Source organism: Paraburkholderia sp. BR10923 (genome assembly GCF_040948765.1).
GTDB classification, from domain to species: domain Bacteria; phylum Pseudomonadota; class Gammaproteobacteria; order Burkholderiales; family Burkholderiaceae; genus Paraburkholderia; species Paraburkholderia youngii.
The window spans coordinates 114,036-170,284 of sequence record NZ_JBFPKO010000013.1; the positions used below are offsets into that span (position 1 = coordinate 114,036).

53 protein-coding genes, 1 tRNA gene and 5 pseudogenes (2 of these 59 cut by a window edge) are annotated in these 56,249 nt (G+C 61.8%); 29 read left to right on the forward strand and 30 right to left on the reverse strand.

Going from position 1 to position 56,249, the window contains the following annotated elements:
* The 4 genes from AB3X94_RS23615 to AB3X94_RS23630 all read right to left on the reverse strand — a co-directional run.
* On the reverse strand, positions 1–182 hold the beginning of the coding sequence (locus AB3X94_RS23615) for an ABC transporter permease (RefSeq protein ID WP_368612882.1). The gene continues 724 nt to the left of window position 1, outside the view; only the first 182 of its 906 coding nucleotides appear in the window; it begins with the start codon at positions 180–182; its stop codon lies beyond the left edge, outside the window.
* 2 nt (positions 183–184) lie between these two features.
* Positions 185–1,099 carry an ABC transporter permease gene (locus tag AB3X94_RS23620; RefSeq protein WP_176110822.1) on the reverse strand — a complete coding sequence of 305 codons (915 nt, stop codon included), beginning with the start codon at positions 1,097–1,099 and terminating at the stop codon, positions 185–187.
* A gap of 127 nt (positions 1,100–1,226) precedes the next feature.
* Positions 1,227–2,522 (reverse strand): PotD/PotF family extracellular solute-binding protein, encoded by a 1,296-nt coding sequence (locus AB3X94_RS23625; RefSeq protein WP_176110823.1) that lies wholly within the window; start codon positions 2,520–2,522, stop codon positions 1,227–1,229.
* 81 nt (positions 2,523–2,603) lie between these two features.
* Positions 2,604–3,662 carry an ABC transporter ATP-binding protein gene (locus AB3X94_RS23630; RefSeq protein ID WP_176110824.1) on the reverse strand — a complete coding sequence of 353 codons (1,059 nt, stop codon included), beginning with the start codon at positions 3,660–3,662 and terminating at the stop codon, positions 2,604–2,606.
* A gap of 317 nt (positions 3,663–3,979) precedes the next feature.
* Here AB3X94_RS23630 and AB3X94_RS23635 point away from each other — a divergent pair, with 317 nt between their 5' ends.
* From AB3X94_RS23635 to AB3X94_RS23645, 3 genes are read left to right on the forward strand one after another with little or no spacing between them, the layout of a single operon-like run.
* Positions 3,980–4,945: a polysaccharide deacetylase family protein gene (locus tag AB3X94_RS23635; RefSeq protein ID WP_368612883.1), complete on the forward strand. Its 966-nt coding sequence runs from the start codon at positions 3,980–3,982 to the stop codon at positions 4,943–4,945.
* Positions 4,942–5,697 carry a GntR family transcriptional regulator gene (locus AB3X94_RS23640; protein WP_368612884.1) on the forward strand — a complete coding sequence of 252 codons (756 nt, stop codon included), beginning with the start codon at positions 4,942–4,944 and terminating at the stop codon, positions 5,695–5,697. Before AB3X94_RS23635 ends, AB3X94_RS23640 begins: the two co-directional genes overlap by 4 nt.
* Positions 5,687–6,277, forward strand: a complete 591-nt coding sequence (locus tag AB3X94_RS23645) for a flavin reductase family protein (protein ID WP_176110827.1) — start codon at positions 5,687–5,689, stop codon at positions 6,275–6,277. The genes AB3X94_RS23640 and AB3X94_RS23645 overlap by 11 nt, the downstream gene beginning before the upstream one ends.
* Before the next feature lie 181 nt (positions 6,278–6,458).
* Here AB3X94_RS23645 and AB3X94_RS23650 read toward each other — a convergent pair whose 3' ends face one another.
* Positions 6,459–8,045 carry a gamma-glutamyltransferase family protein gene (locus AB3X94_RS23650; protein ID WP_368612885.1) on the reverse strand — a complete coding sequence of 529 codons (1,587 nt, stop codon included), beginning with the start codon at positions 8,043–8,045 and terminating at the stop codon, positions 6,459–6,461.
* Between the two features lie 474 nt (positions 8,046–8,519).
* Here AB3X94_RS23650 and phaP point away from each other — a divergent pair, with 474 nt between their 5' ends.
* Together phaP and AB3X94_RS23660 are read left to right on the forward strand one after the other, a co-directional pair.
* Positions 8,520–9,047, forward strand: a complete 528-nt coding sequence (gene phaP / locus AB3X94_RS23655; protein WP_176110829.1) for a TIGR01841 family phasin — start codon at positions 8,520–8,522, stop codon at positions 9,045–9,047.
* Between the two features lie 40 nt (positions 9,048–9,087).
* A complete protein-coding gene (locus AB3X94_RS23660; protein WP_217710227.1) occupies positions 9,088–9,390 on the forward strand; it encodes a hypothetical protein in 303 nt (100 codons plus the stop codon).
* Here AB3X94_RS23660 and AB3X94_RS23665 read toward each other — a convergent pair.
* The 6 genes and pseudogenes from AB3X94_RS23665 to AB3X94_RS23690 all read right to left on the reverse strand — a co-directional run.
* A pseudogene (locus AB3X94_RS23665) lies at positions 9,283–9,522 on the reverse strand (sodium:calcium antiporter); the annotation flags it as partial. The gene AB3X94_RS23660 and the pseudogene AB3X94_RS23665 sit on opposite strands and share 108 nt — an antisense overlap.
* Before the next feature lie 191 nt (positions 9,523–9,713).
* Complete coding sequence (locus AB3X94_RS23670) at positions 9,714–10,850, reverse strand: diguanylate cyclase (RefSeq protein ID WP_368612886.1); 1,137 nt, start codon at positions 10,848–10,850, stop codon at positions 9,714–9,716.
* Between the two features lie 617 nt (positions 10,851–11,467).
* A complete protein-coding gene (locus AB3X94_RS23675; RefSeq protein ID WP_176110831.1) occupies positions 11,468–11,737 on the reverse strand; it encodes a DUF1488 family protein in 270 nt (89 codons plus the stop codon).
* 131 nt (positions 11,738–11,868) lie between these two features.
* A pseudogene (locus tag AB3X94_RS23680) lies at positions 11,869–12,356 on the reverse strand (tyrosine-type recombinase/integrase); the annotation flags it as partial.
* 71 nt (positions 12,357–12,427) lie between these two features.
* The gene (locus tag AB3X94_RS23685; RefSeq protein ID WP_368612887.1) at positions 12,428–13,165 is read right to left on the reverse strand and encodes an IS6 family transposase; all 738 of its coding nucleotides are present in this window, start codon (positions 13,163–13,165) and stop codon (positions 12,428–12,430) included.
* 4 nt (positions 13,166–13,169) lie between these two features.
* Complete coding sequence (locus AB3X94_RS23690; RefSeq protein ID WP_368612888.1) at positions 13,170–13,529, reverse strand: hypothetical protein; 360 nt, start codon at positions 13,527–13,529, stop codon at positions 13,170–13,172.
* 247 nt (positions 13,530–13,776) lie between these two features.
* Between AB3X94_RS23690 and AB3X94_RS23695 the strand changes: the two genes are divergently transcribed.
* Entirely contained in the window at positions 13,777–14,367 is a 591-nt protein-coding gene (locus AB3X94_RS23695) for a GNAT family N-acetyltransferase (RefSeq protein WP_368612889.1), read from the forward strand.
* A 167-nt stretch (positions 14,368–14,534) separates the two neighbouring features.
* Here the strand turns inward: AB3X94_RS23695 and AB3X94_RS23700 are convergent, their stop codons facing one another.
* From AB3X94_RS23700 to AB3X94_RS23720, 5 genes are all read right to left on the reverse strand, one after another.
* Positions 14,535–15,044: a GNAT family N-acetyltransferase gene (locus tag AB3X94_RS23700; RefSeq protein WP_368612890.1), complete on the reverse strand. Its 510-nt coding sequence runs from the start codon at positions 15,042–15,044 to the stop codon at positions 14,535–14,537.
* A 99-nt stretch (positions 15,045–15,143) separates the two neighbouring features.
* Complete coding sequence (locus AB3X94_RS23705; protein ID WP_176110835.1) at positions 15,144–15,533, reverse strand: VOC family protein; 390 nt, start codon at positions 15,531–15,533, stop codon at positions 15,144–15,146.
* Between the two features lie 104 nt (positions 15,534–15,637).
* Positions 15,638–16,171 carry a GNAT family N-acetyltransferase gene (locus AB3X94_RS23710; protein ID WP_176110836.1) on the reverse strand — a complete coding sequence of 178 codons (534 nt, stop codon included), beginning with the start codon at positions 16,169–16,171 and terminating at the stop codon, positions 15,638–15,640.
* A 119-nt stretch (positions 16,172–16,290) separates the two neighbouring features.
* Positions 16,291–16,767 carry a GNAT family N-acetyltransferase gene (locus AB3X94_RS23715; protein WP_368612891.1) on the reverse strand — a complete coding sequence of 159 codons (477 nt, stop codon included), beginning with the start codon at positions 16,765–16,767 and terminating at the stop codon, positions 16,291–16,293.
* Positions 16,768–17,099: 332 nt separating this feature from the next.
* Positions 17,100–17,240, reverse strand: coding sequence for a hypothetical protein (locus AB3X94_RS23720; RefSeq protein ID WP_176110837.1), 141 nt, complete (start codon positions 17,238–17,240; stop codon positions 17,100–17,102).
* Between the two features lie 630 nt (positions 17,241–17,870).
* On the opposite strand from AB3X94_RS23720, the gene AB3X94_RS23725 reads away from it, so the two are divergent.
* The 18 genes and pseudogenes from AB3X94_RS23725 to AB3X94_RS23810 all read left to right on the forward strand — a co-directional run.
* Positions 17,871–18,443, forward strand: coding sequence for a helix-turn-helix domain-containing protein (locus AB3X94_RS23725; RefSeq protein ID WP_176110838.1), 573 nt, complete (start codon positions 17,871–17,873; stop codon positions 18,441–18,443).
* A gap of 343 nt (positions 18,444–18,786) precedes the next feature.
* Entirely contained in the window at positions 18,787–21,543 is a 2,757-nt protein-coding gene (locus AB3X94_RS23730; RefSeq protein ID WP_368612892.1) for a TonB-dependent receptor, read from the forward strand.
* 161 nt (positions 21,544–21,704) lie between these two features.
* Complete coding sequence (locus AB3X94_RS23735; protein ID WP_176110840.1) at positions 21,705–22,424, forward strand: energy transducer TonB; 720 nt, start codon at positions 21,705–21,707, stop codon at positions 22,422–22,424.
* Between the two features lie 108 nt (positions 22,425–22,532).
* Complete coding sequence (locus AB3X94_RS23740) at positions 22,533–23,441, forward strand: MotA/TolQ/ExbB proton channel family protein (protein ID WP_368612893.1); 909 nt, start codon at positions 22,533–22,535, stop codon at positions 23,439–23,441.
* Between the two features lie 31 nt (positions 23,442–23,472).
* Positions 23,473–23,898 carry a biopolymer transporter ExbD gene (locus AB3X94_RS23745; protein ID WP_008917476.1) on the forward strand — a complete coding sequence of 142 codons (426 nt, stop codon included), beginning with the start codon at positions 23,473–23,475 and terminating at the stop codon, positions 23,896–23,898.
* A gap of 9 nt (positions 23,899–23,907) precedes the next feature.
* On the forward strand, positions 23,908–24,339 hold the full coding sequence (locus AB3X94_RS23750; protein ID WP_368612894.1) for an ExbD/TolR family protein: 432 nt from the start codon (positions 23,908–23,910) through the stop codon (positions 24,337–24,339).
* Positions 24,340–24,349: 10 nt separating this feature from the next.
* Positions 24,350–25,546, forward strand: a complete 1,197-nt coding sequence (locus AB3X94_RS23755) for a tetratricopeptide repeat protein (RefSeq protein ID WP_368612895.1) — start codon at positions 24,350–24,352, stop codon at positions 25,544–25,546.
* Between the two features lie 91 nt (positions 25,547–25,637).
* Positions 25,638–27,536 carry an extracellular solute-binding protein gene (locus AB3X94_RS23760; RefSeq protein WP_368612896.1) on the forward strand — a complete coding sequence of 633 codons (1,899 nt, stop codon included), beginning with the start codon at positions 25,638–25,640 and terminating at the stop codon, positions 27,534–27,536.
* Positions 27,537–27,544: 8 nt separating this feature from the next.
* Entirely contained in the window at positions 27,545–28,600 is a 1,056-nt protein-coding gene (locus AB3X94_RS23765; protein WP_368612897.1) for a microcin C ABC transporter permease YejB, read from the forward strand.
* On the forward strand, positions 28,554–29,663 hold the full coding sequence (locus tag AB3X94_RS23770) for an ABC transporter permease (RefSeq protein ID WP_176110847.1): 1,110 nt from the start codon (positions 28,554–28,556) through the stop codon (positions 29,661–29,663). Before AB3X94_RS23765 ends, AB3X94_RS23770 begins: the two co-directional genes overlap by 47 nt.
* Positions 29,660–31,303, forward strand: a complete 1,644-nt coding sequence (locus tag AB3X94_RS23775) for an ABC transporter ATP-binding protein (protein ID WP_368612898.1) — start codon at positions 29,660–29,662, stop codon at positions 31,301–31,303. Before AB3X94_RS23770 ends, AB3X94_RS23775 begins: the two co-directional genes overlap by 4 nt.
* On the forward strand, positions 31,300–32,736 hold the full coding sequence (locus AB3X94_RS23780; RefSeq protein ID WP_176110849.1) for a TldD/PmbA family protein: 1,437 nt from the start codon (positions 31,300–31,302) through the stop codon (positions 32,734–32,736). Before AB3X94_RS23775 ends, AB3X94_RS23780 begins: the two co-directional genes overlap by 4 nt.
* Complete coding sequence (locus tag AB3X94_RS23785) at positions 32,736–34,097, forward strand: TldD/PmbA family protein (RefSeq protein ID WP_368612899.1); 1,362 nt, start codon at positions 32,736–32,738, stop codon at positions 34,095–34,097. Before AB3X94_RS23780 ends, AB3X94_RS23785 begins: the two co-directional genes overlap by 1 nt.
* 36 nt (positions 34,098–34,133) lie before the next feature.
* Positions 34,134–34,265 carry a hypothetical protein gene (locus tag AB3X94_RS23790; protein WP_368612900.1) on the forward strand — a complete coding sequence of 44 codons (132 nt, stop codon included), beginning with the start codon at positions 34,134–34,136 and terminating at the stop codon, positions 34,263–34,265.
* A gap of 6 nt (positions 34,266–34,271) precedes the next feature.
* Entirely contained in the window at positions 34,272–34,856 is a 585-nt protein-coding gene (locus AB3X94_RS23795; RefSeq protein WP_368612901.1) for a GNAT family N-acetyltransferase, read from the forward strand.
* A 15-nt stretch (positions 34,857–34,871) separates the two neighbouring features.
* Positions 34,872–38,057, forward strand: a complete 3,186-nt coding sequence (locus tag AB3X94_RS23800; RefSeq protein WP_176110853.1) for a multidrug efflux RND transporter permease subunit — start codon at positions 34,872–34,874, stop codon at positions 38,055–38,057.
* A gap of 126 nt (positions 38,058–38,183) precedes the next feature.
* The gene (locus AB3X94_RS23805) at positions 38,184–38,498 is read left to right on the forward strand and encodes a DUF1016 N-terminal domain-containing protein (RefSeq protein WP_368612902.1); all 315 of its coding nucleotides are present in this window, start codon (positions 38,184–38,186) and stop codon (positions 38,496–38,498) included.
* Positions 38,383–38,889 (forward strand): annotated as a pseudogene (locus tag AB3X94_RS23810) (TCP-1/cpn60 chaperonin family protein); the annotation flags it as partial. The gene AB3X94_RS23805 and the pseudogene AB3X94_RS23810, both read left to right, overlap by 116 nt.
* A gap of 68 nt (positions 38,890–38,957) precedes the next feature.
* Here AB3X94_RS23810 and AB3X94_RS23815 read toward each other — a convergent pair.
* The 4 genes from AB3X94_RS23815 to AB3X94_RS23830 all read right to left on the reverse strand — a co-directional run bounded on the left by AB3X94_RS23815 (position 38,958) and on the right by AB3X94_RS23830 (position 40,648).
* Positions 38,958–39,030: transfer RNA gene (locus AB3X94_RS23815), tRNA-Lys, on the reverse strand.
* A 42-nt stretch (positions 39,031–39,072) separates the two neighbouring features.
* Positions 39,073–39,636 (reverse strand): Hsp20/alpha crystallin family protein, encoded by a 564-nt coding sequence (locus AB3X94_RS23820; protein WP_368612903.1) that lies wholly within the window; start codon positions 39,634–39,636, stop codon positions 39,073–39,075.
* A 148-nt stretch (positions 39,637–39,784) separates the two neighbouring features.
* Positions 39,785–40,192: an Hsp20/alpha crystallin family protein gene (locus AB3X94_RS23825; RefSeq protein WP_176110855.1), complete on the reverse strand. Its 408-nt coding sequence runs from the start codon at positions 40,190–40,192 to the stop codon at positions 39,785–39,787.
* 15 nt (positions 40,193–40,207) lie between these two features.
* Entirely contained in the window at positions 40,208–40,648 is a 441-nt protein-coding gene (locus tag AB3X94_RS23830) for an Hsp20/alpha crystallin family protein (protein WP_176110856.1), read from the reverse strand.
* A gap of 247 nt (positions 40,649–40,895) precedes the next feature.
* Here AB3X94_RS23830 and AB3X94_RS23835 point away from each other — a divergent pair, with 247 nt between their 5' ends.
* Positions 40,896–41,279, forward strand: coding sequence for a hypothetical protein (locus AB3X94_RS23835; protein WP_013093386.1), 384 nt, complete (start codon positions 40,896–40,898; stop codon positions 41,277–41,279).
* A 676-nt stretch (positions 41,280–41,955) separates the two neighbouring features.
* On the forward strand, positions 41,956–42,189 hold the full coding sequence (locus AB3X94_RS23840) for a hypothetical protein (protein ID WP_312883659.1): 234 nt from the start codon (positions 41,956–41,958) through the stop codon (positions 42,187–42,189).
* Between the two features lie 805 nt (positions 42,190–42,994).
* On the opposite strand, the gene AB3X94_RS23845 is transcribed toward AB3X94_RS23840, so the two are convergent.
* The 7 genes and pseudogenes from AB3X94_RS23845 to AB3X94_RS23875 form a co-directional block, all read right to left on the reverse strand.
* Complete coding sequence (locus AB3X94_RS23845) at positions 42,995–43,777, reverse strand: ABC transporter ATP-binding protein (protein ID WP_368612904.1); 783 nt, start codon at positions 43,775–43,777, stop codon at positions 42,995–42,997.
* Positions 43,774–44,652 (reverse strand): ABC transporter ATP-binding protein, encoded by an 879-nt coding sequence (locus tag AB3X94_RS23850; RefSeq protein WP_368612905.1) that lies wholly within the window; start codon positions 44,650–44,652, stop codon positions 43,774–43,776. Before AB3X94_RS23850 ends, AB3X94_RS23845 begins: the two co-directional genes overlap by 4 nt.
* A 1-nt stretch (position 44,653) precedes the next feature.
* Positions 44,654–45,568, reverse strand: coding sequence for a nickel transporter permease (gene nikC, locus AB3X94_RS23855; protein WP_176111932.1), 915 nt, complete (start codon positions 45,566–45,568; stop codon positions 44,654–44,656).
* 64 nt (positions 45,569–45,632) lie between these two features.
* On the reverse strand, positions 45,633–46,703 hold the full coding sequence (locus tag AB3X94_RS23860; protein WP_176110859.1) for an ABC transporter permease: 1,071 nt from the start codon (positions 46,701–46,703) through the stop codon (positions 45,633–45,635).
* A 55-nt stretch (positions 46,704–46,758) separates the two neighbouring features.
* Positions 46,759–48,315 (reverse strand): ABC transporter substrate-binding protein, encoded by a 1,557-nt coding sequence (locus AB3X94_RS23865; RefSeq protein ID WP_368612927.1) that lies wholly within the window; start codon positions 48,313–48,315, stop codon positions 46,759–46,761.
* Positions 48,316–48,429: 114 nt separating this feature from the next.
* Entirely contained in the window at positions 48,430–48,993 is a 564-nt protein-coding gene (gene ddpX / locus AB3X94_RS23870) for a D-alanyl-D-alanine dipeptidase (RefSeq protein ID WP_368612906.1), read from the reverse strand.
* A gap of 33 nt (positions 48,994–49,026) precedes the next feature.
* Positions 49,027–49,915: pseudogene (locus AB3X94_RS23875) on the reverse strand (MurR/RpiR family transcriptional regulator).
* Between the two features lie 560 nt (positions 49,916–50,475).
* Here AB3X94_RS23875 and AB3X94_RS23880 point away from each other — a divergent pair.
* A pseudogene (locus tag AB3X94_RS23880) lies at positions 50,476–50,712 on the forward strand (3'-5' exonuclease); the annotation flags it as partial.
* Between the two features lie 36 nt (positions 50,713–50,748).
* Here AB3X94_RS23880 and AB3X94_RS23885 read toward each other — a convergent pair.
* Positions 50,749–51,705, reverse strand: a complete 957-nt coding sequence (locus AB3X94_RS23885) for an EamA family transporter (RefSeq protein ID WP_368612907.1) — start codon at positions 51,703–51,705, stop codon at positions 50,749–50,751.
* Between the two features lie 70 nt (positions 51,706–51,775).
* Here AB3X94_RS23885 and AB3X94_RS23890 point away from each other — a divergent pair, with 70 nt between their 5' ends.
* On the forward strand, positions 51,776–52,408 hold the full coding sequence (locus tag AB3X94_RS23890; protein WP_368612908.1) for a CGNR zinc finger domain-containing protein: 633 nt from the start codon (positions 51,776–51,778) through the stop codon (positions 52,406–52,408).
* An 876-nt stretch (positions 52,409–53,284) separates the two neighbouring features.
* Here the strand turns inward: AB3X94_RS23890 and AB3X94_RS23895 are convergent.
* On the reverse strand, positions 53,285–53,929 hold the full coding sequence (locus AB3X94_RS23895; protein ID WP_368612909.1) for a transposase: 645 nt from the start codon (positions 53,927–53,929) through the stop codon (positions 53,285–53,287).
* A 77-nt stretch (positions 53,930–54,006) separates the two neighbouring features.
* Between AB3X94_RS23895 and AB3X94_RS23900 the strand changes: the two genes are divergently transcribed.
* On the forward strand, positions 54,007–54,276 hold the full coding sequence (locus AB3X94_RS23900) for an isochorismatase family protein (protein ID WP_368612910.1): 270 nt from the start codon (positions 54,007–54,009) through the stop codon (positions 54,274–54,276).
* Between the two features lie 146 nt (positions 54,277–54,422).
* On the opposite strand, the gene AB3X94_RS23905 is transcribed toward AB3X94_RS23900, so the two are convergent.
* On the reverse strand, positions 54,423–56,249 hold the 3' portion of the coding sequence (locus AB3X94_RS23905) for a WD40/YVTN/BNR-like repeat-containing protein (RefSeq protein ID WP_368612911.1). 489 nt of this gene lie beyond the right edge of the window; 1,827 of the gene's 2,316 nt are visible here — the last part of the coding sequence; its start codon lies beyond the right edge, outside the window; the stop codon is at positions 54,423–54,425.

Genomic DNA, 56,249 nt, shown 5'->3' on the forward strand with positions numbered 1-56,249 from the left:
AACCAATGCAGCGAGACACCGCGCATCGGAAACGTCAGGCCGCCCTCGGGGCCCTGAAAGGACAGGATGAATATCGTAATCACCGGCCCATACAAGAACAGCACGAACAGACCGAACAGCAGCGCAAGCCAGTAGAAACTGGCTGGACGGCGATCCCGATGTTTGACGCGAATGGCCTGCATTTTCACAGCTCCTTGCGGATATCGACGACCCGCGTCAAACCCCACACGATCATCAGAACGACGGCGAGCAGAATGATCGCATTGGCTGCCGCGGCGGGAAATTGCAGGTAGCCGGTCTGCACCTGAATGACCTTGCCCACCGATGCAATCTGTTGCCCGCCCATCACGCCGACGGTCAGAAAATCGCCCATGACGATCGTGATCACGAAGATCGAGCCGATTACGATGCCCGTCTTCGACAACGGCAGGACCACGTCGCGTACCACCTGCCAGCCGCTCGCACCGGCATCGCGCGCGGCTTCGAGCAGCGACCGCTCGATGCGCATCATCGCGTTGAAGATCGGCACGATCATGAAGAACGTGTAGAGATGGACGAACGCGAGCACCACCGAGAAGTTAGAGTACAGCAGCCATTCGAGCGGCTGGTCGATCAGATGTGCGCCGAGTAGCACCTGATTGACGAGGCCATTGCGGCCGAGCAGCGGCATCCACGAAATCATCCGGATCACGTTGGAGGTCCAGAACGGAATCGTGCAGACGAGGAACAGCACCGTCTGCATGCTCGTCGTGCGCACGTGAAACGCGAGGAAGTAGGCGATCGAAAAGCCCAGCAGCAAGGTCATTGCCCACACGATCGCGCAGAACTTGAGCGTCGACCAGTACGTCTTGAAGGTCACGCAAACGTCCGTCATCGACGAACAGCCGTTGAAGATCGCCGCGTAGTTCTTCAGCGTGAACGCGGGAATGATCTGGTATTCGTTGAAGTCCCAGAAACTGACGATCAGCGTGATGACCAGCGGCACGATGAAAAACAGCAGGAAGGTCAGCGACAGCGGCGTCGCCTGCAACCATGCCGGTGCGCGGCGATGTTTGACGGTCGTGTCCTGCGCGTGCGAGGGAAGGTCGATGGTTGCCATGGGCGGGTGTGTATCGAATGACTGCGCGGCGCATCGCTGCGCGAGAACGAGAAATGACTACGCTCCTCAAGGAGCCGTGCTTGCCGGCGCGTCACACCTCGGCAAGCACATCGAACCGCGGCGTCGATCAGGCCGCGATGAACTCGTTCCACTTCTGAACCATGTAGATGTTCTCGTCCATCACCGCGTTCCAGCACGCAATCGCACTCATGCGCTGGGTGTATGAACCGCCGTCCCGCACGGCGCCGGCCTTTTCGAGCAGTTGGCCGTCCGGCGCCTTGATGTCCTGCGCGGCCGCTTTGCCTTCGATCCAGTAGTCCCATTCGTACGGCTGCATGTGCGTCTTCGCGGTCTCGATCACGCCGGGGTAGTAGCCCTGGCGCATCAGGTAGGCGCCGGCCCAGCCGTCCTGGAACCAGTTGACGAATTCGTACGCGGCGTCGAGCTTCTTGCCTTGCAGCGAGCGCGGAAAGCCGAAGCCCGAGGCCCACGAGCGATAGCCTTCCTTGAGCGGCTGAAATTTGCACGCGATGCCCATCGTGCGCACCTTCGTCACCGCCGGCGACCACATCGACTGGATCACCACTTCGCCCGAGGCCATCAGGTTCACGCTTTCGTTGAAGTCCTTCCAGAACGCGCGAAATTGGCCAGCATGCTTGGCGTCGATCAGGATCTTGATGGTCTGGTCGATCTCGGCCCTGGTCATATTGCCTTTGTCGCCGTATTTCATGTGACCCATCGCCTCGATCGCCATCGCCGAATCCATGATGCCGATCGCGGGAATGTTCAGCAGCGCCGCCTTGCCTTTGAACTGCGGGTTGAGCAGTTCTGCCCAACTGTCGATCGGACGCTTGATCAGGTCGGGACGAATGCCGAGCGTGTCCGCGTTATAGGTGGTGGGGATCAGCGTCATCCATTCGGTCGGCTTCGCTGAGAACTCGGTCGAGCGCGGGCCGGTCAGGAACATCACCTTCTTTGGCGCGGTGCCCTGGTCGCCGATCGTCTTGCCGTTGACTTCACCGCGCGTCAACACCGGCGTGATCTTGTCGGCGAGCTTGATGCGTTTGGCGTCCATGCCCGCGAGCGTGCCGGCCGGAATCAGCTTCTTGAGCGCGAAGTATTCGGTGTCGACAATATCGAACGAGTTGGGTTGCGTGATGATGCGCTTGGCGACGTCGTCGGTGGTCACTGGCACGTATTGAATCTCGATGCCGGTGTCTTCCTTGAATTTCTTCGCGATGTCGGCACTCTGATTGACCGCGGTGCCGAGGTAGCGCAACGTGATCTTTTCCTGCGCATGCACGTACGGAAAGCCGGCAATGCCGGCCGCCGCCACCGCGCCCTTGATGAACGTGCGGCGCGACAGGCCTTTTTCCTTCACATCGGTTGCGGCCACTGCCGGGCTCTCGTTCGTTTCACTCATTGCTTTCTCCTCAGTTGACGTTCAATTCGCGCTTATTCGGCGTTCGGTTCACTGCAATGCGATCCGCTGCGATGCAAGCACTCAGGCTGCCAGCGGATGCGCGTCCCGCTCGTTCCACCAGATCACCACGCGCGCGTCGGGACCGAGCCGTGTCGCGTCGTAGTCGCCGTCGCTCACGAGCGAGATCAATTCGGGCGAGCCGTCGAGCGGGTCGAGCGTCATGCGCAGATGCGTGCCCTGGTATTCGGCTTCACGGACCCTGCAGGGCACGCCGCCAATGCGTGTCAGGCCGCTCTCGCCGCCGGCGTTCTGCACCGGCGTGACGCCGTGCGGCACCACGCGCAGATGGTCGGCGCGCACGGTAAACAGGTGGCCATTCGTATTGAAGACGTTATGGCCGCCGAGGAAGCGGGCCACGAATTCGGTACGCGGACGGTTGAATACTTCGTGCGGTGTGCCGCTCTGCTCGATACGGCCATGGCTCATCACCACGACGAGATCGGCCAGCGCCATCGCTTCTTCCTGCGAGTGCGTGACATGCACGAAGGTAATGTCGAGATCCTTCTGCCAACGCTTGAGTTCGGCGCGCATCTGCACACGCAGAAACGGGTCGAGCGCGGAGAGCGGTTCGTCGAGTAGCAGGCAGCCCGGTTGATTCAGTAACGCGCGCGCGAGTGCCACGCGTTGCTGCTGGCCGCCGGATAACTGGGCTGGTTTGCGATCGGCATACGCGGACATCGCGACCAGTTCGAGCAGTTCGGCGGCGCGCTTGCGCCGCACGTCCTTCGCGACGCCGCGCACCTTCAGGCTGAACGCGACGTTGTCGAGCGCGCTCAGATGCGGGAACAGCGCGTAGTTCTGAAACACCATTGCGGTGCCGCGCGCGGCGGGTTCGGCGCGCGTGACGTTGCGGCCCGCGATCAGAATGTCACCTTCAGTGACGGATTCATGCCCGGCGATCATGCGCAAGGTCGAGGTCTTGCCGCACCCGGATGGGCCGAGCAGGCAACAGTACTGGCCGCCGGCGATGCGCAGGTCGATCGCGTCGACGGCTAGCGAATCGCCATATTGCTTTGACACGTGGACCAGTTCGATATCGGCGGCTTTGGTTTCGAGCACCGTTGAAGCAGGCTGAATCATGAAGGATGTGTCCTCGTGAACGGCGAACAGTGGGGCACGCGTCAAAACCAATGCGCCGCCCATGCGAAGCCATGCAAACGCAAGACGTGTGCCATCCATCGAATTGTGACGCTCGCGATTGCCGACGTACCGTTGTGCTTAACGTCTACGAGTTGGCTCACATATTGCAAACGATCCGCAGCGTCGATCGTTCGCGATCAGAAGGATGGGATTGCGCGATCACGGTGCGTCTTCGATCCGTCTCGGGGCATGAACTGACCAATCCGGTTCATCCATTACGTGTCGTGGCGCTTTTCGACATCCACGATTTCCTGCTCATGAACGACACACGGAACATGCCCGTAGCAGTGAACCGCGCGCGTCAATCGCTTGCCACGCATGGCCGCTTTGCCTACCGCCCGATCACCGATAGTGACGCGTTCCGCTGGCCTGGCGACACCGGACTCGCGGTCTATCTTGGCTTTAACATCGAGCACTTTGCGTTCGGCGAAGGCCTCGGTGCGGCACTCGGTCCGCTCTCGCCGCAACCGGATGTGCTGAACCATAGCTGGCGCGAGTACGGCAATCGCGTCGGCGCGTGGCGCTGCATCGAACTGTTCGATCAGCTCGCGCTGCCCGCGGGCACGCTGATCAATACCGCGCTCTACGATCACTGTCCTGAGCTGATCGAGGCTTGCGTCGCGCGTGGCGATGAACTGATCGGCCACGGCCACACGAACGCGCACCGGCAGAGCGACCTCGACGAAAGCGGTGAACGCGAGCTCCTTTTGCATTGCTGCGAACGGATCGCGGAAGAATCCGGTACGCCGCCGCACGGCTGGCTGTCGCCGTGGATTTCGGAGTCGCATCTGACGCCCGATCTGCTGGCCGAGACCGGCTATCGCTACACGTTGAACTGGTGTCACGACGACCGCCCCATACGAATGGCCACGCGTGGCGCGCCGCTGTGGTCGATTCCGTATCCGCAGGAACTCAACGATCTGCCGATGATGGTGGGCCGTCACATGGACGGCCGCGCGTTCGCCGACATGATCGTCGATCAGTTCGACGAGATGCTCGAACAGGCCAATCGCGGCGCGCAAGCGCAGGCGCTGGTGATGGGCATCGCGCTGCATCCGTATCTGGTCGGACAGCCGTACCGGTTGCGGCATCTGCGCCGCGCGCTCGAACATATCGCCACGGCGCGCGCACGAGGCGATGTGTGGATCACCACTCCGGGCGAGATCGCGAGTCATATGGACGATCTGGAGCGGGCCGGCATCGTGCGCCCGGCCGTCGCATGAGCGCGAAAGCCGGCGCGGCCACCGCGAAGAAAAACACCGGTGACGACACGGATATCAATGCACGCATCTATCAGTCGATCTTCGACGGCGTGATGAATCATCGTTTGATTCCCGGCACGAAGTTACCGGAGCCTGAACTGTGCCAACTGTTCGGCGTGGGCCGCGCGGTCGTACGTCGTGTGCTGGAAAAGCTCGCCTATGACGGCATCGTCGTATTGCGGCCGAACAAGGGCGCGGTAATCGCCGAGCCCTCGCCCGAGGAAACGCGCGAGATATTCGAGGCGCGGCGCTCAGTCGAACGGATGCTGGTCGAGCTTGCCGTGCGGCGCGCGAGTGCGACGGACATCAAGGCGCTGCGGCAACAACTCGCGAGCGAGCATGACGCCATGCACCGCTACGACCAGCCTTCGTGGGCGACGCTCGCCAGCGGCTTTCATATGCGCATCGCCGCGCTGGCCGGCAATTCGATCCTGCAAAATTATCTGAAGGAACTGGTATCGCGCTGTTCGCTGATCGTCGGGGTGTACGAGCCGCCGGGGCATGCGCCGTGCGAGCACGCCGAGCATGCTGCGATTGTCGACTGCATCGAGGCGCGCGACTCGGCGGGCGCAATGGGGCATATGGAAGCGCATCTGCGCGATCTCGAAGAACGCATTGAAACCTCGCGAATGCGCGGCGAGAAAAGCCTCGGCCAATTGCTCGGCATCATTGAACACGCGACTACGAACCAGGCAGCCCGACATGGAAATTGATTTCGAAGCGATCACCGAATACCAGCGCTACAAGCTGATGGCGAGCCTGATCGTGCCGCGTCCGATCGCGCTCGTCACCACGCTCGGCGCCGACGGTACGATCAACGCCGCGCCGTTTTCGATGTTCAATATGCTCGGCGAAGAACCGCCGATCGTGATGATCAGCATTAACCGCGTGGCGGACGGCACGCTGAAGGACACGGCGGTCAACATCTTGCGGACCGGCGAGTTCGTCGTGCATCTCGCCGACGAGACGATCGCCGAAGAAATGCATCGCTGCGGGGAAAGGCTGCCGCCCAGCGTTAGCGAACTTGTCGAGGTCGGCTTGACGCCGGTGCCGAGCTCGTGCGTTGCGCCGCCGCGCATTGCCGAAGCGCCGGTTGCTTTCGAGTGCACGATATGGGAGACGCTGGAGACCACCACCCGGCAGATCTTTATTGGCCGCGTACATCGGCTGCATGCGCGCGACGAATTGATCGACACCGAAACGTGGCGCGTGCGTTTGCAGCACTACTTTCCGGTGGGCCGTTTCGGCGCGAGTGACTATGTGACGACGCGTGACCGCTTTACGTTGGGTTGACGTTGACGTTGACGCGTATGGAGCACAAGCGTTAGCCCGTTCAGCGATCAACGCGCGTATAGACGCGCTTGCGTTAGCTGGTGAATCACCGCGTCTGGACCGTCTGCATAGGCCGCGACGTAGGCGAACCTGAACGGCCCGCGTGAACCAGCACGCGGGAAAGAACCCACGCGCCGATCCATCACACGGCGAGCGCGCGGCCATCGCTGCGCGGATCGTGCGCGCCTGACACTGCGCCGTCCGCATCGATGCGTATCACACCAGGGTGACCCGCCAGCGGACTCTGCGTCGGGATCGCGCTCACCTCGTGGCCGCGCGCGGCGAGCGCCGCGAACACGTCGGCGCCTGCGTCTTCTTCGAGCTTCAACGCATCGCGCGTGTCGGAGAACGTCTTGCCGAGCAGAAAACGCGGACGGGCGAGTGCGGTGAGCGGGTCCATCCCGTAGTCGATCAGCCGCGTGAGAATGGCGGCGAGCGTTTGCGGCTGACCGTCGGCGCCTTGTGTGCCGAACAGCAGGTACGGGCGGCCGTCTTTCAGGTACATGCCGGGGTTGAGCGTATGAAAAGGGCGCTTGCCCGGCTGCACCGCGTTGTGATGCGCGGGGTGCGTGCTGAACGACGCGCCGCGGTTGTGCCACAGAATGCCGGTATCGCCCGCGACTACGCCGCTGCCCCAGTCGAAGTAGACCGTTTGCAGCACGCTGACGCTGCGGCGCTGGCTATCCGTCGCGCCGATGAACACCGTGTCGCCCGGATGGAACACGTGTGGCCACTCGCGCGCTCGATGTGGGTCGATCGAACGAGCATGGGCGTCGAGCGTCGCGGGCGACAGCATCTGCTCGACGGGCACGGTGTTGAACTCGGGATCCGATACAAAGCGGTCACGGTCGACGAACGCGCACTTCACCGCTTCCACCAGCAGGTGATAGTAATCGGCACTCCCTTCGCGAATCGCGCCGATGTCGAAGCGATCCAGCGTGCCCATGATTTGCAGCGTCGTCACGCCTTGCGTAGGCGGACGCAGGCTCACCAGTTCGCCGCCGCGATACGCGACCCGCAGCGGTGCTTCGTCGCGCGCGCGGGTTCTAGCGAGATCGCTCGAAGTGAGCGGCGAGCCGGCCTGCTGCAAACCGCGCGCGATGCGCTCCGCCAGTTCGCCTTCATAAAACTCGCGTGCGCCGAAACGGGCAATCCGCTCGATGCTCTTTGCCAACGCCGGTTGTGTGAAACGCTCGTCGACAGCGGGAATCCTGCCGTGCGGAGCGAAGGTTGCCGCAAAGCCCGGCAACGAATTCAGCTCGCCGGCACGCAGGCTTTGCCAGAAATGCTGCGACGGCGTGACGGGAAAGCCGTCGCCGGCATAGTTGAGCGCGCGGTCGAACAGCGACGACCACGACTGTGTGCCGCCCCATGCGCCTTTGCTGACCTCGTATGCGTGCTGCCAAGCATCGACGGTCGCTGCGGTGGTGAGCGCGGATGCCGCGCCGCGCAACGGGATCGCGCCGTCGAACGCGGGCAGTTGCGCCGGGGCCTGGCCGATGCCCGACAGCGTGCGCAAGGTTCCCTCGCGGTCGCCGATTACCCAGAACGCGTCGCCGCCGAGTCCTGTGAAATGCGGATACGTCACGCACAGCGCGGCACCGATCGCGATAGCCGCTTCGATCGCATTGCCGCCGGCGCGCAACACGTCGCGGCCGGCCTCGCTCGCCAACGCGTGGGGGCTGGTGACCATGCCGCCGGTCGGGCCGGCGAGTCGCGTGTCGCGCATCGATTGCTACTCCGTTACAGGAGACGAGCCGCGCGTGAGCTCGTCGGAGTACGGATTATATGTTCACGCAGCGCATCGAAAAAAATCGATGCCGATCTGCAACGCTCTTTCGACTCGGATCCGGCCAAGGGCACTGAGGGCAAGGTCGGCACTTCAATTCGTCCAATCGGCCCGTGCGTGCCTTACCTGCCAGCGTCTTGATCAACGCTTCCGCGATTGGCGCGATACCGACAAGGTTGTCCAGGCTGGCGACGGAAGCGGGGAGCGACACGGGGTTTTGCTGCGGGATTGCAGCGGCTGGAAGCAATTCAGCTACCCCTCCGTTTCTGCTCGACGCACGCCAGCATATTTTCGTGCGAAACAGTTCGAGCACCGGTCGGCGGGAATGGTCTTTGCGGCGGGCTAGGCTGCATCATTTTCGCGCCGGTCCTTTGCGACCGGTACCTGCAGATCGTCCCAATCGAGGAGACAGTTATGGCGAGCGAAACGCTTCTTGTACTTCCGGGTAATGGAGGCGAGACCGAACGGGCTGCGGTGGGCAGTGCCGAGGGTGGCGCGGCAGTTAATTTTTTTGTCGATGTGGCCGAAAGGTTGTTCGAACTGAACCGCACGGCGGTAAAGACTTCAATTGACGAACAATTTGCGGTCGCATCGAAGGCGCTTGAAGAAAGGTCGCCGCTGGGCGCGTGGCGGCTGCAGGCGAGCTATGTCCTTGCCGGGTCGGCGAAAGCGGCTGCCTACTGGCGCCATGCGAACGAAATCCTGCTGGACTCGTTTGCGGATGTCGTGAATGACGCCGAGCAACGCGTGAACCGGGGCTTCCTCGTGATGACAGGTATGCTCGAAGATGCGACCGTTGGGTTCGGGTCCTCGATCCTCATGGGAGACCAGGGGCCCGCAACATACAGCATGCAGGAAACGGCGCAGATTATCTCGCAACCCGAGGACGAAACTCCTGCGCGGCGGCGCGGTAGGGCAGATGGAGAGGGCGCGTCAAAGTAGTGCGGGTCCGACGCGGAGCAGTACGCGCGGCCACCCTCGCTTGGCCGGGGAAGTCGGATCAGACGAAAGATCGGCGCGGGCGCACGCCGCGGCCGGCGTGCGCGAATCATTTGTGCCTTTACGTGTGCATCGGTACGTCGCGTCGAGAGCCGAACGCATCGGCCGCTCTAACGGAAACCTGGACGATGAACCTGAAACCTGTCGAGCAGAAACCATCGTGATCAGCGGTGCGACTGCCTTCAACACCGCGAATAAGTCCTTTAGCCCCGCCGACAAGAAGCGCCAGACCAATCGCCAGTTGGAGGGTAATGGTCGCAAGATTGGTTGGCAGGCCCGTTCATGAAAGGAACATGGCAACCAGCGCCTCCGTTCCATGCCCTCCCTGGAGCGGTTGTTCCGATGCGCGAAAAGTCACCACCATATAGATGACGTAGACGCCAACCAGTGCGAGGCTAAACAACGCCCGGACGTACCAAATTGGTGTTGCACAAACATGGCGGCGCTTCTCGGCCGTGATGATGGCGGACACCATCATCACGAACGACAGCTCCATCACCGGCAGATACACTTTCCAGTGGGATTCAGGTTGACGGAGACCCCGTTAGCTTCACCGAACTCATATTTTCGGACCGTCATCGGCCCTTGGGAATTGCCCGAAGCGGTCGTTCAGCATAGCGGCTGCATGTCGGTTGCGTCGGCAAACTCTGTCTGCCCCTTACCCCGCGTTTTCGCCCGGTACATTGCGCTATCCGCGGCACGCATCAAGGTTTGGGCGTCGAGAGAGCTGCCTCCGGTGCCTTCCGTCACCAGCATGCACACTCCAATGCTGGCCGAAACGGCAGTCGGATGTCCGCCAGCGGTTCGCACGTTGCTCAGGATGACGTGAATACTATCGGCAATTCTGAGCGCGCCTTCCTGGCCGCATACGTGGTGTGCAAGGACTACGAATTCATCTCCGCCCAATCGTGCGAGCGTGTCACCGCGGCGCATCCGGCTTACCAGGGCCATGGCAAAATTCCGCAGCAATTCGTCACCTACCGCATGTCCGTGTGCGTCGTTCACTTCTTTGAAACCGTCCAGGTCTATCAGGAACAAGGCAGTCTGACCGACTTCGGTACCTCGACCGGTCAGCGTTCGCCCAATCACCTGCTCAAGCCGGAGGCGATTGCTTAGCCCCGTCAGCGGGTCAGTCGCAGCCCGCTTTTCGAGTCGATACACCAGCACCGCCAGGTAGAGGGATATTGCTGCAACGCTAAACGTCAAACCCAGTCCGGCCTCGATGTTTGTCCGCCACCACGGTTGCCAATACATCAGGCTTACGAATCCAGCGAGCGCCACCGCACATGACAGCGCCAGCATTCGTCGGCCGTAACGGCAGCCGGCACCCACCAGTAACCAAAAAACCACCCAGAGCAGCGGAAGCGCGGCCCTGCCGCCAATTGCCAGAGCTGTCGTCACCGTTGCCTGGTCGACAACCGTGGTGAGAGTTAACCTGAGGTGTGAGCGCGCTGGTCCGACCTTCGTGGCGACGTACGTCACGATACCGAACACCACGTAAATCGCGACCGTCACCATCGTTGAGTAGGCGACTGTGGAATGACAAATCAAGGTGAAAGCCAGGTACGCGAGCAGAACCACAGTTCCAAAAACCATGCGCAATATCGCTTGTTCCTTCTCGGGGTTCTTCGGAAACACACGCGACATTGCTTGCTCGCGCCAAGAATGAAGATCCGCCTCGGCCATCCCAACCACCCCGCTAGAGTCCAATAACTGCCGTCTCGGCAAAACTTCGTATTTGTTCACTTGGGGTCTCCACGACTGAGACCCGCCGTTGGAATCCATCTTAAGATAATTTATGCAATCGCCGTGAATGTTCTACCTACGAAATATTTGTGGCTGCAGGAGTGTGCTGACAAGAAAAGATCCACCAAACGTTTGCTTGTCATTGAATTGGACCTTTCCAGCTCACCTTAATCGTTTGCGGAAGAAGGTAATGCCGCCACCTTCGAGAGGTGAATGCGCGACAAGGTGCGTGGAAGCTCACCGTAAGACTGACGGGAAGGAGGGGCCGCCTGTCACACGGCAATGCACAACTGCGTGCGAAGTGTTGGGGTGTTGCGAGCATCTCGCCGCAGTCGCAGTCCCTGAATGTCTCCCGATTAAGTGCAACTAACGGTCAAAGTCATCCATCACAATGCCGAGGCTTCGCCCAAAAGCCAGCTGCCAAAAGGTGGTCAATCCGGACTGTCGTCGCGCCAGGATGCACTTGATTACCACCCGCTAGGAAGCTCCATCAAGGCGTCTGCACTTGCGAGTCGCGAACAGGTCGTTCGGCTAACTGCAGACGAATTCCACGCACTGTCGGACTCGATTCTGGAATGCGGGTTGAAGGATGCGTCACCGGCGAAAAAACCGGTGTCTCAGCGGCGCGAGAAATCTGCCAGTGTCAATTCAAGTCGTGCAACGGGATGGGCGAGCAGTTTCCGTTCGGCTATCGCCCGGATGCGGCCGTAGCCATCGCGAAATGTTTTGAGGATGCGCTCGTCGCCTGCGCGTGGCTCGAGCCAGAAATACGCTTCCAGCGCCGTGATCGTGATCATGCATTCGACCGGGCGGTTCTGGAAGACCAGAGAAAATGCCACGCCGAGACGATTGACGAGCACCTGCGGTTCAAGTTCGACGGTTTCCATAGACGGCAAGGAGGGCGCTTCGGATCAGGTCACGATGATTTTTGCACAGGTTATGCATTTCGGATGCGGGCACAGTGGGCGGGTTGCAGGTCCTGACGCGCAGCTTCGGACTGCGTGGAAGCCAGTGGTTCTCAATGCCGGTTGTGCCCTGACTGGCGGCGTATGTCTGTACCAAAAGCATCCCCGATCTGCCTGGCCCGCTTCTGCTCATCATTGTGCAGGTAGATCGACGTCGTTGATACAGACGCGTGCCGCAGATTGTCCCGCACGGTGGTCAGTTCCGCGCCGCGCCCCAGTGCATGGGTCGCATGGGTGTGGCGCATCCAGTGCGGACTCGCGCGACGCAGCTTCTCTGCCAGTGGCGGATGATCCGCCTGGATGGCCTGCGCGGCGAGCGGGAAGAAGCGCCAGAGCACACCCAGAGCCGCCCGCTGCTGATCGCTGCCTCACTGTCTGTCTCGAGGCTGCCGATGACCGGTGTTTCCGGCCGCCAGCGCACCGGCGCGATCGGCAACTCGCGTCCGGCGAGATACTGTGTGAGCGCGTCCCACGCGAGCGGCGGCAGCGCGACGCGCGCCAGCTTCTTTCCCTTGCCCGTCACGCGCAGCCAGTGATCCCCGCGCGCATCGGTCTCGACGGCACTGTCAACTTGGGCGACTTCGTCGATGATGATCCATAACGCACTGCGGCTCAGAAGACATTCGACGGAGTTTGGGTGACATTGGTAAATTCGCGCCACGCGACGAACCGGGCCGCGAGGTGTTTACGATAGAGAGAAGCGCGCCGCACATGTCGTTTCAGTGCGAAGTGCTGCCGGATCGGACCAAAGCTCGACAGGAAGGCCTGCGTACGCTTCGGGTCGCGAAAGCCTCGCGTGCGCCGCTCGCGCTCCCGCGTGGGTTGATGGCTGTTCTCTGCCCGGTTGTTGACACGGGCCGCAGCCCTGAAGAACACATGCTTCAGGTTGACCAACTCCGGGATGTCGGCTTTCGCCGCGGGATAGCTGCGCCACTGATCGGTGACGATCTTGCGTGGCACCGGGTTCGAACGCAGCACACGCTCGAAGAAACGTTTGGCTGCAGTTTTGTCGCGCCGCTTTTGCAGCAAGATGTCGAGTTCGGCGCCGTGCTCGTCGACTGCTCGCCACAGCAGATACGGTTGGCCACGCAGTGTGACGAACATTTCATCGAGGTGCCACGTGCTACCCGGCTTGCGGCGCGCCGCTTTCATCCGATGGGCAAAGGCCGCACCGAACTTCTCGCACCAGCGGCGAATCGTCTCGTAGCTGACCGTCACTCCGCGCTCGAACAGCAACTCTTCGATATCGCGCAGGCTGAGCTGGAACCGGAAGTACCAGCGCACCGCGTGGCTGATGACCGTCGCCGGGAACCGGTGGCCGCGATAAAGCGATTTCGTTTTCGTCGTCATCGCATCATGTTACGCGAACACCCCGCCAACGTGACAGCGCCCCTGCGTCAAAGAGCGCCTTCACACCATCAAGAACCTTGTCGCCAAACCCATTCTGCGGAAAAAGTACTCGCCCGCCGTTGATCCGGATCCAACTGGCATCGGCTACATCATTCGATGTGTGTACGAATAGATCGAGAAACAGACCATTCCATCGCGACGCGACGCGCTGGTGGTTACCGGTGTTCCGAAAGGCAATTACGTCAATATCGCTCGTAGCCTCCCAATCGTCACGTGCACGGGAACCATAGGGAATCGCTGTGTGGCACCCGTATGTCAGACGCAGGTCGGCGGCTAGAGATTCGATCAACTCGTCGTTAGTCATTTTCTACCGGCACATGTTGGTGATGTCACGATGGTCGCGGATTTTGGCAGCGGTGCGGACGACGGACCGTGGCCGACTAGCGCCCGACGGCCGAGTGCGGCGATCACATCGGGTCCGCAGTCCATGCAAACGGTAAGACACGACCGGAGGCCGTCGCGTGGCTTTTCCACCGCGGACATTGAATCATATGTCGCCGGCCGAATTGTTGACGAATAATTTCTGATTACACTACTTCACCGTGCTTTCAATGGAGGACGACGTGACGAGGGTTCACATCGATGTACTACCGCGTGAGATTTTAACGGCACGCCTGAAACTTGTACCGGCATGTGAGCAATTCGCGCATGAGTTGCACGAATACTCCATTGAAAATCACGCTCACCTGCAGTCTTGGGAGCCGCTTAGAGCCGAAAGCTTCTTCGAAAAAAAATCAGTTCGCCGACGGCTGTCCATGATGGCGCACAACAACAACTCAGGAGTCGCAGTGCATCTACTCCTATTTTCGCCTGGAACCGGCGAAATGGTCGGTGAATGCAACTTCACCAACATCGTGCGTGGCCCGTTTCAGGCATGTCATCTTGGGTTTTCGCTTGCCAAACGGTTTGAGGGACAAGGTTTGATGCGCGAAGCATTGACCTCTGCGATCACCTATATCTTTGACGAAATCGGCTTGCACAGAATAATGGCGAATTTTAGACCTGAAAATGTTCGTAGCGAAGAACTATTGAAGCGGCTAGGGTTTGAGCGTGAAGGCTTGGCTCGTTCCTATCTGAGGATCAATGGGGTATGGGTCGACCACGTTCTCACATCGCTAATCAACCACATTCGAGAACGTTGAACCAGTCTGGCAGCTTTCGCTCCTACCTTTCTATCTTCACGGACGCAAAGCTGGCGGCGCCGTCGGAAGGGCGGAAATAAGTTGAGCCTAGCGGAAAAGGGCCCAACGGATCTTCATCGTCAGCGATCAATTTCGTCACTTCTGGGCCGCAGTCGCCGGTCGCCGGCTCAGGCGCACGGAATATCCAACAAGGTCCGAATCCGTTTTCCCATCTCGAACGCGCGAATCTCGTAGCCCAATTCTCGGTACAGATTGACCGCCTGTTCGTTAAACTCCCAAACGGCTAGTCTGATATCGGTGGCACCCTGCTTCCGCGCCCACTCTTCTGCGAGTTTAATAAGAGAGCTGCCGACCCCGCGTCCTCTGATTTGTTCTAAAACCGCGACGGAACCGATGCGACCGACGACCATCGGTTGCAAAAGCGGGCTTATCGGCTTCACCACCTGAATCGTAATGAAACCGACGGCGTTGCTGCCAAACTCGGCAAGAAACGTCGCTCGATCTTCTCCTTGGAGGCTGGCGAGCCAGTGCTGCTCGTCGCGGCCGAATTCTGTGGTGGCATCTGCGTAGATGTCGGGGCGTGCCAAGTGGTGGCTCGCATTCAAAATTTGACCCAATTCGCAGATTGTCAGAACGTCTTCGGTTGTCGCGCGTCGATAGCTTATCGGATAGGTCATCGTCAGCCATGGTGAGGGAAATTTTCGGGGGCGGTCGCCTCAGTGCGACCCCACAAGCGACGTGCGGACCGCCGGTAGGAAGACCGATACGCGATAGGGTCAGGCGCTCCACGCTGCATTTTGCAAGACGAGCCGATAGCCGTCAGGATCCTCGAATGTTCGACCCGACACGTCCCAGTAAGGATTGAACGACTTTACGCAAACAAATCCATTTTCGACAAGGCGATCACACATCGCCCTCCACACTTGTCGATCCGGTATGTAAAACACCAGCAAGTCCTCACTCGTTGGGCGAGGCATCACGGGATGTTCGCTGCAATGGGTAAGCTCAAAATGATAGTCCATGCCGGGACTTCCAAGCATCACCCCATCGAATTCCTGATGATCCTGAAATCTGGCGAGCACGGCCAGATCAAGCGCTGAGCAATACATGCGTTCACTACGGGCAAGATCGGAAACGGGCCGTGCGACTCTGAGATGCATCGTCATCGAATGGAATCGTGGAGATTGTTGAAAACGTATCAAACATCGGCTTGCAACACAAAGCCGAGCGACATCTGTGCCGAAGGATGTCGATCTGCAGGCCGAACCGCTTACACCTGGTTTGTGACTGGCCGGCGTGGAATTCGGTAAACGCAGGATGTGTACTTTGGCGTCACGCGGCTTTCCACAATGACGCCGCCTAACGATTCGGCAATGTGCCGGCTCGAGCGGTTCTGTTCTGCGACCGGATAGGTGAAACTTGCACAGCCAATGGTTCGCGTTGCCCATTGCGCAACAGCAGTTACGGCCTCGCGGCCGAAGCCATTTCGATGACGATCTTCACGAATCCATATGCCGAGTTCCGGGCTCTCCATGCGTACGCGGTGGAGTCCGGCCAACCCAAGAAAACTCCCGTCTGCGCGGTGCCGTATCGCGAATACATAGTCTGACCCGTCGTCTATCGACGGTATCCACGACTGCCAGACCTCGTCGAAGTCTTGCCGGGATGCCGGCGTGTCCCAGGCCATGTGACGGGTGAGCGAAGGGGTGATGCATGCGAACGTGGCATCGGCGTCGCTGGCCGTGAACGGTTTAATCAGGAGCCGGGTTGATTCAATCTGGATTTCTGTCGGCCGCTGCAGCATCTCACGTTTCCGTCGAGGTTTGTTCATATGTCGACGAATTAGAAACATGCATCGACCGGTTGAATCCACCGCCGACTATTGCCCCATGCGGGCAACAGTCGTCGGCCAAGAGCGGCACCTTAGCCACCCACGATGACAAGCTTCGTCATTGGCACGCAAGCCAATTCCAGTCCGCGCGCGGTACGGTACGTTGAAATCGAATCGCCCGACCAGCCACAATTACGATAGAACGGTACCGCGTTCAGCGTCGCATCGAGCCGCATTGCGTCAAGGCCGTGCCCGGCGGCCAACGCCTGAAGAAAATCCAGCATCTTGCGTCCAATGCCGCGACCCATATGAGACGGCCGGACGAAGATCGCGTCGACTCGCCCGCTTGCGAGCGTAAGCATCCCTGTTCCGACAACCGATCCCCGATCGACGGCGACATGGAAGTCACGTTCGACAACGCTAACCCATTTGTCGCCTGGCGAGCCATCGACCCACGCCGACAGGGCCGCTCTGGGATAGTGCTCAGCGCAGGCAGCATGCACCGACGTTTTACGGATATCCCACGCGTCGAATGCGTCATCGCGATTCGCTTTTCGTATCGTCAGCACGCAACGCTCCTTGATTCGAGCGGCCAAAACGGCACGTCGGCAACCTCATCAAGAACGGAAGCACGTACTCTGTCATGCATGCAATCATTCCTATTTGTGCCAACGCAATTCGGAGCGGCGTAAAAGACGCGGCCCCGTCATGATTCGCGGGGCCGTTGGAAAAGGCTGTGTACAACGGTGCACGTGATGACATTGAGCGCGTCGGAGTTCATTGAAGCATGTTGCCTTTCGAAGAAAATGCCGTCAATGTCGATTTGCGGATCATCAATCCGCGGGGCGTCGTGAATCCCTGAAAGTAACCGGTCAGCGTCCCTCGCTGACGGGCCATCATCCTACTGCTCAGTCTGTTCTGCCATTTCAGGTGCGTCGTCTGCCTCGATGCCGAGGTAGCGCACCTCAGCACTGGCTTGCGCCCCGGCAACGGTGTCGGCGAACAGCCATGACTTCCGGTCAACGACGACTGGGGTGATCATGAGCGATGCCGTTGCATAGCTCGTTCGTTCATCTTGTTAGGGGCTTTTACGCTGGCCACTTCAGTTCCTCAACGACAAGCCATGCACGATTCCGCTCCCTATTTTTTTGGGTGAGGCTCGATTCCACTAAACTTGCCCATGCCGGCGGTGTTCGCACCATGACTCTACGCCTCCGTTCGGCTCGAACCGGGGGGTGCTAGCTATCTAATTACCAAAACCAGCAAGAAGGGTTGACTAGAGGAAGTAATCTAAAGCGACGTTCTGTGCATAGAGAACGCCATGACATTTTTGGTGCGAAATCCCCAATGCGATGCATTTAGGGGAATTGTGTCTAAGGTCGTTGCGCCAAGGCGGCGAATTTCCGAAAGCTGGGACTTCAGGTTTTCTCAACCAACGTTTTTATTTCGGCTGCCGCCCAGCGTCGCTAATCATTTGATAAACAAAGCAATCTTGATCAGCCGGGGGCGCAATGCCGCTTTTACCTTCAAAGCTCGAGCAACGCGCTGAAGTGGAATGAGTGCAAGCACCAATACGGCGCATTGGCGTAGCGTGGCCTAAAAGAAAAAATAGTTTGCTCTCGTCAAACAAATTTTGACGCGGATTTTTTTACTGATATCTTTAGTTACAAATATGAAACGTGATGAACGAGCAAGCACTGCCCCTCTTATGCTGGGCAGCAAGATTAGAGCGTTGCGCAAGCGACTCCAGCGTACCTTGGACGAAACTGCAACGGCGGCGGGAATATCGAAGCCGTTCCTTTCTCAGGTCGAGCGAGGGCACGCGACGCCGTCCATTTCGTCATTGGCCGGCATCGCGCAAGCGCTTGGAGTAACCATGCAGTACTTCGTCGAAACACCAACCGAAGCGAAATCCGTGCGGCGTGCAGACGAAAGGCAGTACTTCAGCTTTGCCGACTCGGCGAATCAGTTTGCTCGCCTCACCAACGCAGCGGTCGGCAGGCAGCTCGACGCGATTCTCGTTCGAATGCCTGCAGGTCAGCCGCCGTCGGAAGTGACGACACATGCTGGAGAGGAGTTTCTCTATGTGCTCAGCGGTCAGATATCGCTGAGCCTGGAGGGCTGTACGTTTGTGCTCGATCCAGGTGACAGCGCACACTTCGAGTCGACGGTCCCCCACGGGTGGGCCAATGCGGCTAACGAAGAAACCGTGATTGTCTGGGTAGGTTCGCCGAGACTGTTTTAAGCATTGGTAGCTTCGCTGCGTTCGCGGCGAATCTCCGTTTCATACATTTTATAGTCCTAAATGTATGAATCCATGTCGAATGCAGAGTGATCCATCGATTCCTTGCGAACGATGGATAGGGATTGGTTTTGCCTGAAATTTCTAATAACCGCACTAAGTACATTTTCGTCTCCTGTTTGATATTCACCGAAGTGGACGAGGTGGGTGACTAGGGTTGTGCGCATAGTCGGTGGTATGCGGGGGTCATGAAGTAACGGGGCGGTCTCGGACGGGTGCCGCACGGGGGAAAGTGCCAAAGGTGTTCTCTGGCATGTCGACTTGGGTCAATGACAGGAAGGAAAAAATGAAACTCACGGTTTTGGGATCTGCCATACGGAAAATAGTGTGGGCAGAGATTGCGCTGACAGCTGCGCTTGGGACCACGGCGTTTGCACAGGTTCAGCCGGCAGCAACCGCGGCGGCGACGAAAACTGACACGGTCTCCGCTCAGAAGGATGGGCAAGACGCGAATGCGACGGCCGCCGCACCGAGCGCGGCATCGGGCGCTTCGGCGGGCACGAGCTCGGTGAAGCAGCTGCAGAAGTTCGAGGTGACGGGTTCGCTGATCCGCAGCGCAGACAAACAAGGCCGCACTGAAGTTCAAGTCATCACCGCGAAGGAAATTCAGCAAAGCGGCTACACGACCGTGGCCGACTTCCTGCGCGGCACAGCCGTCAACTCCGCAAGCAGTTGGTCCCAATCGACGGCTCAGAGCTCGGCCCCCGGTGGCGCGGGCCTTGCGCTGCGCGGCCTCAGCGAAAAGTACACGCTCGTGCTCATCGACGGGCAGCGCGTGGCCAACTACGCACAGCCCGTCAACTTCACCGACACGTTCTTCGACATCAACACGATCCCGATGAACATCGTGGAGCGCATCGAAATCGTGAAGACGGGCGCAGTGTCCGTGTACGGTTCGGACGCGATCGCGGGGGTCGTGAACATCATCACAAAGAAGAACTTCGAGGGATTGCAGATCGACGGTCAGCTTGGCAAGGCCCAGCATCCCGGTAACGCTCAGGGCACCTTCAGCGTCCTGGGCGGTCTCGGCAACCTGACTTCCGACCGCTGGAACATCACGGCGGCCGCGAGCTACTACCGCGACAGCGGCTCGACGCTCGCCGACCGCGACATGACCAAAAACCAGGACTTCACGCAGTTCCCGGGCGGTAACGCGGCGCCGCTAGGCCCGAACCAGCAGTCGTACTGGCAGCTCGCGGACGGCACCCATCAGGCGCTCAATCCGTGTCCGCCGGGCAGCAACGCGACGGCGACGGGCGGCCAGTCGTGTACGTACAACGTGGCGAACAGCACGTCGCTGATCCCGTCAACGACACGCCTGAGCGCAAAGGTGCGTGGCACGTTCAAGATTGACGACACCACCGAGGCCTATGCGGGCTTCTGGGCGAGCCGCAATGAAACCGTGCAGTTGAACGGTCCGGCGTCGCTCAGCAGCCAGACCAACGTGTTCGACCCGTCGACGGGCACGGTCTCGCCGGTCGGGCGCACCGTCTCGGCTTCGAACCCGTTCAACCCCTTCGGCGTTCCTACGCTGATCAACCTGACGTTCCCGAACAACGTATCTGTCTGGGATACGACCTCGACGTTCCTGATGGCGAACACGGGCGTCAAGGGTTCGTTCGACACGCAGAAGTTTGGCGCCTGGGATTGGTCGGCAGAGTACGCGCATTCGCAAAGTACCGTCGCAAGCACCTACTCGAACCGGCTCAATGTGGCTGGCCTCGAGAACATGCTCGCGAACGGCACCTACAACTTCTCGAACCCGAGTTCCACGCCGAACGGTCTGAACGGTGTGTTCCAGGATGACAACCAGCTGTCGATCACGAAGCTTGACCAGGTGCTCGCGAAGGCCTCGACGACCAGCCTGTTTACGCTGCCGGCCGGCGGCGTGGGGCTCGGTGTCGGCACTGAGTTCCGTCACGAGTCGACGGTCATCAACTCGCAGACCTATGCGACGAAAGGCATCACGGCGCCTGCGAACGTGCAGTCCGTGGACGGCGAGCGTAACGTAGCGGCCGCCTTCTATCAGGTCGACATTCCCATCATCCGCAACCTGACGTTCACGCAGTCGGGCCGTTACGACCACTACAGCGATTTCGGCGGTGCCTTCTCGCCGAGCTTCGCGCTGCGCTTTCAGCCGGTTCGCATGCTGACGGCGTACGCATCGTACAGCCGCGGGTTCCGCGCACCGACGCCGGTGGAGAACTCGCAATCGGTCTATCTGGCCCACCAGAACCTGGTGGACCCGAACGATCCGAGCGGCGTGCCCACCAAACACTTCACGACGGAGCAGACGACCGGCAACCCGAACCTGCAGCCTGAACACACCAAGAACTACAACATCGGCTTTACGCTGTCGCCGGACGCGACGACGGACTTCGGTGCGGCCTTCTACAAGGTGCACATCGACAGCGTCATCGGCACGCCCGATCCGAACGCGATCTTGCAGGCGAACGATCCGAATTTGGTCGTGCGTAACCCGGACGGCACCATTCGCTACATCAAGATGCCGTTCGTGAACTTGGGCTCGCTCGATACGGACGGCTTCGACCTCGATTTCCGCAAGAGCGTGGGCACGAAGTACGGCACGTTCACGCTCGCGGGAGACTGGACCTACGTCTGGCACTTCAAGCTGAAGAGCGGTGGCGAGACTCAGGACTTCGCGGGCAACAACCTGGCGCTGCTGCAGCCGTTCGGCGCGAGCAACCCGCGCTGGAAGGGCAATACGAGCCTGAGCTGGGATTACCGCCAACTGACCACCACGCTCACCTGGCAGTACACGGGCCCCTACACGAACGCGGTTGCGGCCGAGTTCGGCGATGGCGGCACGCTGTCGGTTGCCTCGTACAGTCAGTTCAACCTGGTGGCCACCTATCGCGGCTTCAAGCACTGGACCATTTATGGCGGTATCCAGAACCTGTTCGACAGGAAGCCGCCGTTCGACGTCGAGTGGCAGTCGACTCCTGACATCACGGGTTACGACCAATCGCTGTACACGGACCTGGGCCGCTTCTTCCAGGTGGGTGCGACTTATCGTTTCTGATCGGTACAGGCCGGCGCCCGACCGTGCGAGACACAGTCATGCGCCGGCCCGCGTGTAATGGCAGTGGCAAGAAATCCCTTGTGAACAGCCTCATCCGCGGTTCGAGTCGCGACAGCGCCTCGAACATGGAACAGGCGAATCACGCTGCGAGGATCGAAGGTATGAAAGTAGAAGCAAGCATGACTGCGACATCAGCCGTGGACACGAGCGGGGTCGCCAGACCCGGCCGCCAGCGCGAGTTCGGGCGCAAGCAGCAAAATCCGGTTCGCCGCTTCGGCGGCATTGCAGTCGTCATCGTCCTCCACATCGTGTTGGTCTATGCGCTGCTCAACGGCCTCGCGACGAAGGTCGTGCAGGTCATTCAGCATCCGATCGAAACGAAGATCATCGAGCCGGTCAAGCCGCCGCCTCCGCCGCCCCTGCCAGAGGTGAAGCTGCCGCCGCCCAAGTTTGCGCCGCCACCGCCCCCCTTTGTGCCGCCGCCCGAAGTGCCGGTCCAGGCGCCGCCGCAGCCGACCATCGCGCACACGGCCACGCCGGTGCAGTCCGCGCCCGTGACGGCACCACCCGCACCGCCTGCGCCGCCCGTCAAGGCTGCCGCGCCCGTGCGCACGGAAGTCGGTGTCGTCTGCCCGAATTCCGATCAGATCCGCAGCTCGATCGCCTATCCGAAGGAAGCGCAGGAGAACGGCGATACCGGCGAAGTGTTGATCGAATTTACCGTCGATCCGGAAGGACACCTCGGCAACGTTCGCGTAGCCAAGTCGTCCGATCACGACAGCCTGGACGAAGCGGCATACAAGGCCGTCAAGCGGTTCAACTGCATCGCGCAGGGCCAAGCCGTGCGCGTGCAGGTGCCTTTCTCGTTCAACCTCAATTGACTCGACAGATAACAAACCGCGCACGCTGCGCCCGCGGTGCAGGCACGAAAGCCTGCACCGACGGTTTAACCCGATTTCTTAAGTTCAACGTTTGAACTGGAGCTCAACATGAATAAGCGTTCCGTCGCCACCCTGGCAACCAGCCTCCTGATCGCTGCCGCCGCGGTGAATACCCTCGTGGCACCGCAACTCGCGCATGCTCAGGCAAGCGTAGCCGCTTCCGCCGCGCCCGCCGTAGCGGCGCCGCAGATGAACGCGTCCGCCACCGCAGCCGACGAGCCGGCACCGCCGCCCGCACCGGCAGCGACGCAATCCGTCGAGAACCCCTACGGTCTCGGCGCACTGTGGAAGAACGGCGACTTCGTCGCGCGCTTCGTGCTGCTTCTGCTCGTCATCATGTCGATGGGCAGCTGGTACATCATGGTCACGAAGTTCTTCGAGCAGTTCCGTGCCAACCGCCGCGCGAAGCATGCCGACGAGCAATTGTGGAGCGCGCCGTCGCTCACCGAAGGCGCCCAGCAGCTCGACGAGTCATCGCCGTTCCGCTTCATCGCCGAGACGGCGATCGAGGCAGGGCAACATCACGACGAGGCGCTGCTCGAAGCCGTCGACCGCAACACGTGGATCGACGTCTCGGTCGAGCGCGCGATCACGAACGTATCGAATCGTATGCAAGACGGCCTCGCGTTCCTCGCGACCGTCGGCTCGACGGCGCCGTTCATCGGCCTGTTCGGCACCGTCTGGGGTATCTATCACGCGCTGACCGCGATCGGCATCGCGGGCCAGGCTTCGATCGACAAGGTGGCCGGCCCCGTAGGCGAAGCGCTGATCATGACGGCCATCGGTCTTGGCGTCGCCGTGCCGGCCGTGCTCGGCTACAACTTCCTCGTTCGCCGCAACAAGTCGGTGATGGAGCGCGTCCGTGCCTTCGGCGCTCAACTCCATGCCGTGCTGCTCGCCGGCAGCAAGCGTCCCGCCCGTCCTGTCGCGGTGCGTTCCGCCGCGACCGCCCCGTAACCGGCAGTCTGAAGCCTGAACGAGGTCCACCATGGCCATGAGCGTGGGGCAAAACGAAGATAGCGACGACGTTATTGCCGCTATCAATACGACGCCGCTCGTCGACGTGATGCTGGTGTTGCTGATCATCTTCCTGATCACGATCCCGGTCGTCACGCATACGGTGCCGGTGCAGTTGCCGAAGGAAACGATCCAGCCGCTGCAGACGACACCAACGAGCATCGAGATCGCGGTCAATCGCGACGGCGACTTCTTCTGGAACGAGAAGCACGTGGATAGTGCGACACTGCTGTCGCGGCTGAAGGACGTTTCGGTGATGCAGCCGCAGCCCGAGGTGCACGTACGCGGTGACCAGAACACGCGTTACGAGTTCATCGGCCGCGTGATCACGACCTGTGAACGCGCCGGCATCGCGAAGGTGTCATTTATCACGGAGCCGCCTGCGCGCGGCGGCTAGGAGGCGAAGATGGGAATGAACGTTCCTTCGGGCGGCGGTGGCGGTGACCCGGAAGTGATGGTGGACATCAACACCACGCCGCTCATCGACGTGATGCTGGTGTTGTTGATCATGCTGATCATCACGATCCCGATTCAGATGCATGCGGTGAAGATGAATCTGCCGGTCGGCACTCCGCCGCCGCCGCTCACGCAGCCTGAAATCGTGCAGATCGACATCGATTTCGACGGCACGACGACCTGGAACGGCACGCTGGTGCCGGACCGGGCGGCACTCGAGGCAAAGCTTGCGCACGTCGCGGCCGAGCCCGTGCAGGCCGAGATTCATCTGCGGCCGAACAAGCTCGCGCCTTACAAGGATGTGGCGGCCGTCATGGCGTCGGCGCAGCGCGTTGGCGCCACGAAGATTGGGCTCATCGGTAACGAGCAGTACATGCAATAAGGATGCTGTGATGAGAATAGTCAATCGACGGGTCAAGCTAGCGTTGTCGTCGGCCGTCGTCGGCGTGGTCTTTGCCGCGGCAGCACTGCCAGCCGCGGCCGACACCCTGCGTCCCGACGTCGGCAAGCCGCTCAGCGCGGCCCAGGATCTCTATCGGGCGCATAAGTACAAGGACGCGCTTGCCAGGATTGCGCAAGCCGCGGCGGTGCCAAACAAAACGCCGTACGAGATCTACATGGTCGAGGAAATGCGCGGCGCGACGTTGATGGCGGACGGCGAGGCGGGTGCGGCCGCCCAGGCCTATCAGACGCTGCTCGGCACCGGGCAACTGAAGGGCGACGACGAACAACGCGTGAGCGCGACGCTGGCTGGCATTTACTTCCAGCAGCACGACTATGCGCGCGCGATTGCAACGGCACGGCGTTACCAGAAGGCGGGAGGCAGCGATCCGCAGATGACGGAGCTGCTCGTACAGTCGTACTATCTGTCAAACGATTGCTCGAGCGTGGTTGGTGCGCTGAAGCCGACGATCGACGCGCAAGTGCGCGCCAACCGCGCGCCTGACGAGTCACAATTGCAGCTATTGAGTACTTGTGCGCAGCGCAGCAAGGACGATGTGACCTATCGCGCTGCACTCGAGGATCTCGTCACTTACCATCCGAAGCAGGCGTACTGGGACAACCTGTTCTCGGCGATTCGTGCAAAGCCGGGCTACTCGCCAAAGCTTGACGTGGACGTGTACCGGTTGGGCCGCGCCAACGGCGCGTTCGGCTCGGTAGACGACTACATGGAGATGACGCAGCTTTCGCTCGTCGCGGGTACGCCGGCCGAAGCGAAACAGATCATCGATCAGGGTTTCGCCTCGGGCGTGCTCGGCAAAGATGCGCAGGCCGAGCGTGAAAAGCGACTGCAGGCGCTCGCGGCGAAGCGCGCGCAGGCGGGCAGCGATGCGGAGAATCCCGTCGCGCCGGTCGACCAGGGGTTCAACCTCGTGTTTGCTGGTCACGCGAAGGACGGGCTCGCGATGATGGAGTCGGCGATCGCGAAGGGCGGCCTCGACCATCCCGATCAGGCGCAACTGCATCTAGGCATTGCCTACTACGTGGCGGGACAGAAGCCGCGTGCGATTCAGGCGTTCCGGGCGGTCAAGGGCACGGACGGCTCCGCCGACCTTGGCCGGCTGTGGACGCTGATGGCGTCGAAGTAGGCCACGCGGCCGCGCTCGCGCCCGGCCTTGCGCTCCGATCCGATCAATGGTACGCCGGCTTCCGTCCGGCGTGCGCACACGCACAGTGACAATGAAACTTCTGACGTTCCGCTCGTTGCGCCGGCTCGCGCCGCTTGCACCGCTTGCGCCGTTTATCACGCCCCTGATCGCCGCGATGGTCGCGACGACCGGCGCGACCATCGCGGCGCCGGCCGACGCCAAACCGGCGATTGCGCAATTCGGCGAACCAAAATACCCAACGGATTTCACGCATTTCGACTACGCGAATCCCGACGCACCGACTGCCGGCGAATTGACTTTCCAGAACTACAACGACAACCAGAGCTACGATTCGACGAATCCGTTCATCGTGCGCGGCATGCCCGCGCCGGATATCCGTAACCTGATGTTCGATACGCTGATGCAACGCAGCTGGGACGAGCTGGCTTCCGAATATCCGCTAATCGCGGACGATGTACTGATCGCGCCCGACCGACGCGCGGCGACGTTCCACATCAATCCGGCGGCACGTTTCTCGAACGGCGATCCGATCACTGCACAGGACGTCAAGTACTCGTTCGACACGCTGAAAAGCGCGCAGGCGTCCCCGTTGATTTCGTCGCAGTTCGTGCAGATCAGGCACGCGACGGTGATCGACCGTCTAACGGTACGCTTCGACTTCGTCGACGACTCGAGAGCCAATCCGTTGATCGCCGGTGATCTGCCGGTGTTTTCGCCGAAGTGGGGCATGCAACAGGATGGCAAGCGCCTGCCGTTCGACCAACTTTCCGTCGATCCGCCGATAGCGAGCGGCGCCTATCTGATCGAGTCACGCAAGAACGACAAGCAGATCACCTATCGCCGCAACCCGAACTATTGGGCCGCGAACCTGCCCGCGCGGCGGGGGATGTTCCGCTTCGAGCGCGTGACGTTCAAGCTCTATGTGGACCAGTACACGATGCTCGAATCGTTCAAGGCCGGCAACGAGGATGTGCGCGTCGAATACAGTGCGACTCAGTGGGCGCGCAAATATGTCGGCAAGAACTTCAAGTCGGGGTTCCTGCACAGGGGCGAATTCGAAGAGGGCCCCGCGCAAATGCAGGGCTTCATCATCAACACGCGCAAGCCTCAATTCCAGGACCGGCGCGTTCGACATGCGCTCGCGCTCGCATTCGACTACGAGTGGATGAACCGGATGATGTTCTACGGGCAGTATCGCCGGCTGAACAGCTTCTGGGAGGACAGCCCGTTCGGTGCGACCGGCATGCCCAGCGAGAAGGAGGTTAAGCTGCTCGAGCCGTTCCGCGCATCGTTGCCTGCTGAGGTGTTTGGCCCGATGGTCAAGCTGCCGAACACGCTGCCGCCCGGCTCGCTACGGCAGAACCTACGGCAGGCGCGCGACCTGCTCGCAGACGCGGGCTGGCACTACCGCGACGGCGCATTGCGCGATCCGAGCGGCAAGCCGATGACGATCGAGATCATCGATAACCAGCCGGGCATGGACCGCCTCATCATCCCCTATACGCAGGCGCTGCAGACGCTGGGCATCCACGCTTACTTCCGCGAACTCGACAGTGCGCTTTATCAGAAACGACTCGACAACTTCGACTACGACATGACGACGTACATCTATCCGCCCGTCACGATCCCGGGGCCGGAGCTGATACGCCGTTTCACGAGCCCTGCTGCATCAGAGGTCGGTTCGGAAAACTACATGGGCATTCGCTCGAAGGCCGTGGATACGCTCGTGCACGCAGCCATCTCTGCCGACACGCTCGATGACCTCCAGACGGCGACGCGCGCGCTCGATCGCATACTGATCAACGAGTACTACCTCGTGCCGCACTACTACCCGCCGAACGCGCGGATCGGCTACAAGTCGACCATCGGGTTCCCGAAGGTGACACCGATCACCTATCAGTACGAGGACTGGGTCATCAATTACTGGTATCGCAAACCGCAGGCGCAGATAACCGCCGCAGTGCATTGAGGAGCGTCATGTTCGCCTACATTCTCAGACGTCTGCTGTTGATGGTGCCGACGATCATCGGTGTCGTCACGCTGACTTTCGTCGTGACCCAGTTCGTGCCGGGCGGGCCGGTGGAGCAGATGGTGACCCAGCTTCGTCACGGCCAGTCGCGCCAGGGTGCGGACGGCGGTGGCGGCGGCAGCGGCTATCACGGCAACCAGGGCCTCGACCCGCAGCAGATCGAGCAGATCAAGAAGCAATTCGGTTTCGACAAGCCGGCGCACACGCGTTACCTGCTGATGTTGAAGAGTTACGCGACGTTCGATCTCGGCCAGTCGTACTTCCAGCACAAGAGCGTGTGGGAGGTTATCCGCAGCAAGTTGCCAGTCTCCATTTCGCTCGGGCTCTGGACCGTGATGCTGACTTACGCGGTGGCCGTGCCGCTCGGCATCGCCAAAGCCGTGCGCAACGGCTCGCGCTTCGATGCGGTGACGAGCGTACTCGTCCTCGTCGGCTACGCGATTCCCGGATTCGTGCTCGGCGTGCTGTTGCTGATGCTCTTCGGCGGCGGCACGTTCTGGCAGCTCTTTCCGATGCGCGGACTCACATCCGACGACTTCGCCGATCTGTCGGCCGTGGGCAAGGTGCTCGATTACGTCTGGCACATGGTGCTGCCCGTGACGGCGTCCGTGGTCGGCAACTTCGCGATCGTCACGATACTGACGAAGAACACATTTCTCGAAGAGATCGGCCGGCAATACGTGCTGACGGCGCGCGCCAAAGGCGCGCCCGAGCGCGATGTGTTGTGGAAGCACGTGCTGCGCAACGCTGCCATTCCGTTGTTGACAGGGCTGCCCGCTGCCTTCGTCGGCGCGTTCCTGAACGGCAACCTGCTGATCGAGACGCTGTTCTCGCTCGACGGCATGGGCCAGCTGTCTTACGACTCGGTGATTCGCCGTGACTACCCCGTGGTGCTCGGCTCGCTGTTTCTTTTCACCCTGATTGGCCTTTTAACCAAACTCATTGCTGATGTCTGCTATGTCATCGTCGACCCCCGCATCCAATTCGACAGCGTGGACCGCTGAGCCGCCCGCGGCGCCGGCCGCGCCAGTCTCGCCGTGGCGACGCACGTGGCTGCGCTTCAAAAGCCAGAAGCTCGGCTACTGGAGCCTGATCGTGTTCGTCGCGCTGTTCGTCGTCAGCCTGGCCGGCGAACTGATCGCCAACGACAAGCCGCTCATCGTGCGCTACGACGGACACTACTACTTCCCGATCCTGAAGGAGTATCCGGAGACGCAGTTCGGCGGCGACTTCCCCGCGAAGACGAACTATCTCGATCCGTATATCCGCTCCCGCCTGGAGGCAAACGGGAATTTCGCGGTCTACGCGCCGAACCACAACTATTACGACACGATCGACTATTTCGCCGAGCGGCCGTTTCCGGCGCCGCCGAGCGCCGCGAACTGGCTCGGGACCGATCAGTTCGGGCGTGACGTGCTCGCGCGGCTGCTCTACGGCTTTCGGGTGTCGGTGCTGATGGCGATCGCGCTGACCTTGTCAGGCGTGTTCTTTGGCGTGTTGACGGGGGCGCTGCAGGGCTTCTACGGTGGACGAACCGACCTCATCGGCCAGCGTCTGATCGAGATCTGGTCGTCGATGCCGGACCTCTATCTGCTCATCATCTTCGCGTCGATCTTCGAGCCGACGCTTTGGCTGCTGTTCATCCTGCTGTCGATGTTCGGCTGGCTGCTGTTGTCCGACTACGTGCGCGCCGAATTCCTGCGCAACCGCGCGCTCGATTATGTGAAGGCCGCGCGCACGATGGGACTCTCGAACTGGCAGATCATCTGGCGTCACATATTGCCGAACAGCCTGACACCGGTCATCACGTTCCTGCCGTTTCGCATGAGCGCGGCGATCCTTTCCCTGACCAGCCTCGACTTTCTCGGCCTCGGCGTTCCGCCGCCTACCCCGAGCCTCGGCGAACTGTTGCAGGAGGGCAAGAACAATCTCGACGCCTGGTGGATCTCGGTATCGGTGTTCTCTGCGCTCGTCGCCACGCTGCTGCTCCTGACGTTCATGGGCGACGCACTGCGCAACGCGCTCGATACCCGCAACCGCGGCTCGGCGTTCGGAGGTGGGAAATGAGCGAAAACTGCAAACCTCTGCTCAGCATCGAAGATTTCTGCGTCTCGTTCGGCGACAGGCAATGCGTGTTCGACGTCAACCTTGCGATCGGCCGTGGCGAGCGTGTCGCGCTCGTCGGCGAATCGGGCTCGGGCAAGAGCGTGACGGCGCTGTCGGTCCTGCGCCTCGTGCGCGATGCGACGCACACGGGCCGCATCGTCTTCAATGGAGAGGACCTGCTGACGAAGAGCGAACAGCAGATGCGCGGTGTACGCGGCGCCGATATCGCGATGGTGTTTCAGGAGCCGATGACGGCGCTCAATCCGCTCTATACGGTGGGCCAGCAGATCGCGGAGAGCCTGCGGCTGCACGAGGGGCTGCGCCCGAACGCGGCGCGCGAGCGCGGCATCGAGTTGCTGCGCCGTACGGGCATTCCCGAGCCCGAACGCCGCATCGACAGCTACCCGCACCAGCTCTCGGGGGGCCAGCGCCAGCGCGCGATGATCGCGATGGCGCTCGCGTGCCGTCCGCGCCTGCTGCTGGCCGACGAGCCGACCACGGCGCTCGACGTGACAGTGCGCCAACAAATCGTCGAACTGCTGATCGGCTTGCAGGAGCAGGAGGCGCAAGAGCGCGGCATGGCCGTGCTGTTGATCACGCATGACCTGAACCTGGTGCGGCGGTTCGCGCAGCGCGTCGCCGTCATGGAGAAGGGCGTGCTCGTCGAAACGAATACGACGGAGGCGCTGTTCGCGAATCCGCAGCATCCCTATACGAAGCGATTGCTCGACAGTGAGCCGCGTCGCGCAATCGAGAGCGTGCCTGACGATGCGCAGAACGTGCTGTCGATCGAGGGGCTCGCGGTCGACTATCGAACGAACGCGAAAGGCTGGCGGTCGTTGCTCGGCAGGACGGCGTTCCGCGCGCTGCACGAAGTCGACCTCACGCTGCGCCGCGGCGAGACGCTCGGCATCGTGGGGGAATCTGGCTCCGGCAAGTCGACGCTCGCATCGACCGTGCTCGGCTTGCAACGGCCAGCAACTGGCGACGTCAAGGTGGCCGGCAAGTCGCTGCGCGAATACCGCTCGTCGAGCAAGGCCTGGCGTGCACTGTGCGCGCGCATGCAGGTGGTGTTCCAGGATCCGTTTGGCTCGCTTTCGCCGCGCATGACGATCGAGCAGATCGTCGGCGAGGGATTGCGGGTTCATCGTCGGCGGCTCGATGCGGCGGAACGCCGGGCGCGTATCGTCGAGCTGCTCCAGGAGGTCGGTTTGCCCGCCGACGTGCTGCCGCGTTATCCGCACGAATTCTCGGGCGGTCAGAGACAACGGATCGCGATTGCCCGCGCGCTTGCCGTAGAGCCCGAACTGATCGTGCTCGACGAGCCGACGAGTGCGCTCGACGTATCGGTGCAGCAGCAAGTGCTCGGCCTGTTGACGCGTTTGCAGAAAAGGTATGGGCTCAGCTACCTTTTCATCACGCATGATCTCGCCGTGATCCGCGCGATGGCGCATCGCGTGGTCGTCATGAAAGCTGGCCGGATCGTGGAGGCCGGCGACGCGCTCGACGTGTTCGACGCACCTTCGCATCCCTATACCCAGTCGTTGCTCGCGGCGTCGATTCTGCAGAACGCCGCAGCGCTCAAGGAGAACATTGCATGATCGAAGAACTCTGGACATCGGCCGCGCGCGCATTGCGCAGCGATGCCGATTTCTGGTCGGTGCGTTTCGTGGACGAACGCAAGGACGAGCACGTCGTGCGCAACGACGTGGCCTTGCCGCTTTCCACCGCACGCGAGCGCGGCGCGATGGTGACGGCGTGGGCCGGTGCGGGCGCGGGCTATGCGGCGACCGCGGATCTTTCGGCAAGCGGCCTGCAACGCGCGCTCGACATCGCCACCGCACGTGCGCAGGCGAGCGCGGCACACACGCTCATCGACCATCGCGAGATTGCGCGGCCGACGCAAAGCGGCAGCTATGTGTCACCGAATGCACAGGGCGCTCTGCCGTCGCGGCGCGAATGGCTTGAACGGCTCGCGCACGAATGCGCGGCTGCAAACCTGGGCGAGCGCATCGTCGAGCGCGTGGCCGGCATGCAAGTGACGCACTGCGATCAGCTTTACGTGACGAGCGATGGCGTGCGCATCGATCAACAGTTGCGCTTTCTCATGCCGAGCCTTTCGGCAGTCGCGCACGGCGATGGCGACACCCAGGAGCGAACGCTCGCGGGCCACTATGGGACGCTCGCGCAGGGCGGCATGGAAATCCTCGCGCGCTACGGCTTTGACGGCGCGGGTGCGCGCGTGGCCGACGAGGCGCTGCAACTGCTGGCCGCGCCGAACTGTCCCAGCGGCCGCCGCGACCTGCTGCTGATGCCCGACCAGATGATGCTGCAAATTCACGAATCGATTGGCCACCCACTCGAACTCGACCGCATTCTCGGCGACGAGCGCAATTTCGCGGGCTGGAGCTTCGTGAAGCCGGAGATGTTCGGTCACTACCAGTACGGCTCGGAATTGCTGAACGTGACCTTCGATCCGGATGTGCGCGAAGAGGCTGCCGCCTATGCGTTCGACGACGACGGCAGCGCAGCCAGCCGCCAATATCTGATTCGTGCCGGCGTGCTGGAACGGCCGCTCGGCGGCGCGCTGTCACAGCAGCGGGCGGGACTGCCTGGCGTGGCGAACTCGCGCGCATCCAACTGGAACCGGCCGCCCATCGACCGCATGGCGAACCTCAACATTGAACCCGGTGAATCGTCGCTCGACGTGCTGATCGCGGGCATCGAGCATGGCATCCTTATGAAAACCAACACGTCCTGGTCCATCGACGATCATCGCAACAAGTTCCAGTTCGGCTGCGAATTCGGCCAGCTGATCGAGAACGGAAACCTCACGCAGGTCGTCAAGCGTCCGAACTATCGTGGCGTTTCCGCGAGCTTCTGGCGCAGCCTCGCCGCGGTTGGCAATGCATCCACGCGCGAAATCTACGGCACACCAATGTGCGGCAAGGGTGAACCCGCGCAGGTGATCCGTGTGGGTCATGCGTCGCCCGCTTGCGTGTTTTCGAACGTCGAAGTATTCGGAGGCGCGTGATGATCGAGATGCTTTTCCCGCGCGGCGTCGAGGCGATCGACTGGCACGCGCGCTTCATGATGCTCGCCGGCGCGATTGAGCGCCTGCGCCGACCCGGCGAGACCGTGCTTAGTTCGTTTGCGGGCGAGCGGTCGGATTTCATCCGCTTCAACGCGGGCAAGGTGCGGCAAAGCGGTCAGGTGGAGCAGGGGCGCTTGACACTGCGGCTCGTGAACGGCGCGCGTCAGGCGTATTTCACGCTCGACCTGAGCGGCGACACCCACACCGACGTGCGTGACGTGGACAAAGCGCTCGCGGCGCTGCGCGAAAGCCTGCTGGACGCACCCGACGATCCCCATGTGCTGTTCGATAGCACGGCGTGGTCGCGCAGCACGCACCGCAGCGGCAGGCTCCCGCAGCCGCAATCGCTCGTCGAACTCGTCGCGCAGTGTGCGCAGGGTCTCGATTTCGTGGGCTTCTACGCGGGCGGCACGGTCTTGCGCGGCTTCGCCTCGACCTCGGGTAGCCGCGGCTGGTACGAAGTGGAGAATTTCAATTTCAGCTGGTCCCTCTATCAGCCCAACGGGCGCGCGATCAAGACGACCTACGCGGGCGACGCGTGGGACGACGTCGTGTTCGCCGGCAAGGTGAGCGAGGCGGCGGCGCGCTTGCCCGTGTTGCTGCGTACGCCGCGCGTGCTCACGCCGGGCGGCTATCGCGCCTGGCTCGCACCGGCGGCGCTTTCGGAGCTGGTCGAATCGATGGCCTCGAATGGCTTTTCGGCGCGTGCCCAGGCGAACTCGATGAGTCCACTCTACAAGCTCCACACCGGCGCGTCCGCGTTCGACACGCGCGTGGCGTTTGCGGAATCGCTTGAACTTGGCATCGCACCCGGTTTCAACGACGACGGCTATCTACGCGAGAGCGTGCCACTGATAGACGCGGGTCGCAGCGTTGGCCAGCTAACGAGCGCGCGTTCTGCGCGCGAGTGCGGGCTCGAACCGAACGGCGCACTGCCGGAGGAACTGCCCACCTCGCTTGCGATGGCCGGCGGCGACCTCGTCGAGGACGACGTGCTCGCACGCCTCGGTACCGGACTTTATGTCGGCAACCTGTGGTACGTGAACTTCTCGGACCGCATGAATTGTCGACTAACCGGCATGACGCGCTTCGCGACCTTCTGGGTGGAGGACGGCGAGATCGTTGCGCCCGTCGACGCGATGCGCTTCGACGACAGCCTCTATGGCCTCTTTGGCGAACGTCTCGAAGCGCTGGGCGCACGTACGGAACTGCTGCTCTCGGACTCTACGTGGGGACAACGCGCGGCCGGCGGCATGCAACTGCCAGGCGCGCTGGTGAAGTCGTTCGAGCTTGTGTTGTAGCGCGGCGCGCAGGCCAGGTGGTCACGCATTACGCAAGTGCAGCTGTATCGCAAGTCCGGTTTCGAGATCGAAGGGCGGCTGCGTGGCTATATGCTGCGCCAGGGCGTCCTTGTCGATGCGTATCTGATGGGGCGCCTGAGCGCGCCACTGCCTCACATTACGGAGTGACGCTCGATGAATCACCATGGTGACGCCGTGGCGGCCCACGTCGCGTTCGCGAAGACGGTGCGTCTACGCGCTGCCGAACTTGATGATTGCGAGGCGATCGCCGCGCTCATGAACCTGCCTGGTGTGCGGCCCGGCATTCTTTCGCCCGGTTATCGCACCGCCGCATCGCTGCGCGACTGGCTCGAGAATCTCGCAGCGAATTCGATGATAGTCCTCGCCGAATGTGAAGGGCGTTTGATCGGACAGGCTGGACTCATGGTGCACACGGGGCGGCGCGCGCACAGCGCTTCGCTTGGCATCGCGGTGCACGACGCGTATCACGGCTGCGGCGTGGGCTCGCTGCTACTCGGTGCGCTACTCGAAGCCGCCGACAATGCGCTCGGCCTGCGCCGCATCGAGCTCAGCGTATTCGCGGACAATGCCCCGGCGATCGCGCTGTACCAGAAGTTCGGCTTCGTGATGGAAGCGCGCGCCCGGGCCGACGCTGTACGCGACGGTGCGCTGCACGACGTCTTCCATATGGCGCGCATCGCCAGCGCGCCCGAATTCGGTCCGGCGCAAGTGCCCACGGATTCCACGGCAGCCCTCTGACCCAGGACCCCACAGGTGCCCTTCTTCTTCATCGACAGACCGGTTTTCGCGTGGGTGATCGCGTTCGCCGTGATGGTGGCCGGTGCGCTTGCCATCACGCAGTTGCCAGTCTCGCAGTATCCGCGCCTTGCGCCGCCGCGCGTCGTCATCTCCGCGACTTACCCCGGCGCGACAGCCGAGCAGATCGACAGCGACGTCGCGAGCCTGATCGAGCAGAGCCTCGACGGCGCAGACGGGCTTTCGCACTACGAGACGACGAGCGACGCGCTCGGCGAGCTCGAGATCGATGTCATGTTCACGCCCGGCACGAATCCCGACCTGGCCATGGTCGACGTGCAGAACCGCCTGAAGCAAGTCGAACCGCGTTTGCCGCAGCAGGTCGTGCAGCAGGGCATCAGTGTCTTCAACGCGGCGAACACGTTCCTCATGCTCGTCACGCTGGTGTCGACCGACGGCACACGCGATTCCACGACATTGAGCGACTATCTGAACCGTTATCTGCTGCGCGAACTGAAACGCACGCCAGGCGTCGGCTCGGCTGAACTGTGGGACGCTGACGAAGCGATGCGTATCTGGCTCGATCCGGTGAAGCTGCGCGAATACAGCCTGTCGCCCGCCGACGTCAGCGCCGCGGTCCGTGCGCAGAGTTCGAGCGTCACGGCGGGCGCGATCGGCGATGCGCCAGCCACGGCCGGGCAGGCGCTGACCGCGTCCGTCAACGTGCATGGGCAGTTGCGCACACCGGCCGAGTTTGCCGCGGTCGTGCTGAAGGCGCAGCCGGGCGGGGGCGTGGTGCGGCTTGGCGACGTGGCCCGCGTCGAGGTTGGGCGCGACAGCTATACCTTCTGGTCACGCCTGAACGGCCATTCGGCCGCGACCGTCGGCATCCAGCTCGGGCCGCTCGGCAACGCGCTCGCCACATCCAACGCGATCCGCGCGCGCATCGACGCATTGTCGAAGACCTTGCCAGCGGGCATCGACGTGCGGATTCCCTACGACGGCGCGCACTTCGTCAAGATTGCCATCAAGGAGGTCGTCCTGACGCTCTGCGAGGCGATCGTCCTCGTCTTCTGCGTGATGTGGCTGTTCCTGCGCGAACTGCGCTACGCGCTCGTGCCGACCGTCGTGATTCCCGTCACGCTGCTGGGCTCGTTCCTCGCCATGCACGCGTTCGGCCTCTCGATCAACGTCTTCACGTTATTCGGGCTCGTGCTTGCGATCGGCATTCTCGTCGATGACGCGATCGTCGTCGTGGAAAACGTCGAACGGATCATGCACGAGGAGGGACTGGCGCCGCGCGAAGCGACGCGCAAGGCGATGCGGCAGATCGGCGGCGCAATCGGCGGCGTGACGGCCGTGCTCATTGCCGTCTTCCTGCCGATGGCGTTTTTCAGCGGCGGCGTGGGCGGAATCTACCGGCAGTTCTCGATCGCGATGATCTCGGCGATTCTGGTCTCGGCGTTCATGGCGCTTTCGCTCGCACCTGCACTCTGCGCGAATCTCCTCGAGCCGCCGCGGGACCATAACGCTTTGCGCGGCGGTGTCGCCGCGCGCTGGCTTGCGAAGTTCTCCTCGGGCTTCGATGGGGCGACGCGTCGTTACGGCGTCTGGGTGGCGCGATTGCTCGGGCGCTCGAAGCTGGCCTTCGCCGTGCATCTCGCGCTGATCAGTGCGGCGGCGCTGCTCTACGCGGCGATGCCCGGGGGCTTCTTGCCGACGGAAGACCAGGGGCAGCTTCAGGTGATGGTGCAGCTGCCGTCCGGTGCTTCGCAGGAGCGGACCTTCGCGGTGCTGCGCCAGGTTGAATCGATCCTGCACAAGGAGCCCGCCGTCGAAAACGTGACCTCGGTGATCGGCTGGAGTTTCGCGGGCAGCGGGCAGAACGTCGGCATGGCCTTCGTGTCGCTGAAAGACTGGGAACGACGCAATGTCAATGCAGTGACATTGCGCGAAAGACTGAACCGCGAATTCGCCAGGATCCTCGACGGCGAAGTGTTCGCGCAGTTGCCGCCATCGGTGCCCGGGCTCGGCCACGCCGACGGTTTTACGTTCCATCTCGAAGATCGCGGCGGCGTGGGCAAGGAGGTGCTGGACGCGGCGCGCGAGCGCCTGATCGAACTCGCGAAGCAAAGCCGCATGCTGGCCGACGTGCACTCGGAGACGCTGCCTGACGCGCCGCGCGTAACCGTCGAGGTCGACCGCATGAAGGCCTATGCGATGGACGTGTCGTTCGATGCCATCGCCAACGTACTCGGCGCGACGTTTGGCACGTCGTACATCGCCGATTACCCAGCGGGGGGACGCATGCTGCGCGTGCTCGTCGGCGGCGATGCTGCGACCCGGATGACGGACACCGATCTGCTCGCGCTCACGGTGCGCAACCAGGCGGGCAAGATGGTGCCGTTCTCGGCTTTCGCGTCGCTGCGCTGGGCGCGCGGGCCGAGCGTCCTGACGCGTTATAACGGCTACCCGGCGCTCGACGTGACGGGCCGCGCCGCGAACGGTTACAGCTCCGGTGCCGCGATGGCCGAAATGGAGCGGCTCGCGGCCCAGTTGCCCGAAGGTATCGGGTTCGAGTGGGCCGACGTGTCACTCGCCGAGACGCAGGCGGCGCAACAAACGCCGCAGTTGCTGGCGTTGTCGCTGCTCGCCGTGTTCATGGCGCTCGCGGCGCTTTACGAAAGCTGGACGATTCCGTTGTCGGTGCTGGTTGTCGTGCCGCTCGGCATCATCGGCGCGGTTGCAGCGATGTTCTTGCGCGGCTTGCCGAACGATATCTACTTCAAGATCGGCGTGGTGACGGTCATCGGCCTCGCGGGCAAGAATGCGATTCTGATCGTGCAGTTCGCGCGCGATCTGCATGCGCGCGGAGAGGGTCTCGCCGATGCGATCGTCGAGGCGTGCACGATGCGCTTTCGACCGATCGTCATGACGTCGGCGGCATTTCTAGTCGGTGTCGTACCGCTTGTGTTCTCGACGGGCGGTGGCGCTGAAAGCCGCCACTCGATTGGCACGGGTGTGTTCGGTGGCATGATCGTCGCAACAATACTTGGGTTGATGTTTACGCCGGTCTCGTTCTATGTCTGCACGCGGGGCATGCGCAGGCGGCGTCGTGCAGAGGGCACGTCGGCGTGGAAACGGCGCACGCTGGAGGCCGCGCTCGATCGCGCCGTCACGGCGGAGGTGAAGCAGGGCGATTAGGGCAGTTATGCGAAATCGAGTGCAGTGGGCGACCAGACCCTTGTGCCTTTCCCGACATGCGCGGATTCTCCTCGCGCAACCTGAAATACATGCGCGCGCTGGCGCAAGCTTTTCCGCAGCCGGAACTTGTGCAAAAGCCCGTTACACAAAATTCCGTGGTCGCATGTCGTCACGCTGCTCGACAAGCTCGACGACGGCGCCCAGCGGCTCTGGTGCGCAGAAAAATCGCTCGAGCACGGCTGGTCGCGTAGCGTGCTGATGATGCAGATCGAGACGGTGGCACATGCGCGTGCTGGCAGCGCCGTCACGAATTTCGCCGACCGGCAAGGCCCCCGGCTTCGGCGATCGCCGCAAGGCCATGCTCAAGGACATCGCCGTGCTCACCGGCGCGACTGTGATCTCCGAAGAGATGGGCAAGCAACTTCAGAACGCAACACTTGAGGACTTGGGGCGCGCCAAGCGCGTGGAAGTTCGCAAGGGCGACACGATCATCATCGACGGCGCAGGCGACGAAAAGCGCATCGAGGCACGCGTGAAGTCGATACGTGCGCAGATCGAGGAAGCGACTAGTGACCACGATCGGGAGAAACTGCAGGAGCGCGTTGCAAAGCTCGCAGGCGGCGTGGCCGCGATCAAGGTCGGGGCGGCGACCGAGGTCGAGATGAAGGAAAAGAAAGACGGCGTCGACGACGCGCTGCACGCGACCCGCGCGGCAGTGGAGCAGAACGCCGCGTCGATTGCCGGACTGATCCTGACGACGGATGCAACGGTGGCTGAAGCGCCGAAGGACGAAAAGCCGGCGCAGGCTAGCGCGCCGGAACTGGAGTATTAACCTCCTTCGGCTCCGCTCCGCTCCGCACCGGTCAGCGAGGCTACCCGGTGCATTTTCTTCATGGCATGTGGGTCGTACTGGATTCGAACCAGTGACCAACGGATTAAAAGTCCGCTGCTCTACCAGCTGAGCTAACGACCCAATCCTCTCCTTTTCGCCGTTATAGCGCTTTGGACGCTCGCCCTAACTGATATCGATCGTGCGACTCGTGGACGGTGCCGGCTCCGTTTTCGGCACGGTCAACGTGAGCACGCCATTGTCGAATTTCGCAAGCGCGCGACCGGGATCGGCGTATTCCGGCATCGGGATCGTGCGTACGAAGCGTCCATGAGCACGCTCCAGCCGATAGCAGCCGTTTTCCTCACTGTGCACGTCCTGCTTTTTCTCACCGCGCAGCACGATCGCGCCGTCCTCGACGCTTGCCCTCACGTCTTCGCGCTCCATCCCGGGCAGTTCTGCGGTGACGCGCAGCACCGGTCCCTCGTCGACAACGTCGATGCGCGGCTGGAAGCGCGATGAACTGAAGTCGCCGAACCATCGTTCGAGCGCGCCGCGGCCAGCAAACGGGTCGTGAAAGAACTCTTCCACTGCGCGCCACGGCTCGCGGGAGAACAGTCGCGGAATGTCGGGCCATGCGCTGCGCCACTGTTCGCCGGCGGGCGTGCTCTCCGGGTTGTCCGCATCGGTTTTTCGCACAGTCCCGCGAAGGAACTTGAAGGGGTTCCACTTCTTCGGATCGCTGTTCATCGTTTCCTCCTCTGTGATCTGTCAGAGCGAACAGGATTGCATTCCTGCGTCACGGCGCGATCAGGACCCGGGCCTGCGCTGTCGGAGGGTGGCAGCCAGGCCGCCGCCACCTCGCGTGCTGCCTGGCGTTGCCGCCGACGCGCCGACTTCAGCCCGTACGCACTTCGATCCGCCGCGGACGCGCTTCGTCGCGGCGCGGGATCGTGAGCTTCAGTACGCCGTCCTTCAGGCTCGCCTCGATCTTGGACGTATCGAAGTCCGGGGAGAGCGTGAAGGTTCGCGCAAAGCGTGGCTCACGGATCTCGGCATGCTGCAGCCGCAGATTTGCCGGTGTCGGCACGACCGCCTCTGCCTCGATGGCGAGATTGCCGTCATGAACCCGCACATCGAGCTTCTCTTTGGTGACTCCCGGCAGGTCCGCCCACAACGTGACGCCCTGGGTGTCCTCGTAGATATCGACAGCGGGAGTGATCGTCATCCGCCGCGCGGACGACCCGCTTTCGCTGCGCGTCACCGCGGACGGTTCGCGCTTGCTCAGTTCAGTGGTATCGCTCATTTTCGCCTCCTGGAATTACTGGACGGTGATCGCGCGAGGCTTCGACGATTCGCGCTTGCCGATAGCGATCGACAGGCAGCCATTCTCGTAGCGCGCCTCAACCTTGTCGGGGTCTGCGTTCTCCGGCAGCTCGATGACCCGCCGGAACGGGCCAGTGAAGCGCTCCTGCGCATAGACCCGGCCATCCTCGCCGGTATCCGGTCGCGCTGGCTTGCGCTCACCGCTGATGGTCAGCAGCCCTTTATCGATCGATATGTCGAGTTCGGCCGCATTGACGCCGGGTGCAAACGCGACGATGTGAATCGAGTCGTCGGTGGCGCCAATGTTTACAGGCGGGAGCGAGCCGAGGCGGCTTGCCCGAAGACTGGAGGGGAAAGTACCGAAGAAGTTTGCCATCTGCCGCTGCAGCCGGTCGAACTCGCTGAAGAGGTCAGTGCCAGAGTAAAGATCGCTCATGATGTAGTTCTCCTCAAGTGACGCATGGAGGTGAACCAGCCTACGCGCTCCGGTTCGCCTGCCAGCGTCTGGCAAATAAATCGAAACACGCAGCGTGCGATCCAGTGAGCACCGCACGTCTGCCTGAGCGAAACTTAAGATAGGCTCTGCGGCAGATTTTTCAAGGGAAGAGTGCAGGGGCACGCTTGAAATTTTTGAGGCCGGTCCTATTATCGCGGACGAGGCCGTTTGACCACAGGAGGAGGTCATGGAATTCGATACAGACTGGTTGACGCTGGGCCCGCACCGCGTGCGGCTGCGCTCGACGAAGGGCTTCCCGACGGAAGCCATGCGCAAGGCGGTGGAGGTCGTACGCATTGCGGTCGACAGCAACATGAGCGCCCGCGCGCGCCTCGTAGAAGTTGTCTGCCGCCAGGAGAAGATTTACGAAGTCACGATTGGCACAACAGTGGCAAAGGACAAGGCATGTGCGCCACAACTCGAAACTTTTATCGCTGGCGTGCTTGGGCTCCCATCGGACCACATCAACCTGATCGTCACGACGGTGGAACAGTCCGAAGTGGATTTGCACTTTGGCGTGTATGAGAGGATGCTCGCCGAAAAGCTCGGTACGGCGCCGCCAATCCAGTGACACGGCAGGCTCGCAAGCGGAACAACGGTCTGCTGGCACAGCCCCGATAGGCTACCCCTAACTACGGGGTGTGCCAGTGTCTGGTCACGCGGATTCAGACGCCTAAAAGTCTGACGATTTCCCGTGTGGCGCGCGTTGCGATCTGTCTTTACGCGGCGGTGCGGCTGACGCCTTACCTCGGCAGTACCAAGGCATCGGCAGCATTGAAGAACTTGAATTTTTTAGTGAGTTAAACTAATTTATATCCAGCTCAGGCAGTGTGCTGAATCATCCACTAATTGCACACTGCGTGTTTCGATTTGTTTGCCCCGCAGCATGGCAGGCGAACTGGAGCGCGCAAGCCCGTTCTCTTCCTTGCTGCCTATAAGGAGAAGACAATGAGCGACCTTCACCCACGCCCGTACTCCAATCTGTTCGAGCATCTGAACCGCACGACTGCCTCCGTTCTCGACGTTCTACGATCGCTTCGGGAACGCGCTGGTCGCTTGCTCGATGCACAGGTCACCGCGATGCGAACCACGATCCGACGGTGGATCTCGCACATACGCAGGCGCTAGCGCAAAGTGATTGACAAAGCATGCGGCACCGATGCCTTTCACCACAGCGGCCAATGGGACAGGGGCGCCAGGCTCGCTTAGCCGTTGGCGCCGCCGAAATTGGTATCAGAACGGTCCTTGTGCATGACGGCCACGGCTGGCCAGAGGCGGACGCAACTTCGGCGGGCGGCTATGCTGCGTTCGTGCAGATCGCGTGTGAAGGCGAGGTCTGCGTTGACTGGCACATGCCGCAGCGTCTAAGGCGCTGGGCCGCGCGTGAGGATGCCGAAGCGCAGGCGATGGACTACGCAGTCCACCTGGTCGAGCGGCGCCCATTCGACGGACCGCCTCCGGATTTCCCGCAGGCCGCCTGATGGCGGCGTAAAACGTGAGCACAGGGACGATCCGTGATCGGCGTCCCGACCATCGCGCGCGAGGGCAGGCAAGCCGGCCGTGCGGCTGCCGTTGCCACGCTACGCGCGCTGCCGCAGTGCATCGACCAGCGCTAATGGGTTGCCGTGCCGGGCCACGCCGCGCCGCTGGTGTGGAGTTGCACATTGTCGGGGCACGCCGACCGCCGCCGCTACCGTATCAGCGTGAAGCGGCACGGCGTGGCATCTCGTTCATGCGTGATTTCTACAAGGGGCTGCGCGCACTGAACGTCGCCGATGAGCGTATCCGCTTCGAAGCATTCGGATCGCAACCGTCACTCGAACACGCATCAATGGCGTCGCGCGCCCCTTAGCTCACCAGCGGTGGCCGGGGGCGCCACGGTGACGTTCCGCCGGTCGGCCCGCATGATCGACTGGTCGGAGGAACAGGGCAGCGCTCTGGAACTGGCCGAGGCGAATGGAATAGCTGCACCTTCGTCGTGCCGTGTGGGTACGTGCGTCAGAAGGGTATTGCGGGCTGGCACATCGCTGCTTAAGGCCTGGCCGTATCTGCTGGGCGGCGTGAAAACTCTTCTGCTCTCATCAATTCCTACTTTTTTTTCTTCTCAGCACCGGTATCGGGAGGCGCACAGCGGGCAGGCAATCAGCCGCTTCCTTCGACGCGTTGCGAGTGAACAACCGCCATGACGACGGTGAAGACTTTGCGCTGAAGCGGCGTTCCTGGCGACTGTTGAGCGTGCTCAGTTCGCGGATACGCACGGCGACGAAACCTCGCCGCGACTGACATTTATGACAGCGCGTCCGCTCCGTCTACCGCGACCGACTTGCGCCGGTAGCCCGTGGTCGCGAGCAACAGGCTGCGCGTGTATTCGTGCTCGACCTGCTGCGCGCGAATGGATGCGATATCGCGTTGCTCGACAATCTCACCATGGCGCATGATCGCTACGCGCGAGCAGAGAAAGCCCACCACCGCCAGATTGTGGCTCACCAGCATCATTGTCAGATTCCGTTCGCGATGAAGCCGTTTCAGCAGGTTGAGGATTTCGGCTTGCACGGACACATCGAGCGCGGACGTCGGCTCATCGAGCAGCAGCACGCGCGGTTCGACGATCAGCGCCCGAGCAATTGCGACGCGCTGCCGCTGCCCTCCGGACAGCTGATGCGGATAGCGGAAACGATAAGACGGACCCAAGCCGACTTCGCGCAGCGCATCGACAATGCGTTCTTCCTGCCCGCCGATGCCGTTGATGGTCAGCGGCTCGCGCAAGCTCTGATCGATTGTGAAGCGCGGATGCAGCGAGCCGTACGGGTCCTGAAACACCATCTGCACGTCGCGTCGGAAGGAGCGGTCTAGTTTTTCTCCGAGCACGTGCGAACCGATTTTCATACGGCCGCCGGCAACGGGCGCGAGACCGGTCAACGCGCGCAGGATCGTCGACTTGCCGGAACCCGATTCGCCGACCAGTCCGAACACCTCACCTTCTCCGACATGAAAGCTCGCCGCGCGCACCGCGTCGAAGTGACCGGTCCTGGTTTTGAAGCGCACCGTCAAAGCGTCGACATCGATCATGCTGATTCTCCGGCCGGTTGCGTAAGCCATGCCGCGTCCCGCTTCAGCACGGGCAGTTGCTCGGGCGGATCGATAAGCGGTGGATTCGCCGCGAGCAGGGCGCGCGTATAGGGATGCTCGGCGTGGACGAGATCGCGTGCCGCGCACGTTTCCACGACGCGTCCCGCGAACATCACGACGACGCGGTCACAGAACGACATGACAAGGGGCAGGTCGTGGCTGATAAAAATGAGGCCGGTGTCATGCTTTGCGATCATCTCGTCGAGAATCCCGAGCACCTGCATCGAGACGAGCACGTCGAGCGCGCTGGTGGGTTCATCGGCGATCAGCAGACGCGGCCCGGACGACACCATCATGGCGATCATCACGCGCTGCCCCATGCCACCCGACAACTCGTGCGGGTAGGAGTCGGCGACACGCTCCGGATTGCGGATATGCACCGCTGCCAGCGCCTCGATGATTTTCTCGCGTATCTCGCGGCGGCCGAACTTCGGTCCATGCAGTTCGAACGCTTCGCGCATTTGCTGCGCGACGGTCATCACCGGGTTCAGTGAGTATTTCGGATCTTGCAGGATCATGCCCATCTGCTGGCCGCACAGTTGCCGGCGCTTGCGCACCGGCATGGCAAGCAGATCCTGACCGTCGAACTTCATCGCCTTCGCACGACATTGCGCCTCAGGCGGCAGCAGGCCGAGCAGCGCACGCCCGGTCAGCGACTTGCCGGAACCGGATTCGCCGACGATGCCAAGCCGCTCCCCGCGCCGCAGCGTCAGCGAAAGGCCACGCACCGCTTCAGTCAATTCGCCGCCATGACCGCGAAAGCCGATTTGCAGGTCGTCGATTTCACACAAAGGATGGGGCATATCGACTGGCATGTCAGCCTCCCTGGCGTGGATCGAAGACGTCCCGCAGACCGTCGCCGAGCAGGTTGAAGGCGAGACTCACCAGCAGAATGGCGAAGCCGGGAATAGTGGCCACCCACCACGAATCGAGCAGCACGTTGCGGCCTGACGCGACCATGAAACCCCACTCGGGGCTGGGCGGTTGTGCGCCGAGGCCAAGGAATCCGAGGCCCGCGACAGTGAGAATGATGCCGGCCATATCGAGGGTCGCGCGCACGATCACCGACGACGAGCACAGCGGCATGATGTAGAGCAGGAGAATGCGCTTGCGCGAGGCGCCCTGCAAGCGCGCGACGTGAATGAAATCGGCTTGCACGAGCCGCAGCGTTTCCGCCCGCGCGAGGCGGGCATAGGCCGGCCACGCGGTAATCGAAATGGCGATCACCGCGTTGATCACACCGGGCCCCAGTGCGGCCGCGAAAGCGAGCGCGAGCACGATCTTAGGAAAAGCGAGTGCTACGTCGGTGATCCGCATCAGCACGTTGTCCACCCAGCCGCCGAAGAAGCCGGCAGTGGTGCCGATCAAAAGCCCCACGGGAACCACGATCACCACGACGAGGATCGCAATCGAGAGCGTAAGGCGTGAACCGTAGATCAGACGCGAGAGGATATCCCGGCCAAGCTGGTCGGTGCCGAACCAGTGCGATGGCGAACCCGGCGGCAGCAGGCGGTCGGAGAGGACTTGCTGCAACGGATCGTGCGGTGCGATCAGCGGCCCAATCGCCGCGATGATGATCAGCAAGGCCAGAATCAAGAGGCCGAAGACCGACAGCGGATTGCCCGCGAAGCGTCGCCAGCGCCGGTAAGCGAGGCCAAGCGCGGCCTGCTTGCGTGACGCGGGCGTCTCGCTCAGCAGCCAGTCTTTCCATCGTCGGGGCGCGGCATTCATCGGCCAGTCCTGCGTTTGCATGGATTCATCGGTAGGGGGACGCACGAAAGAGACCTCCGCAATGTCAGCGGGCGCGTGGATCGAACACGCGATAGAGCGCGTCGGTCAACAGGTTGAGCGCGATAAACGTGACGCCGATCACGAGCGTGCTGCCGAGCACGGCGTTCATATCGGCGTTCAGGAGGGCGCCCGTCAGATACGAACCGATACCGGGCCACGCGAAGACGATTTCGGTCAGCACCGAGCCTTCGAGCAGATAGCTGTACGTGAGTGCGATTACGGTCAGAAGCGGCACGGCGATATTGCCGAACGCGTGGCGCCAGATCACCAGGCGCTCGGGCAAGCCTTTCGCGCGCGCCGTGGTGATGTACTCCTGGTTGAGTTGATCGAGCATGAACGAACGCGTCATGCGGCTCAGATAGGCGACCGAGTAGTAGCCGAGAATGGCCGCGGGCAGCGCGATATGCGAGAACGCATTGAAGAACACGTCCCATTCGCCGGCGATGAGCGAGTCGATCAGCAGGCTGCCTGTGCGCGTATCGACCATGCCGTCGAATACCGGATCGACGCGTCCCGGTCCCGCCACCCAATGCAGCTTCGCGTAGAACAGCAGCAGGCCCATCAGCCCGAGCCAGAACACCGGGACCGAACTGCCGACGAGGCCGACGAAGCGCGCGACGTGATCGATCCAGCGGTTGTGGCGCACGGCGGCGATCACGCCCAGCGGCACGCCGATCAGCACGCCGATGATGGTCGACAGGGTCGCGAGTTCGAGCGTTGCGGGAAACACCCGCTGGATGTCCTCGATCACGGGATGCGCGGTCAGCAGCGACATACCGAAATTGCCATGCAGCACATCGCGCACATAGATCAGGAACTGCACTGCGAGCGGCGCATCGAGCCCGAGTTGAAGACGCGCCGCCGCGTAGGCTGCGGCTGACGCGCGATCGCCGAGAATCGCCAGCACCGGATCGATCGGTATTTTGCGGCCGATCACGAACGTGACCGCCAGCAACCCGGCGAAGGTGATCACGAGCGTGACGATCCAGCGCACGAGGCGCAAGGTCCAGCGCACGCTGGCGCTTTCAACCGAAAGCGCGCGCATGCGCTCGAAAGTCGTGAGGCGAGTGGACATGGCAAGTTCCTCGGTCGAAGGCGAAGCCCGGACAGTCTCGCCTCCACCGCAAACGTTACTGCTTCTTCAGATCACGATACGACACGAGGTCGTTGATCGGACCCACCTCGAGACCCGTTACGCCCGGTCGCGCGGCCACCTGCGAGACCTGCTGGAACATGATCACGAAGGGGGAACTCGCGAGCACCTGCTTCTGCATGGTCTGGTACAACTCGGCGCGCTTCGCCGTCGACGATTCGGCGAGCGCCGCGTTGGTTTCCTTCGTCAGGCCGGGGATGTCCCACGAATTGCGCCACGCGAGCATCTTATAGGTCGACTTGTCGGAATTGTCGGGATTCCAGGTGAATCCCTGGGCGTTGCTGTGCGGGTCGATGTAATCGGCGGACCATTCGCCGATATAAATGTCATGCGAGCGCGAGCGGTACTTGGCGAGCGTCTGCTTGTTGTCGCCGGGGATGATCTGTACCTTGATGCCGCCTTGGGCAAGGTTGGCCTGGACTGCCTCGGCGATTTCGCTGTACGGGTAGCCGTTACGCACGTCCATCGTCACGGAAAAGCCGTTCGGAAGCCCGGCCTTTGCCAGCAGTTCCTTGGCCTTGGCGACGTTCTGCTGGTAGGGGTCGGTATTCAGCGCGCCGAGGAAACCTTCGGGGAGGAAGGTTTCGTGCACCTTGTAGGTGGTTTTGGCGACGTTGCTCTGAATCCCGTTGTAGTCGATCAGCCACTTCATCGCTTGCTGGACTTCCGGTTTGACCAGATTCGGATTCTTGACGTTCAGGCCGAGGTATAGAAGCGTCGCTTGCGGCACCGCGCTCACATGCGCCTTGCCGGACTTCGTGAGCGCGACGAGATCATCAGGACTCAGGTTGCGCGCCACATCGACGTCACCGTTCTCGAGCAGCAGGCGCTGGCTCGATGCTTCCGGCACGTGACGCAACACGATCCGCTTCATCGCGAGCGGTACGCGATAACCGTCGAAGCGCTGCAAGACGATGCTGTCGTTGGCAGACCATTTGACGAGCTTGTAGGCGCCGGAGCCGGCCTCGTTCGTGCGCAGCCATTCGTTGCCGAAGTCAGTGCCTTTCTGGTGCGTGAGCAGCAACTGCTTGTCCACCACCGAGGCAGGCCACGAACCGAGTACGTTCAGCACAAACGTCGGCGCGTATTTCTGGTCGGTCGTCACACTGACGGTTGTGTCGTCGACCTTCTTCACGTTGGCCAGCACGTTGTCTTTGGTCAAACCGATGCCTTGCAGCACTGCCGCCGCGCCTTTATCGAGGAGGACGGTGCGCTGGATCGACCACGCGACGTCGTCGGCGCTCAACGCGTTGCCCGAGTGGAACTTGAGACCTGGACGGATCTTGAACGTGAAGGTCAGGCCGTCGGGGCTCACGGTCCACGATTGTGCGACATCGCCGTTGAATTTCGACGGGTCTTTCAGATCGACCCTCACCAGCCGGTCATACGTATTCGCTACATATTCTTCCGGCACCAGTTCGTAGATTTCGCCCGGATCGAGCGTGGTGAATTCGTCGAGGAGCGTGGCCATGACGAACATGTCTTTCGGCGTCGCCGCCGCAGCGGGGACGGCGGCTGTGAACGACAAGGTCATGGCGGAGGAGATCACCGCCGCCGTCAGTGCATTGCGCAATACCAGTTTCATTGCCGCTCCATAAGGAATGGGTAGAGCCCGTCAGGGAACAACGGATGGAGAAATCGAACGCCATTACATAAGACGCAACGGACCGCTTTCGCTGTTATCGATCAATGGCAGCGCGCGGGAGCCAGGCAACTCGTAATGCCACCATTCGCTCTTGATGTGGATGAAGCCGGCGGCGTGCATGATGCCGAGCAGTAACAGGCGGTTACGCTGCACATGCGCGGGCAGGCCAGTGTGGAAGTGTTCGGACTCGATCGTCATGGCGTCGAAGCCCGTGCCCATGTCGAGTTCGTTGCCGTCGGCGTCGAGCAGCGTCAGATCGATCGCCGTGCCGCGGCTATGGTTCGAACCGCGGCCAAGCTCAGCGATGTAGGTCGGGTCGGGCAGAAAATCCCACAGCACCTGTTGCGCCTGGGGCGGACGGTACGCATCGAAAATCCTCAGGGTCAGGCCGGCGTTGCGGGCAATCTCCACTGCTTCGCGCAAAGCGGCTTCTGCGGGTTCGAGCAGCAGGCAGTGAGCTTCCTTGTAGATGGGCTTGCCTGTCAAATTGCGCTCGGTGGCATAGACGAGGTCGATGTCCACGCCATGCGTGGCGGCGGTGATTTCGATGAGTCGCGGTTGTGTCATGGCGGGCGCGTTCAGATTCCGGATGTGACAGGTTTAGAGATCGAACTGGTTGAATTCGCCTTGCAGCTCGCTGCGACGCGTTCGTCGATCGCGGCCCCCAGTTGAGCAACGATCGCGGTAATCATCAGCAGGTTGAACAGACAGCTGAGCGGCGCCAGCGAGTCACAGAACTGGCCGACATCGGTTTTGATCTGCAACAAATCGCAGTCGAATTCACGAGCCCACGGGCAATAGATGTCGGTGGCCAGTGAAATTGCCCGCCACGATGCGCCGCGGCTTCACAGTAGCGGCGCGCGATCACCGGGTAGGCGCGCGTGTCGGTAATGACGAGGGACGGTGCGGCGAATTCCGAGTTCAGCGAATCGACGCATGAGCCGGACATGCCGTCGGAGTACAAGACGCGCGGACGGATGTATTCGAGGTAGCCGTAGAACGCGTTGCCGGTGCCGCGGGTCGACTGGATGCCGAGGATATATACGGCGTCCGCTTGGGAGATGCGCTCCGCGATGCGGGCGAACATGGGCGATTGCGCCAACTGGTACACATGCTGGATCGTGTCGACGAGTTGCAGCGAGTGGGTCAGGGCGCGAGTTTGGAGGTTTTCCCCGTTTTTGCCGTGGCGCGGGGCGTTGGCCAACTGTTCGCGCATACACCGGTATTCGTCGAGCCGGTCGGTAATCATCCACGGGCGCCCCTGCGCGCCGCGCAGTTCGCGCTTGAGGTCGTCGAGGTTGCGATAGCCGACGCTGCGCAGGAAACACCCCACGGAGATTCCGCTGGTGGCCGTTTGCTGCGCGATCTGATCAGCCGTTGCCAGGCCTAGTCGCTCGAGATGCGCCAGCATATAACTGGCAATGCGCTGGGGCGTTGGAGTGAGTTCGGCAAAGTGGGCCTCGACGGTCTGTGCGAAAGCGGTCGGCATGTCAGCGCGGATGGATTTATGGTTAATTGCCTGTCATATATTTCGTCAATGACACACATCTAACAAAGCCAATAAAGTCAGCGCCAGCTTAAAAAATCAATTGGATGCGCTGTTCAATAGCTTCTGGCCGAGACTTCCGCTCACGGTTCCTCCGCGTGCCTGGGTGGATGCCGCTATTCGATGCCCTCATTCTGTGGCTCCAAAGTTTTGTCCCCTAATGATGACCTGGCGGGGTTTGGATGTCGATCAGCGAAGCCATCCTACTCCGGACATGGATAACCATCGACGCGCAGGCCGCAAGTAACGCGGGAAGGGCGCCGAGCAAATCCGGTTGTGCACGTGGACCTTTATCTTCTCTCGCGCAGAGGCAATCGCCTCAAGCCCGCGGCGGTGGAATTCGCCTCGCGACTAAAGCTGGCAGCAGCGAATCTGGCTAGATAGTCCGGAGCGCCTCAACGCTGCAGGTCATCAAGTGGCTCACAAAGCGAGGAACTTCCTGGCCGAGAATACAGGTCGAATGGCCACTCCATTCCAGTAACGGAGCCGGGCCGGCACCGGCCGTGCTCATGCTCACGACGATGCACAGTTCGAAGGGGCTTGAGTGGGACCAAGTCTGGATCACACGCTCCGAAGAGACCATCGTTCCGGTCCCAAATCAACCGAGCCAGAAGAGCGGCGACTGTTCTACGTAGCAATGACCCGCGCGCGCGACGCTGACGTTTTCCGCCACCTCAAAAAACTTCGCTTCGCGATTCGTAGCTGAGGCACAGGTCGAGCAGCCGGCGCGAGCTGCCTGAAGGTGGAAATGCCCATCTGCTCGGCGGTCGCGACGATTAGCTATCGCAGTCCTGCCCGCCCCGCGAAAGTGACGATGCGACAAGATCGTGGCGCGTCTGCGTCCGCCGGGTGGAGTTTCTTCGTTCCAGCCGCCATGCGACACATACCGCGCCGATCGTCAACGGTGCGCCAATGAGCATCCCCATGCTCGGCTGCTCGTCCAGAAAAAGCCACCCTAGCACGACCGCCACCACAGGATTGACAAACGTGTACGTTGCGACCAACGTCGGTTGAACACGGTCGAGCAGCCACACGTACACCGAAAATGCAACGACAGTACCCGCTATCGTCAGGTAAGCCAACGCGACGAGCGAAGATCCTGAGATTCGATCCGGTCGGAAAAGCTGCGCTTCGCGGGCTCCTGCGCTCAGCGCTGCAAGCACGATGCCGCCTGAGAGAAGTTCAATCCCCGAAAGTCTCAGGCCTTGTTTCGTGCCGCCGAAGTTTTGCACGGCGACGGTTGCGAGCGCCCACGAAAAACTCGAGCCTAACAGCGCGGCGAGCCAAAACGCGTCGATAGCCCCCGACGAAGAGGGAGCCCAGGCAATGACGCCTACCCCGGCAAAGCCCGCGCCGAGCGCGAGCCATACGGACCGCGAAGGCGCGCGTTGACCCGGTAGCGGGAAGCGCAGCAGGGCGATCCAGAACGGGATCGTGGCGAGCATGACCGCGGCAAGTCCGGACGGCACATGCCGCTGCGCGAGCGCCAATACCCCATGGCAACCTACGAAAAACAGGAGTCCGCAAACAATTGCCAGCAGCAGCGTTCGCGGCGTCAGTGGGTCGCGTTCGCGCAAGGCACCCCAAAGGAGCAGTATGGTCCCGCCGGCCAGACAGCGGATGCACATCAGCATCAGTGGCGGGAACGAGCGCAACGCGATGGCGACGCAAAGATACGTCGACCCCCAGACGACGTAGATGATTGAAAACGCGATGAGCAAGCGTACACGCATTGGCGCATTCCACTAATACGTAACCGGTTAACAGGTTAGACTACGATCGGTATTTTGCAAGGAGTCGGCTATGAGCATGGTCAACACCGCGTCACAGGCGAGCAGCGCATTCGTCGTCACCGAGGACCCTTGCATACCGTTCGTGAATACGGTCGCATGGAGACTAACCGGGGAGCCTCAGGAGCGGCTCGAGTCCGCCCGCTCATTGCTGGTTGTGCTGAGGGAGCAGCGGCTGGTCGACGATGGCCTGCTACGTGCGTACGGCGCCCAATGGAAGAGCGATCCCAGGGCGGCTGACAACGCATACCGGCTTGCGATCGAAGCGCGCGAGGCGATCTATGCCGCCCTCTGCGGAGCCGCGAGGGAAAAGAAGACGCCGGCGGACCTGTCGTTGCTGTTTCGATTGCTCAGCGTCGACACGCCGGGCGCAACGCTGCTGCGCAAAAACGGTAGGTACGTCTGGTCATGGGACGCGAACGCGTTGCGCGCCGCGGCGTTGATAAGGCCATTCGTCGTCTCGGCGTTGGGGCTCCTGACGGGGCCACGCGCGAAACGGATCAAGCAGTGCGAAGACGCGCGCGGCTGCGGATGGCTTTTCGTCGATGAGAGCCGTGCGCAAAACAGGCGCTGGTGTTCGATGGGGGATTGCGGCAATTGCGCAAAAGCAAGGCGTAACTACGCGCGGCGGCGTGAATCCTCCTGAGCGTCTAAAACGATGGCATGCGTCGCAGGTATCTGTGAAGAAATGTGTTGCTCAAAACAATCGGCGGCTAGGGCGAAGCGATTCCGGTGTGACGTGTCGTCTCGCATCGTCTGCCGGTTGATGAAGCGGCCGTCGCTGAGCATGCAGAAGCAGAGTCCGTTGAAGGCGGCTTGGCGAAGGTGACAAGAACGCGGTGAACAGCTTCTTCGAAAAGCAGAGTGGCCGTTGGCTTCCGCGAGAAGAAGGAGGCTGAGCTTCGCGAGGCCGGCGAGTTCGAATTCCGCCTTCGATCCTGTTGCCGGCGCTGGATATCAACGTCGAAGTCTATACACGTTTTCCATGCGTGTCGTGTCGGCGATCATCAAGTTCGACAAGGTGATGAATCAGTTCGACTTCATGGTCTGGAACGGTATTCGTGACCAGATAACCTTGTCGGCGTAGGCGTCGTCACCGGAGACTTTCCAAAGCAACGCGAGCGCCAGTTCTGCCAACTTGTTTCCAGAGCTGACTATGGAGTTTTCAATGGTTGCTTTCCGGCGACGGGGATGAATGCGTGCTGCCGCCCCACAAACAGTCGTTCGACATCCGGTTGAAGATCGCTGACACCCATTAGCGGGCCCGGTGTCAAGTGAGCAAACAATATCTTCGACTGCCCGAGCAGACGATTTCGATTGCACTGACCGAATGCAGTAGCCGAGCGCACCCGTTTCTTCGATTCATGGCTGCGACGGATCGCGCCAGACACCCATCAGGATCAAGCGATCGGCGCTCATCGGCTGCCTGTCGCCCTGGTGGCTCCGCCACTCCAGAAGAACCTTGGTGCCGCGACGCGTCCATTGGGTTCGCACAATACTCCTGGTTGCCAGACTTCCGGCATCAATCCAGGGCTAGCTCGCGTTGCGGGCGATCCGCGTTACTGCACATCGGGGACGGCGGCTCGCCCTTCTTCTTGCCGTTGCTCATGCGCTGGCTGTCCACCCACTGCGCGTAGGAAGCGAAGTTGCCCGCGCTGGCGAAACGTTGGATGCTCCCGCTTTCCAGCACGATCACGGTGGCAAGCGTCTGGCCGATGCCGGGCACCGTGATCAGGAGAGCGTAGTCCGTATGTGACGCGACCTTTTCCTGAAGACGCTTTTCCACGATGGCGATCTGTGCGGAGAGCGTCGTGATGACCGCGACGTTCGCGCGGACCGCGAGCGCCACGTCGTCTGGGAGATGCAACTGGTTGACAGCGGCCTGATCCAGTTGCTTGACCTGATTGCTCGGGATTCGCGTGCCGGACTGGCGCGCCGTGATGTTCTCGATGGCGAGGATGTGGCTGGTGCGGCTGCGTACCAGTTGCATGCGTTTGCGGGCCAGGTCGCGCACCTCCCGGTGCTTCGCCGGCAGAATGGTGCCGACAGGAAGAATGCCCAGGCGTAGCAGGTGCGCAAGGTAACGTGCGTCGGTCTCGTCACCGCTGTGCTTGAGCCCATAGCTTACGCAAAGTTCATCGGTATGCGCGTTCCTGAAGCCATGCATCGAGTCTCCCGCCGATGACGGCTTCGCAACCGGCGCTGCGGAACTCGCCCCATTGACCAACGAATTGCGAGGCTTGCATGTCCCGTATTGCCGTTATCGTTATCGACGTACAGCAGATGTTCTTTAGCGGCCCTGCGGCCGCATATCGCGCCGGCGATGTGATCGATGGCATCAATCGAGTCACTCAGGCAGCGCGCCGCGAGAATGCACCTGTTTTTTCGTGCAGCACGAGAGTGATGCGAACGGGTCACTGGCGCACGGCAGCGACGCATGGCAATTACCTGCCGGGCTGGTTCGCGGGCAGAATGACGGCTACGGTGCTGCTCGGGCGCCTACCGAGTAATTGAGGGAATCTCGACAGGAAGGTCAGACTCACGGATGAAAAAACCCGAAAGTTGACGACCAACTTTCGGGTTACGGCAGCAACCAGATCGCCTATGCTCTCCCCCTCGCGATTGCAAGCCGCAACCGGACGGAGATAGGTCGATCAACCTCAGTTGCTGAAGATTAGACCGCGAGCGACACCATTGACGTAAATGCGGCCATAAGTGTTCCAGTCGCCCACCACCACAGCGTTGCCGCCGAACTGGTGCGCGTCGTCGTTGAAGCGCGACCACGTTGCGCCGCCATCGTCGGAGCGGAAGATGCCCCACTGGCCGTTGATCGTGCCTTCCACATAGACCGCGGCCGAGTATGGCGAGCCGGTTTGCGCCTTGCCCAGCGTGATATTGGTGGCCCCGAGCGTGCCGTTGGCGGTTGCAAAGGCGGTGAGCTTGGTCCAGGTCGCGCCTGAGTCCAGCGAGTGGTACACGGCATTGCCGTCGGCCACCCAGATGTCGCCCTCGGCGTTCGGGTTCACCGCCATCGACGTATCGCCCCAGGCATTCCAGGCCATGTTCGCGTTCACCGAGCCCTGGCTCAGCGTGAACGTGTGGCCGGCGTCGGTCGAGACGTAGACCTTGCCAGGCTGCCAGCTCCAGTTTGCGCCGCCCGAATCGAAGGCATAGACCTTGTTCGGGTTGTTGCGGTCCACGGCCAGGCGATAAGCGCGGAAGAAGCCATTCCAGGTGGCGGTAAACGCCGGCAGGTTGGTTTGCATCCAGCTCGCGCCATTGTTCGTGGTGTACGACGGCACCGAGTCTTGCGGCGCCCAGACCAGGTTGTTGCGGGACGTGACTGCCAGGCTTTGCACCGGGCTTGAGCTGGCCGAGCCGCCGGTAGGCATCGACGGGAACTGCGACCAGCTATTGCCTGAGTCGCCGGACCAGAAGCCCTTGACGACGGAACCGTTGGCATTGTCGACGCCGGTGACGGCAATGTAGGACGGATCGGCCCACGCCATGTCGGCCGCATTGCCGCTGCTCCATCCGGGCATCGGAGTCCGCGTCGGCCGCGTCGCAAGGTCCGTGATCACCCACGCGCCGATGTCGCCCGCGGCGTTAATTAGCTTGTATTGCGCGCCGGCCGGAGGCGCGACGGCGAACAGCGTGGCGGTCTCTTCCAGGTTGTTGACCTTGGGGCTCCAGCCCGGCGTGGTCGAGGAGGCGTTCGTGGTTTCGCAGATGCCGCCGCCGTGGACGTGCATGATGTGGTCGCGGTTGGCCGGGTCGATCGTGACGTTCTCGATCCAGCCGCGGCAGGTGTCGGACGTATGCGGCATGTTGGCCTCGACTTCGCGCCAGCTGGTGCCGCCATCATCGGACATTTGAATTTGCATGCTGGTGTCGCTCCAGCCTGTCATGCCCACCGCAATGCGGGCGATCGAGCCGGCGCCGTAGACGGACAGGCCGGCCATCCCCATGCTGGGGGAGCTCAAGAGCTGGGTCCAGGTGCTGTTGTTGCTGGCGCCGAACTTGTAGAGATAACTGGGGCCACTGCCGCCCTGAACCTGAGGAGCTGTCGGGCGGAACGTCATGTAGAAGGTGCCGTCAGACGTCTTCACGACGTGCGGGATGTCGTAATTGGTCACGTTGGACGGGACCGCGACCGGCGCCCACGTGGCGCCGCCATTGGTGGACCGGTACAGCGTCGACGTCAAGCCTGCCGCCTGGGCATAGTCGGAGGCGACGGTGGCCCAGATGATCCACGTCGGCTGCCCCGTCCCCTTGAATGGGGTATCGAAGATGATTTGTTCGACGCCGATCGGGGTCCCCCCGCCGGTCACCGTGGTGCTCGAGAAGCCCGTAACCTGGCTCCACGTTTGGCCCGAGTCCGTGCTCTTCCAGATACCGGCCTTGCGCGAGCCGAACATCAACGTCGACGGATTCTGTGGGTCGACCGCCAGACGTTCGCCGTAGCCCCGGGCGTTATCGTTGCCACC

Excerpts from the sequence above, each read along its gene's own strand:
- AB3X94_RS23620 (WP_176110822.1), bottom strand. The coding sequence starts at position 1,099 with ATGGCAACCATCGACCTTCCCTCGCACGCGCAGGACACGACCGTCAAA.
- AB3X94_RS23625 (WP_176110823.1), bottom strand. The coding sequence starts at position 2,522 with ATGAGTGAAACGAACGAGAGCCCGGCAGTGGCCGCAACCGATGTGAAG.
- AB3X94_RS23630 (WP_176110824.1), bottom strand. The coding sequence starts at position 3,662 with ATGATTCAGCCTGCTTCAACGGTGCTCGAAACCAAAGCCGCCGATATC.
- AB3X94_RS23635 (WP_368612883.1), top strand. The coding sequence starts at position 3,980 with ATGAACGACACACGGAACATGCCCGTAGCAGTGAACCGCGCGCGTCAA.
- AB3X94_RS23640 (WP_368612884.1), top strand. The coding sequence starts at position 4,942 with ATGAGCGCGAAAGCCGGCGCGGCCACCGCGAAGAAAAACACCGGTGAC.
- AB3X94_RS23645 (WP_176110827.1), top strand. The coding sequence starts at position 5,687 with ATGGAAATTGATTTCGAAGCGATCACCGAATACCAGCGCTACAAGCTG.
- AB3X94_RS23650 (WP_368612885.1), bottom strand. The coding sequence starts at position 8,045 with ATGCGCGACACGCGACTCGCCGGCCCGACCGGCGGCATGGTCACCAGC.
- phaP (WP_176110829.1), top strand. The coding sequence starts at position 8,520 with ATGGCGAGCGAAACGCTTCTTGTACTTCCGGGTAATGGAGGCGAGACC.
- AB3X94_RS23675 (WP_176110831.1), bottom strand. The coding sequence starts at position 11,737 with ATGGAAACCGTCGAACTTGAACCGCAGGTGCTCGTCAATCGTCTCGGC.
- AB3X94_RS23685 (WP_368612887.1), bottom strand. The coding sequence starts at position 13,165 with ATGACGACGAAAACGAAATCGCTTTATCGCGGCCACCGGTTCCCGGCG.
- AB3X94_RS23690 (WP_368612888.1), bottom strand. The coding sequence starts at position 13,529 with ATGACTAACGACGAGTTGATCGAATCTCTAGCCGCCGACCTGCGTCTG.
- AB3X94_RS23695 (WP_368612889.1), top strand. The coding sequence starts at position 13,777 with ATGGAGGACGACGTGACGAGGGTTCACATCGATGTACTACCGCGTGAG.
- AB3X94_RS23700 (WP_368612890.1), bottom strand. The coding sequence starts at position 15,044 with ATGACCTATCCGATAAGCTATCGACGCGCGACAACCGAAGACGTTCTG.
- AB3X94_RS23705 (WP_176110835.1), bottom strand. The coding sequence starts at position 15,533 with ATGACGATGCATCTCAGAGTCGCACGGCCCGTTTCCGATCTTGCCCGT.
- AB3X94_RS23710 (WP_176110836.1), bottom strand. The coding sequence starts at position 16,171 with ATGCTGCAGCGGCCGACAGAAATCCAGATTGAATCAACCCGGCTCCTG.
- AB3X94_RS23720 (WP_176110837.1), bottom strand. The coding sequence starts at position 17,240 with ATGATCACCCCAGTCGTCGTTGACCGGAAGTCATGGCTGTTCGCCGAC.
- AB3X94_RS23725 (WP_176110838.1), top strand. The coding sequence starts at position 17,871 with ATGAAACGTGATGAACGAGCAAGCACTGCCCCTCTTATGCTGGGCAGC.
- AB3X94_RS23730 (WP_368612892.1), top strand. The coding sequence starts at position 18,787 with ATGAAACTCACGGTTTTGGGATCTGCCATACGGAAAATAGTGTGGGCA.
- AB3X94_RS23735 (WP_176110840.1), top strand. The coding sequence starts at position 21,705 with ATGAAAGTAGAAGCAAGCATGACTGCGACATCAGCCGTGGACACGAGC.
- AB3X94_RS23740 (WP_368612893.1), top strand. The coding sequence starts at position 22,533 with ATGAATAAGCGTTCCGTCGCCACCCTGGCAACCAGCCTCCTGATCGCT.
- AB3X94_RS23745 (WP_008917476.1), top strand. The coding sequence starts at position 23,473 with ATGGCCATGAGCGTGGGGCAAAACGAAGATAGCGACGACGTTATTGCC.
- AB3X94_RS23750 (WP_368612894.1), top strand. The coding sequence starts at position 23,908 with ATGGGAATGAACGTTCCTTCGGGCGGCGGTGGCGGTGACCCGGAAGTG.
- AB3X94_RS23755 (WP_368612895.1), top strand. The coding sequence starts at position 24,350 with ATGAGAATAGTCAATCGACGGGTCAAGCTAGCGTTGTCGTCGGCCGTC.
- AB3X94_RS23760 (WP_368612896.1), top strand. The coding sequence starts at position 25,638 with ATGAAACTTCTGACGTTCCGCTCGTTGCGCCGGCTCGCGCCGCTTGCA.
- AB3X94_RS23765 (WP_368612897.1), top strand. The coding sequence starts at position 27,545 with ATGTTCGCCTACATTCTCAGACGTCTGCTGTTGATGGTGCCGACGATC.
- AB3X94_RS23770 (WP_176110847.1), top strand. The coding sequence starts at position 28,554 with ATGTCATCGTCGACCCCCGCATCCAATTCGACAGCGTGGACCGCTGAG.
- AB3X94_RS23775 (WP_368612898.1), top strand. The coding sequence starts at position 29,660 with ATGAGCGAAAACTGCAAACCTCTGCTCAGCATCGAAGATTTCTGCGTC.
- AB3X94_RS23780 (WP_176110849.1), top strand. The coding sequence starts at position 31,300 with ATGATCGAAGAACTCTGGACATCGGCCGCGCGCGCATTGCGCAGCGAT.
- AB3X94_RS23785 (WP_368612899.1), top strand. The coding sequence starts at position 32,736 with ATGATCGAGATGCTTTTCCCGCGCGGCGTCGAGGCGATCGACTGGCAC.
- AB3X94_RS23795 (WP_368612901.1), top strand. The coding sequence starts at position 34,272 with ATGAATCACCATGGTGACGCCGTGGCGGCCCACGTCGCGTTCGCGAAG.
- AB3X94_RS23820 (WP_368612903.1), bottom strand. The coding sequence starts at position 39,636 with ATGAACAGCGATCCGAAGAAGTGGAACCCCTTCAAGTTCCTTCGCGGG.
- AB3X94_RS23825 (WP_176110855.1), bottom strand. The coding sequence starts at position 40,192 with ATGAGCGATACCACTGAACTGAGCAAGCGCGAACCGTCCGCGGTGACG.
- AB3X94_RS23830 (WP_176110856.1), bottom strand. The coding sequence starts at position 40,648 with ATGAGCGATCTTTACTCTGGCACTGACCTCTTCAGCGAGTTCGACCGG.
- AB3X94_RS23835 (WP_013093386.1), top strand. The coding sequence starts at position 40,896 with ATGGAATTCGATACAGACTGGTTGACGCTGGGCCCGCACCGCGTGCGG.
- AB3X94_RS23845 (WP_368612904.1), bottom strand. The coding sequence starts at position 43,777 with ATGATCGATGTCGACGCTTTGACGGTGCGCTTCAAAACCAGGACCGGT.
- AB3X94_RS23850 (WP_368612905.1), bottom strand. The coding sequence starts at position 44,652 with ATGCCAGTCGATATGCCCCATCCTTTGTGTGAAATCGACGACCTGCAA.
- nikC (WP_176111932.1), bottom strand. The coding sequence starts at position 45,568 with ATGAATGCCGCGCCCCGACGATGGAAAGACTGGCTGCTGAGCGAGACG.
- AB3X94_RS23860 (WP_176110859.1), bottom strand. The coding sequence starts at position 46,703 with ATGTCCACTCGCCTCACGACTTTCGAGCGCATGCGCGCGCTTTCGGTT.
- AB3X94_RS23865 (WP_368612927.1), bottom strand. The coding sequence starts at position 48,315 with ATGACCTTGTCGTTCACAGCCGCCGTCCCCGCTGCGGCGGCGACGCCG.
- ddpX (WP_368612906.1), bottom strand. The coding sequence starts at position 48,993 with ATGACACAACCGCGACTCATCGAAATCACCGCCGCCACGCATGGCGTG.
- AB3X94_RS23885 (WP_368612907.1), bottom strand. The coding sequence starts at position 51,705 with ATGCGTGTACGCTTGCTCATCGCGTTTTCAATCATCTACGTCGTCTGG.
- AB3X94_RS23890 (WP_368612908.1), top strand. The coding sequence starts at position 51,776 with ATGAGCATGGTCAACACCGCGTCACAGGCGAGCAGCGCATTCGTCGTC.
- AB3X94_RS23895 (WP_368612909.1), bottom strand. The coding sequence starts at position 53,929 with ATGCATGGCTTCAGGAACGCGCATACCGATGAACTTTGCGTAAGCTAT.
- AB3X94_RS23900 (WP_368612910.1), top strand. The coding sequence starts at position 54,007 with ATGTCCCGTATTGCCGTTATCGTTATCGACGTACAGCAGATGTTCTTT.